The 56,796-nt window shown below is 59.8% G+C and carries 50 protein-coding genes, 1 tRNA gene and 3 pseudogenes (2 of these 54 only partly in view); 22 read left to right on the top strand and 32 right to left on the bottom strand.

Annotated features, from left to right (window positions below):
* Nucleotides 1-541: the 3' portion of a ThiF family adenylyltransferase gene (locus QZ294_RS03225; RefSeq protein ID WP_297046707.1), read on the top strand. 296 nt of this gene lie to the left of the window's left edge; only the last 541 of its 837 coding nucleotides appear in the window; its start codon lies off the left edge, out of view; its stop codon occupies nt 539-541.
* A 21-nt stretch (nt 542-562) separates the two neighbouring features.
* Here QZ294_RS03225 and QZ294_RS03220 read toward each other — a convergent pair whose 3' ends face one another.
* Entirely contained in the window at nt 563-2,527 is a 1,965-nt protein-coding gene (locus tag QZ294_RS03220) for a molybdopterin biosynthesis protein (RefSeq protein WP_297046705.1), read from the bottom strand.
* A 43-nt stretch (nt 2,528-2,570) separates the two neighbouring features.
* Nucleotides 2,571-3,797 (bottom strand): gephyrin-like molybdotransferase Glp, encoded by a 1,227-nt coding sequence (gene glp / locus QZ294_RS03215; RefSeq protein WP_297046702.1) that lies wholly within the window; start codon nt 3,795-3,797, stop codon nt 2,571-2,573.
* A gap of 279 nt (nt 3,798-4,076) precedes the next feature.
* Here glp and QZ294_RS03210 point away from each other — a divergent pair, with 279 nt between their 5' ends.
* The 8 genes from QZ294_RS03210 (at nt 4,077) to QZ294_RS03175 (ending at nt 12,216) form a co-directional block, all read left to right on the top strand.
* On the top strand, nt 4,077-5,036 hold the full coding sequence (locus tag QZ294_RS03210) for a TOBE domain-containing protein (RefSeq protein WP_297046700.1): 960 nt from the start codon (nt 4,077-4,079) through the stop codon (nt 5,034-5,036).
* A gap of 61 nt (nt 5,037-5,097) precedes the next feature.
* The gene (locus QZ294_RS03205) at nt 5,098-5,922 is read left to right on the top strand and encodes a substrate-binding domain-containing protein (protein ID WP_297046697.1); all 825 of its coding nucleotides are present in this window, start codon (nt 5,098-5,100) and stop codon (nt 5,920-5,922) included.
* 68 nt (nt 5,923-5,990) lie between these two features.
* Entirely contained in the window at nt 5,991-6,686 is a 696-nt protein-coding gene (locus QZ294_RS03200; protein WP_297046694.1) for an ABC transporter permease, read from the top strand.
* On the top strand, nt 6,683-7,330 hold the full coding sequence (locus tag QZ294_RS03195) for an ATP-binding cassette domain-containing protein (RefSeq protein ID WP_297046691.1): 648 nt from the start codon (nt 6,683-6,685) through the stop codon (nt 7,328-7,330). Before QZ294_RS03200 ends, QZ294_RS03195 begins: the two co-directional genes overlap by 4 nt.
* Before the next feature lie 24 nt (nt 7,331-7,354).
* Nucleotides 7,355-7,804, top strand: coding sequence for an MOSC domain-containing protein (locus QZ294_RS03190; protein ID WP_297046687.1), 450 nt, complete (start codon nt 7,355-7,357; stop codon nt 7,802-7,804).
* A gap of 16 nt (nt 7,805-7,820) precedes the next feature.
* Nucleotides 7,821-8,858 carry a bifunctional molybdenum cofactor biosynthesis protein MoaC/MoaB gene (gene moaCB / locus QZ294_RS03185; protein WP_297046684.1) on the top strand — a complete coding sequence of 346 codons (1,038 nt, stop codon included), beginning with the start codon at nt 7,821-7,823 and terminating at the stop codon, nt 8,856-8,858.
* 2 nt (nt 8,859-8,860) lie between these two features.
* A complete protein-coding gene (gene moaA, locus QZ294_RS03180; RefSeq protein WP_297046680.1) occupies nt 8,861-9,901 on the top strand; it encodes a GTP 3',8-cyclase MoaA in 1,041 nt (346 codons plus the stop codon).
* 287 nt (nt 9,902-10,188) lie between these two features.
* Nucleotides 10,189-12,216 carry a methyl-accepting chemotaxis protein gene (locus QZ294_RS03175; protein ID WP_297046677.1) on the top strand — a complete coding sequence of 676 codons (2,028 nt, stop codon included), beginning with the start codon at nt 10,189-10,191 and terminating at the stop codon, nt 12,214-12,216.
* A gap of 147 nt (nt 12,217-12,363) precedes the next feature.
* On the opposite strand, the pseudogene QZ294_RS03170 reads toward QZ294_RS03175, so the two are convergent.
* From QZ294_RS03170 to QZ294_RS03150, 5 genes and pseudogenes are all read right to left on the bottom strand, one after another.
* Nucleotides 12,364-12,462, bottom strand: a pseudogene (locus tag QZ294_RS03170) (IS481 family transposase); the annotation flags it as partial.
* Between the two features lie 302 nt (nt 12,463-12,764).
* On the bottom strand, nt 12,765-13,094 hold the full coding sequence (gene flgM / locus QZ294_RS03165) for a flagellar biosynthesis anti-sigma factor FlgM (protein WP_297046674.1): 330 nt from the start codon (nt 13,092-13,094) through the stop codon (nt 12,765-12,767).
* Between the two features lie 83 nt (nt 13,095-13,177).
* Nucleotides 13,178-13,624, bottom strand: coding sequence for a DVU0524 family FlgM-associated protein (locus QZ294_RS03160; protein WP_297046671.1), 447 nt, complete (start codon nt 13,622-13,624; stop codon nt 13,178-13,180).
* A gap of 115 nt (nt 13,625-13,739) precedes the next feature.
* On the bottom strand, nt 13,740-15,113 hold the full coding sequence (locus tag QZ294_RS03155) for an MFS transporter (RefSeq protein ID WP_297046668.1): 1,374 nt from the start codon (nt 15,111-15,113) through the stop codon (nt 13,740-13,742).
* Between the two features lie 54 nt (nt 15,114-15,167).
* Nucleotides 15,168-16,037: a methylenetetrahydrofolate reductase gene (locus QZ294_RS03150; protein ID WP_297046665.1), complete on the bottom strand. Its 870-nt coding sequence runs from the start codon at nt 16,035-16,037 to the stop codon at nt 15,168-15,170.
* A gap of 277 nt (nt 16,038-16,314) precedes the next feature.
* Here QZ294_RS03150 and QZ294_RS03145 point away from each other — a divergent pair, with 277 nt between their 5' ends.
* The 4 genes from QZ294_RS03145 to QZ294_RS03130 all read left to right on the top strand — a co-directional run bounded on the left by QZ294_RS03145 (nt 16,315) and on the right by QZ294_RS03130 (nt 19,499).
* The gene (locus tag QZ294_RS03145) at nt 16,315-17,394 is read left to right on the top strand and encodes a phosphodiester glycosidase family protein (RefSeq protein ID WP_297046661.1); all 1,080 of its coding nucleotides are present in this window, start codon (nt 16,315-16,317) and stop codon (nt 17,392-17,394) included.
* Between the two features lie 181 nt (nt 17,395-17,575).
* Entirely contained in the window at nt 17,576-17,956 is a 381-nt protein-coding gene (locus tag QZ294_RS03140) for a desulfoferrodoxin (protein ID WP_297046658.1), read from the top strand.
* Nucleotides 17,957-18,003: 47 nt separating this feature from the next.
* Nucleotides 18,004-18,144, top strand: coding sequence for a rubredoxin (locus QZ294_RS03135; RefSeq protein ID WP_297046656.1), 141 nt, complete (start codon nt 18,004-18,006; stop codon nt 18,142-18,144).
* Nucleotides 18,145-18,284: 140 nt separating this feature from the next.
* On the top strand, nt 18,285-19,499 hold the full coding sequence (locus tag QZ294_RS03130) for an FprA family A-type flavoprotein (protein WP_297046653.1): 1,215 nt from the start codon (nt 18,285-18,287) through the stop codon (nt 19,497-19,499).
* A 217-nt stretch (nt 19,500-19,716) separates the two neighbouring features.
* Here QZ294_RS03130 and QZ294_RS03125 read toward each other — a convergent pair whose 3' ends face one another.
* The 6 genes from QZ294_RS03125 to wecB all read right to left on the bottom strand — a co-directional run bounded on the left by QZ294_RS03125 (nt 19,717) and on the right by wecB (nt 26,947).
* Entirely contained in the window at nt 19,717-20,823 is a 1,107-nt protein-coding gene (locus QZ294_RS03125; RefSeq protein ID WP_297046651.1) for a hypothetical protein, read from the bottom strand.
* A gap of 18 nt (nt 20,824-20,841) precedes the next feature.
* The gene (locus QZ294_RS03120) at nt 20,842-21,414 is read right to left on the bottom strand and encodes an acyltransferase (RefSeq protein ID WP_297046648.1); all 573 of its coding nucleotides are present in this window, start codon (nt 21,412-21,414) and stop codon (nt 20,842-20,844) included.
* Nucleotides 21,411-22,580 carry a DegT/DnrJ/EryC1/StrS aminotransferase family protein gene (locus QZ294_RS03115; protein ID WP_297046645.1) on the bottom strand — a complete coding sequence of 390 codons (1,170 nt, stop codon included), beginning with the start codon at nt 22,578-22,580 and terminating at the stop codon, nt 21,411-21,413. Before QZ294_RS03115 ends, QZ294_RS03120 begins: the two co-directional genes overlap by 4 nt.
* A gap of 57 nt (nt 22,581-22,637) precedes the next feature.
* On the bottom strand, nt 22,638-23,690 hold the full coding sequence (locus QZ294_RS03110; RefSeq protein ID WP_297046642.1) for a Gfo/Idh/MocA family oxidoreductase: 1,053 nt from the start codon (nt 23,688-23,690) through the stop codon (nt 22,638-22,640).
* A 192-nt stretch (nt 23,691-23,882) separates the two neighbouring features.
* Nucleotides 23,883-25,826, bottom strand: coding sequence for an asparagine synthase (glutamine-hydrolyzing) (gene asnB / locus QZ294_RS03105; protein WP_297046640.1), 1,944 nt, complete (start codon nt 25,824-25,826; stop codon nt 23,883-23,885).
* 14 nt (nt 25,827-25,840) lie between these two features.
* Nucleotides 25,841-26,947, bottom strand: coding sequence for a non-hydrolyzing UDP-N-acetylglucosamine 2-epimerase (gene wecB / locus QZ294_RS03100; RefSeq protein ID WP_297046637.1), 1,107 nt, complete (start codon nt 26,945-26,947; stop codon nt 25,841-25,843).
* A gap of 544 nt (nt 26,948-27,491) precedes the next feature.
* Between wecB and QZ294_RS03095 the strand changes: the two genes are divergently transcribed.
* The 3 genes from QZ294_RS03095 (at nt 27,492) to QZ294_RS03085 (ending at nt 30,751) form a co-directional block, all read left to right on the top strand.
* Complete coding sequence (locus QZ294_RS03095; protein WP_297046634.1) at nt 27,492-28,292, top strand: hypothetical protein; 801 nt, start codon at nt 27,492-27,494, stop codon at nt 28,290-28,292.
* A complete protein-coding gene (locus QZ294_RS03090; RefSeq protein WP_297046630.1) occupies nt 28,279-29,421 on the top strand; it encodes an N-acetyl sugar amidotransferase in 1,143 nt (380 codons plus the stop codon). Before QZ294_RS03095 ends, QZ294_RS03090 begins: the two co-directional genes overlap by 14 nt.
* 145 nt (nt 29,422-29,566) lie before the next feature.
* Complete coding sequence (locus QZ294_RS03085) at nt 29,567-30,751, top strand: glycosyltransferase (RefSeq protein WP_297046627.1); 1,185 nt, start codon at nt 29,567-29,569, stop codon at nt 30,749-30,751.
* Between the two features lie 282 nt (nt 30,752-31,033).
* Here QZ294_RS03085 and QZ294_RS03080 read toward each other — a convergent pair whose 3' ends face one another.
* From QZ294_RS03080 to pseB, 12 genes are all read right to left on the bottom strand, one after another.
* Nucleotides 31,034-32,167: a glycosyltransferase gene (locus tag QZ294_RS03080; RefSeq protein WP_297046623.1), complete on the bottom strand. Its 1,134-nt coding sequence runs from the start codon at nt 32,165-32,167 to the stop codon at nt 31,034-31,036.
* 109 nt (nt 32,168-32,276) lie between these two features.
* Nucleotides 32,277-33,461 carry an N-acetyl sugar amidotransferase gene (locus QZ294_RS03075; RefSeq protein ID WP_297046621.1) on the bottom strand — a complete coding sequence of 395 codons (1,185 nt, stop codon included), beginning with the start codon at nt 33,459-33,461 and terminating at the stop codon, nt 32,277-32,279.
* A 9-nt stretch (nt 33,462-33,470) separates the two neighbouring features.
* Nucleotides 33,471-34,865, bottom strand: a complete 1,395-nt coding sequence (locus QZ294_RS03070; protein ID WP_297046618.1) for a hypothetical protein — start codon at nt 34,863-34,865, stop codon at nt 33,471-33,473.
* A 4-nt stretch (nt 34,866-34,869) separates the two neighbouring features.
* The gene (pseI, locus tag QZ294_RS03065) at nt 34,870-35,886 is read right to left on the bottom strand and encodes a pseudaminic acid synthase (RefSeq protein ID WP_297046615.1); all 1,017 of its coding nucleotides are present in this window, start codon (nt 35,884-35,886) and stop codon (nt 34,870-34,872) included.
* Nucleotides 35,887-35,918: 32 nt separating this feature from the next.
* Nucleotides 35,919-36,896, bottom strand: a complete 978-nt coding sequence (locus QZ294_RS03060; RefSeq protein ID WP_297046611.1) for a GNAT family N-acetyltransferase — start codon at nt 36,894-36,896, stop codon at nt 35,919-35,921.
* Nucleotides 36,897-36,997: 101 nt separating this feature from the next.
* Nucleotides 36,998-38,086, bottom strand: a complete 1,089-nt coding sequence (gene pseG, locus QZ294_RS03055; protein WP_297046608.1) for a UDP-2,4-diacetamido-2,4,6-trideoxy-beta-L-altropyranose hydrolase — start codon at nt 38,084-38,086, stop codon at nt 36,998-37,000.
* Nucleotides 38,076-39,134 (bottom strand): N-acetylneuraminate synthase family protein, encoded by a 1,059-nt coding sequence (locus QZ294_RS03050; protein ID WP_297046605.1) that lies wholly within the window; start codon nt 39,132-39,134, stop codon nt 38,076-38,078. Before QZ294_RS03050 ends, pseG begins: the two co-directional genes overlap by 11 nt.
* Nucleotides 39,124-39,828 (bottom strand): acylneuraminate cytidylyltransferase family protein, encoded by a 705-nt coding sequence (locus QZ294_RS03045; RefSeq protein ID WP_297046602.1) that lies wholly within the window; start codon nt 39,826-39,828, stop codon nt 39,124-39,126. The genes QZ294_RS03050 and QZ294_RS03045 overlap by 11 nt, the downstream gene beginning before the upstream one ends.
* Before the next feature lie 57 nt (nt 39,829-39,885).
* Complete coding sequence (locus tag QZ294_RS03040; RefSeq protein ID WP_297046599.1) at nt 39,886-40,896, bottom strand: hypothetical protein; 1,011 nt, start codon at nt 40,894-40,896, stop codon at nt 39,886-39,888.
* Nucleotides 40,897-41,083: 187 nt separating this feature from the next.
* Nucleotides 41,084-41,713 carry a pseudaminic acid biosynthesis-associated methylase gene (locus QZ294_RS03035; protein WP_297046595.1) on the bottom strand — a complete coding sequence of 210 codons (630 nt, stop codon included), beginning with the start codon at nt 41,711-41,713 and terminating at the stop codon, nt 41,084-41,086.
* On the bottom strand, nt 41,713-42,825 hold the full coding sequence (gene pseC, locus QZ294_RS03030; RefSeq protein WP_297046592.1) for a UDP-4-amino-4,6-dideoxy-N-acetyl-beta-L-altrosamine transaminase: 1,113 nt from the start codon (nt 42,823-42,825) through the stop codon (nt 41,713-41,715). The genes QZ294_RS03035 and pseC overlap by 1 nt, the downstream gene beginning before the upstream one ends.
* A complete protein-coding gene (gene pseB / locus QZ294_RS03025; protein ID WP_297046589.1) occupies nt 42,822-43,808 on the bottom strand; it encodes a UDP-N-acetylglucosamine 4,6-dehydratase (inverting) in 987 nt (328 codons plus the stop codon). Before pseB ends, pseC begins: the two co-directional genes overlap by 4 nt.
* 499 nt (nt 43,809-44,307) lie before the next feature.
* Between pseB and QZ294_RS03020 the strand changes: the two genes are divergently transcribed.
* From QZ294_RS03020 to QZ294_RS02995, 6 genes and pseudogenes are all read left to right on the top strand, one after another.
* Nucleotides 44,308-45,315: an NAD-dependent 4,6-dehydratase LegB gene (locus tag QZ294_RS03020; protein ID WP_297046586.1), complete on the top strand. Its 1,008-nt coding sequence runs from the start codon at nt 44,308-44,310 to the stop codon at nt 45,313-45,315.
* A 14-nt stretch (nt 45,316-45,329) separates the two neighbouring features.
* A complete protein-coding gene (locus tag QZ294_RS03015) occupies nt 45,330-46,037 on the top strand; it encodes an NDP-sugar synthase (RefSeq protein WP_297046584.1) in 708 nt (235 codons plus the stop codon).
* A gap of 1 nt (nt 46,038) precedes the next feature.
* Complete coding sequence (locus QZ294_RS03010; RefSeq protein WP_297046581.1) at nt 46,039-47,172, top strand: DegT/DnrJ/EryC1/StrS aminotransferase family protein; 1,134 nt, start codon at nt 46,039-46,041, stop codon at nt 47,170-47,172.
* A 10-nt stretch (nt 47,173-47,182) separates the two neighbouring features.
* Complete coding sequence (locus QZ294_RS03005; RefSeq protein WP_297046579.1) at nt 47,183-49,312, top strand: glycosyltransferase; 2,130 nt, start codon at nt 47,183-47,185, stop codon at nt 49,310-49,312.
* 92 nt (nt 49,313-49,404) lie between these two features.
* Nucleotides 49,405-50,115: a class I SAM-dependent methyltransferase gene (locus QZ294_RS03000; RefSeq protein WP_297046577.1), complete on the top strand. Its 711-nt coding sequence runs from the start codon at nt 49,405-49,407 to the stop codon at nt 50,113-50,115.
* 40 nt (nt 50,116-50,155) lie between these two features.
* Nucleotides 50,156-50,413, top strand: a pseudogene (locus tag QZ294_RS02995) (transposase); the annotation flags it as partial.
* 110 nt (nt 50,414-50,523) lie between these two features.
* Here QZ294_RS02995 and QZ294_RS02990 read toward each other — a convergent pair.
* The 7 genes and pseudogenes from QZ294_RS02990 to QZ294_RS02965 form a co-directional block, all read right to left on the bottom strand.
* Nucleotides 50,524-50,829, bottom strand: a complete 306-nt coding sequence (locus QZ294_RS02990) for a HigA family addiction module antitoxin (protein WP_297046812.1) — start codon at nt 50,827-50,829, stop codon at nt 50,524-50,526.
* Nucleotides 50,830-50,850: 21 nt separating this feature from the next.
* Nucleotides 50,851-51,132: a type II toxin-antitoxin system RelE/ParE family toxin gene (locus QZ294_RS02985; protein WP_297046809.1), complete on the bottom strand. Its 282-nt coding sequence runs from the start codon at nt 51,130-51,132 to the stop codon at nt 50,851-50,853.
* Nucleotides 51,133-51,354: 222 nt separating this feature from the next.
* A pseudogene (locus QZ294_RS10995) lies at nt 51,355-51,516 on the bottom strand (integrase core domain-containing protein); the annotation flags it as partial.
* A gap of 432 nt (nt 51,517-51,948) precedes the next feature.
* A tRNA-Ser gene (locus QZ294_RS02980) sits at nt 51,949-52,038 on the bottom strand.
* Nucleotides 52,039-52,093: 55 nt separating this feature from the next.
* Nucleotides 52,094-53,308, bottom strand: coding sequence for a bifunctional 3,4-dihydroxy-2-butanone-4-phosphate synthase/GTP cyclohydrolase II (locus QZ294_RS02975; RefSeq protein ID WP_297046574.1), 1,215 nt, complete (start codon nt 53,306-53,308; stop codon nt 52,094-52,096).
* 75 nt (nt 53,309-53,383) lie between these two features.
* A complete protein-coding gene (locus QZ294_RS02970) occupies nt 53,384-56,524 on the bottom strand; it encodes an efflux RND transporter permease subunit (protein ID WP_297046571.1) in 3,141 nt (1,046 codons plus the stop codon).
* Nucleotides 56,525-56,786: 262 nt separating this feature from the next.
* On the bottom strand, nt 56,787-56,796 hold the 3' portion of the coding sequence (locus QZ294_RS02965; RefSeq protein WP_297046568.1) for a CobD/CbiB family cobalamin biosynthesis protein. The gene runs 1,046 nt beyond the window's last position; only the last 10 of its 1,056 coding nucleotides appear in the window; the start codon falls outside the window, past its right edge; the stop codon is at nt 56,787-56,789.

The raw sequence follows: 56,796 nt of genomic DNA, 5'->3' as shown, positions 1-56,796 counted from the left end.
GGGCATAGGCTGCTTGGTGCTCTGCGATCCGGACATTTTTGAGGAAAGCAACCTGAACAGGCAGCGCTTCTGCACGGAGAAGACCCTGGGCCATCCCAAGGTTGAGGCCTGCCGCGACGGACTTCGGGAAATGGCCTCATATCTGGAGGTGCAGGCCCTGCCCTGGGAACTGGATGAGGACAACCTGCCGGGCCTGCTGAAAGGGACGGATGCGGTGGCGGACTGTCTGGATTCCCTGGACAAGAAGAAGATGCTGGAAAGGGCCGCGCGCAATGCCGGCGTGCCCTATCTGCATGGCGCCGTGGCCCGGCACGAGGGCTTTGCCTTTCTGGACAGGGAAGGGTCCATGATGTCCCGCCTGTATGCCGCCCCTGAAACGACCGGGGGCAACATGAACACCACGGGTCTCACTGTGGCGGCCACGGCATGCGTCATGGCCGCTCTTCTTGTCAGATCGCTTGGCAGGGAAGCCGACAACAGGGACCGCCTTTTCCACATCGACGTTTCTCTTCCGGAACTGGAGAGTTTTTCCCTGAGCTGAAAGGCGGCCCAGAAACAGCCATTATGCCTCGCTCTCCCAGATGATTTCTCCGCTGCGGCTGGTGCCGTATCCGCCCATGGCGTCCACGCTGCGTTTGAAGGACTCGGAGCGGATCACGTCCAGCAGGGCCTGGATGCGCCGGTCGTCCGCATAGCGCAGGGGGATGACCAGGTCGTATTCCTCCACGCCCACGGGAATGAAATCCAGCCCCAGCGCCTGCGCCGCGGAACGCACCCCAAGGCCGGCATCGGCCCTGCCCGAAAGCACGGCCGCGGCCACATTCATGTGCGTGTATTCCTCGTCGTCATAGCCCGGTATTCTGGCTGGCGACAATCCCAGCTTGCCCAGTTCATAGTCCAGCAGCACGCGCGTGCCGCTGCCTTTCTGGCGGTTGATGAAGCGCAGGGCGTCCGCGCCTTCGCGGGCAAGATCGCTGAAGCCTTCCACATGCAGGGGGTTGCCCGGTCTGACGATGAAGCCCTGCTCCCGGTCCACCAGCCGCACCAGCATGACCGGGATATCCTTGAGCTGTTCGCGGATGGCCCGCCTGTTGTAGATGCCAGTGGCTTCGTCCAGCAGATGAGTGCCTGCCAGATGGCACTGCCCGCGCCTGAGGGCCAGCAGGCCGCCCAGAGAACCCACATGGGCCGATGTCAGGCTGAAGCCGGGATGCTCCCGCCTCAGCATGCTGTCGATGAGATCCAGGGTATTGTCATGGCTGCCCGTGATGAGCAGCGCGCCCTCTATCTGCTCGCGGGAACGGAGCAGTTCGGCCGGTACGGCTTCCCCGGCGTTGATGCCCTCGCAGTCTCTGGCAATGGGTATCACGGCATCCGCGCGGGAAAGGCTGCTCACAGTGCCTGCGCCTCTCGGCAGGGGCACGGCAAAGCAGGTCCCCTCCACCAGACCCAGCTTGACCCGTATGCGCTCCTCCATGCCGGGCCGTGAAGGCAGGGGATTGCAGGGGGTCACCTCCATGCGCTCCCTGCGCCTCGCATGGCGTTTCTGCCAGCGGGCCAGCAGGGGCAGCACGAATTCCTCCACGGAGACGATGGCGGACACAGGATACCCCGGGCTGCCAATGAAGGGGACATCCCGCCCGGCGCCCCTGACCATGCCCAGCACTGTGGGCTTGCCCGGCATTACGGCCACTCCGTGCACGAGCACCTGGCCCATCTCCGCCACCACGTCCGCGGTGAAGTCATGGCTGCCCGCCGAAGAACCGGCGTTCACCATCACGAGGTCCGCCCCATCCTCCACCGCCGCCAGGATGGCCGCGCCTATGGACCCGGGATCATCGGGCACGATGGGCCTGACATCCGCCACGCCGCCCGCGTCCCGGATCATGGCCGAGAAAATAAGGGAATTGAACTCCGGCAGAACGCGTCCGGCCCTGAGATCCTCCTCCCTGGCCTCTTCCAGGGCAACGATCTCCGAGCCGCTGGGAATGACCGCCACCCGGGGCCTTCTGAAGACCTGGGGACGCAGGACGCCGGCCGCGGCCAGAGCGCCAAGCTCATACGGCCCTATCTCCACGCCGGGGGCCAGGATGATCTCCGTCGCCACCATGTCCTCGCCCAGCTTGCGAACATGCTGCCAGGGAAAGGCGGCCTTTTCCGTGACCACGAAGGCGCCGCCCTCCTCCACATTGAGGTCTTCCACCTTGATCACGGCGTTGCAGCCCTCAGGCAGGGCATGGCCTGTATTGATCCAGAAGGCCTGCCTGTTCACCTCCAGACGCAACGGCGCGCGACTGGAGGCGGCGAAGGTATCCTCCGCGCGCACGGCCACGCCGTCCATGGCCGCGCCGTGAAAGGCCGGGGAGGAACGCAGGGCCTGCACAGGACGGGAAAGCACGCGGTGCAGGGCCTCGGAAAGGGGGACCTCTTCCTCCCCCATTTCCATGCCCGTTTTTTCTATGGCGGCAAACCAGAGTTCCCGGGCTTCCTTAGGAGTTTTCATGCTGAGATAGGTATGTCGGGCCATGATGTCCTCACGTCGTGAGCTTCAGGTGCAGAAAAAATGCGTCTCAGTTCAGCAGTTCGGCAAAGACCTCTTCCCCGGCGTAGAGTCCTTCCCTGTTTTCCGGGCAGACCACCAGGGCCTCGGCAGTGACCAGAGGGGAAATGAGACCCGATGGGCCGGTAAGGGGTTCCGCCTTCCAGCCGTTTTCCGTTCTTTCCAGACGAACGCGAATGAAATCACGGCGCCCCTGGGCGGAGGCCACGGCTCTGGAGAGCACGGCGGGCACTCCGGCCGGCGGCGTTTTCTCCCCCCCTTGCAGGCGCAGCAGCAAAGGCAGGAGGAAAACGCGCGCGCAGACCAGGGCGCCGCTCACATGACCGGGCAGGCCCATGAGGCATTTGGCGCCGGATCGCGCCAGGATAAAGGGCTTGCCCGGACTGATGGCTACGCCGTGCACAAGCAGCTCGCTCTCCGGCATGGAGCGGAAAATATCCACAGTATGATCGCGCATGCCGGCTGACGAACCGCCGGAGACCAGCACCACATCGGCCTGCTCCATGGCCTCTCTGAGCGTCTTTTCCAGCAGCGGCACATCATCGCGCACGAGTCCCGCAAAAAGCGCCTGCGCCCCCGCCTGGCGGCAAAGGGCCGCCAGAGAATGGGAATTGACGTCGCGCACCTGGCCCGGACCCGGCTTCCGGCTGATGGGCAGCACTTCGTCCCCTGTGGAGAGTATGGCTACGCGCGGACGCCGCGCCACCTCCACGCGCTGCACGCCCAGCGCGGCCATGAGACCTATCTCCTGCGGCCGCAGACAGCGCCCGGCGGGGATGACAAGGGCGCCTGAAGCTGTATCCTCGTCGTGCATGAGCACATGGTCGCCCGGGGCCTGGGTGCGGATAAGCTCCACCAGCGTGTCGTCCACCGGGCGGGAATATTCCACCATGACCACGCAGTCCGCGCCCCTGGGCAACATGCCGCCGGTAAGGATACGCGCCGTCTGCCCCTCCTTCAGTGCAAAATCAGGCGCCCGGCCCATGGGGCAGTCGCCCACGCATTCCAGCAGGGCGGGCGAGGCTTCCTGCGCCCCGAAAACGTCTCGCGCGCGTACGGCATAGCCGTCCACAGTGGAGCGGTCAAAACCCGGCAGATCCTCGGGCGCGGTCAGGTCCCGCAAAAGATGCCTGCCCGGGGCTTCATCCAGGGCTACTTCCTCGCCGCCAAGGCTGGCAAAGGCGTGGATATGGGCAAGCACTTCTTCCACTGATTTCAGGGTCAGAAACGATTTCATCACGATTTTCCTTCTGTATCCAAGGCCCTGTTTCCGGGCCGGCCCGCCGGGGGGGCAACGCCCGGCATCTTGCTCCATTGCGGCAATTTGGCTATATTATAGATATCCGTCCTGCCCGGGACGGGGGGAATATTTTCACAAGCCCGTACAGCGCCACCATCATTGCAGAAAGATCATGGTCAACGCCAGCGCTTCATCATATTGGCAAAAAAAGCCTGTCATGGCAAAAGCAAAGAGGGGGGGGGAAATACTCTGGCACAGGAGCATCTTACCGGGGAAATGCTGGAACAGCTCACGCTTCGCTGGGAGGCGTGGGAAGCCGAGGCAGGCACGACCGCCAGAAAGATCGCCCGTGCCCGCCTGCATCTTTTGTTCCTGCTCATCCGCTACGGCGGCCTGCGTCTGGGCGAGGCCCTGGACCTCAGGGTCAGGGAAGCGCTCGATACCGTCACGGGCATGCTCCATATCCCTCCTCCAGGCGCGAGGGACGTGCTGCTCCCCCTTTCGTGCATGCGCCATATCCGGCGCATACTGAGCCTGCCGGAGGCCGCGGACGACAATTTTCTCCATTTCGATCAGGGCTTTGTACGCAGGAAATTCTACGATCTTGCCCGCGCCCTGCGCCTGCCCTCCAGCATGGCCGGACCCAGGGCCTTGCGGTATGCCCGCGGCCTTGAACTGCTGGAACTGCACGTTCCCTTCGATGTGGTACAGGCCTTCCTGGGCCAGCAGAAGACAGCGCAGATCTCGGAATTTCTGGCCTTTGCCGGTGGCGAAGCCAAACGCATAGTGCGCGACAGCGCCTCCCGCACGACGGCGGCCCAGGCTGAAGGCGGCAATACCTTCATGGGTATCGTCACGGCCATGGAAACCGGCATGCGCGCGGCCCGCATCGAGGTGACCACCTTCTCGGACCTCGTGCTCTCCACCCTCTGCGAATTGCAGGCCTTCATGGATATGGAGCTGCGCCTCAACCAGGTGGTGACGGTGGTCATGGACCCGGAGCGGATCTTCCTTTCCGCGGAAAAAACGCCCGGCGGCATGCAGGGTCCCTTCCGGGCAACCGTGCTCTCGCTGTACAGGGAAGTCGTGGAAAGCTTCCTGGTCCTGGAGCTTCCGGACGGGACCAGAGTGGACGCGGTACAGGAAACAGCCGCTCTGGAAAGATTGCACCTGCGCCCCGGCAGCCCTGTGTTCCTCTCCTTTCCGGCACGCGGCCTGCGCCTCGTTGTCGGCTGATAGCCATCAATTTTTCTGTCCGCTTTCTGCGGACGGAGCAAACCGCAAGGAGCATGTTCCCATGAAGCATTTCGGTAAAAGCCTGTCCGGCGCCCTCCTCGCCCTGGCCTTCGTTCTGCCGGCCCGGGCCGCGGACAACAGCCTGATGATGGCGACGACCACCAGCACTCAGGATTCCGGCCTGCTGGAATATCTCCAGCCCGCCTTCAAGCAGGAAACCGGCATAGACCTCAAGTGGGTCGCTGTGGGTACCGGCAAGGCCCTTGAGATCGCCAAAAACTGCGACGCCGACGTGCTGCTGGTCCACGCCCCGGCGGTGGAAAAGAAATTCGTTGAAGACGGCCACGGCATAGATCGCCGCCAGATCATGTATAACGACTTCATCATCGTCGGTCCCAAGGCGGACCCCGCCAAGGTCGCCGGGAAAACCACTGCCGACGCCTTCAAGGGCATCTACGGGGCCAAGGCCGGTTTCGTCAGCCGCGGCGACAAGTCCGGGACGCACGTCAAGGAAATGGCGCTGTGGAAGGAGGCCAACCTCAGCCCTGACAAGGAACCGTTCTACATTTCCGCCGGCCAGGGCATGATGGCAACTCTGGCTATCGCCGCCGAAAAGGGCGCCTACGCCATGACCGACCGCGGCACCTGGATCAAGTTCGCCAACAAGCAGGGCGACGCCAACCCCCTGACCATCATCGTGGAAGGCGACAAGCCCCTTTTCAACCAGTACAGCGTCATCACCACCAACCCGGCCCAGTGCCCCAAGGTCAAGAAAGACCTGGCCCGCAAGTTTGAAGACTGGTGGGTGAAGCCCGAGACCCAGAAGCGCATTGCCGACTACAAGCTGGAGGGCAAGCAGCTCTTCTTCCCCAACGCCGGCAAATAGTTTCCCTCTGGCATGATCTCCGCGGGCCGGTCCTCCGGCCCGCCCCCTCCCCTTTGCAAAGGGTCCCCATGTCGTATTTCAGCGAGGGCATACAAAAAGCGCTGGACCTGCTCGTCCACATGGACGACGCCACGGTCTCCGCGGTGCAGGCCACGCTTTTCTCCACAGGCTGCGCCCTTGCGCTGGCTATGCTCATGGGCCTGCCCCTGGGTTTTCTGCTGGGCTATACCAGCTTTCCCGGCAAAAAGGCCCTGCGCCTCATTTCCGATACCCTGCTGGCGTTTCCCACGGTGCTCATAGGACTCCTGGTCTATGTTTTCATCACCAAGCGCGGCCCTCTGGGAGAATTCGGCCTGCTCTTCACAGTGCCGGGCATGGTCATAGGCCAGACCATCCTCGCGCTGCCCATCATCGTTTCCTGGACTGCCCAGGCGGTGGAAAATCTGGACAGCCGCTGCCGCCAGACCCTGCTCACCCTGGGAGCGGACCCCCTGCAGCAGGCCCTGCTCACGATACGGGAGATACGCTACGATCTGGGCATGGTCTGCGTCACGGCCTTTGGCCGCGTGGTGACAGAGGTGGGCGTCGCCATGATGCTGGGCGGCAACATACGCTACTCCACCCGCACCATGACCACCGCCATCTCCCTGGAGACCAGCAAGGGCGAATTCGCCCAGGGCATAGCTCTGGGCCTCGTGCTGCTGCTCATCGCCTTTGTGGTGAATTTCCTTCTGGCCTGGTTCAGAAACAAGGGGCGCGCATGAGCCTGCTTTTTGAAGCCAGCCGGCTGTGCATGCGCTACGGCGACATCACCGCCCTGTACCTGCCGGAATTCCGCCTGAAAAAAGGCGAGATCGTCATCCTCACCGGCCGCAACGGCAGCGGCAAGTCCACCCTGCTCCGCCTGCTGGCCTTTCTGGAAAGACCAACTTCCGGCAGCCTGCGCTATTACGGCCACACGAACGAGCCACGCCGCGAGATCACCCTGCTGCTTCAGGAACCCTATCTCATGAAAGCCTCTGTCTTCTGGAACGTGACCCTGGGCCTGCGCCTGCGCGGCGCCAAAAAGGAACGCCTGCTCAAAGGCTACGGGGAAAGCATGCGGGCGGCGGGTTTTGCCGACCCTGACTCCATGGCCTCCCGGAGACCGGGCGAACTTTCCGGGGGCGAAAGGCAGCGCATCGCCCTGGCTGCCCGCCTCATCCTTGTGCCCTCTGTGCTCCTGCTGGATGAACCCACTTCCAATGTGGACGCCGCCAGCGAAAACGCCATCCTCCAGGCCGTGGGCCTGAGCCTCGGCCGGGGGACGAGCGTGGTCTGCGCCACTCATGACAGGACCCTGTTCTCCGCCCTGGGTCCGCGCGAAGTGCGCCTTGGTGGAGAACACGCCCAGGACCGCCCGCTCTGAAAACTCCAACTCTCAGGAGATAGCATGCGCATCGTTGCCGTATCCACCAGCACCCGCAAGGGAGAGAAAAAGATCAACCGCGAGCAGGCCACCCTTGTGGCCGATCATGGCATCGAAGGCGATGTCCATGCCGATGGCACCCACCGTCAGCTCAGCCTGCTGGCAATGGAAGACATCGAATACATGCGCTCCAAAGGCGCTGACGTCCACCCCGGGGATTTTGCCGAAAATCTGACCACGGAAGGCGTGGAACTGCACACCTGCCCCGTGGGGACCCGTTTCGGCATCGGCGAGGACATCGAGCTGGTGCTCACCCAGATTGGCAAGGAATGCCACATGGGTTGCGCCATCCGCCAGCAGGTGGGCGACTGCATCATGCCCAGGCGCGGCATCTTCTGCCGTGTGCTCAAGGGCGGCGTGGTCAGGCCCGGCGATCCCTTCCGCGTGATCGCCCGCCCCGAGACCCTCGCCTGATGGCCGGAGGTGCCGCATGCCCGGATTTTCCCATATGGACGCCACCGGCGCCAGCCGCATGGTGGATGTGAGCGCCAAATCGGCAAACAGGCGTACGGCCATCGCCCGCGCCGTGGTGGAGCTGAACGCCCCTACTCTGGAACTGCTCAAGGCTCGCGCCCTGCCCAAGGGTGATGTGCTCACCGTGGCGCAGGTGGCGGGCATCATGGCCGCCAAGCGCACTTCCGAACTCATCCCCATGTGCCATCCTCTGGCCCTGACCCATGCGGACGTGCGTTTCAAGGTCGTGGATGAGCCGCCTTCCGTGGTGCTGGAGGCCTCCGCCAGCACCAGCGACCGCACCGGCGTGGAAATGGAAGCCATCGTCGCGGCACAGACGGCGGCGGCCACCATCTACGATATGATCAAGGCCGTGCAGAAGGACGTGGTCATCCGCGAGGTGCGCCTCATCCTCAAAAGCGGCGGCAAGAGCGGACTCTTCCAGGCGGACGCGCCCCTGCTCTTCGATGTTCCGGAAGGTCCCCTGCCGGAACCCCTGCCCCGGCCGGAACCCTGGAACGGAGAAGGGCTGGCCGTGGCCTGCATCACCCTTTCCGACAAGGGCTATGCCGGGGAACGCGCGGACGAGAGCGGGCCGGCATTGCTCCGGCAGCTGGAGGAACTTAATCCCGCGCGCAGCCAGCTCTTTCTTCTGCCGGACGATACCCGCGCCCTGCGCCGCCTGGTACAGGAACTCGCCAAGGGAAACTGGGGAATGATCGTCACGACGGGCGGCACCGGCCTCTCCCCCCGCGATACGACTCCGGAGGCCCTCCTCCCCCTGCTGGACAGGCGTCTGCCCGGCTTTGAGCAGGTCATGTTCGCCGAGGGCCTGAACCATACGCCCCGGGCTGTGCTTTCGCGCTGCCTGGCCGGCTCCATTGGCCGCTCCCTGGTGATCGCCCTGCCCGGAAGCCGCCGCGCGGCCCAGGAAAATCTCTCCGCCCTGCTGCCCATACTGCCCCATGCGCTGGAAAAACTGAACGGAGACATGAGCGACTGCGGAAGGACATAGGCATGGAGAAAAAAGCGCTGCCCCGGGAACTCACGGACAGTCATGGCCGCACGGTCCGCTACCTGCGTATCTCGGTCACGGATCGCTGCAATCTCTGCTGCCGCTATTGCCGCACCCGGGAGGTTCCCTTCATAGAGCACGAAAAAATCCTGCGTTTTGAGGAAATGGAGGAAATCGTCCGGCTGGCCGTGAACTTCGGCGTACACAAGCTGCGCCTCACCGGCGGCGAGCCGTTTGCCCGCAAGGGCTTCATGAGCTTTCTGAAAAATCTGCGCCTGCGCTTTCCCCGACTGGCCCTCAGGCTGACCACCAACGGCACGCTCCTTGCGCCATACCTCGAGGATCTCAAAGAACTGGGCGTTTCCGTGAATCTTTCCCTGGACAGCCTGGACAGGGAAAAATTCGCGGCCATCACGCGCAGGGACATGCTGCCTCTTGTGACGGACAACCTGCGGCGCATGCTGGAGCTGGGCATCCCCCTGAAGATCAACGCCGTAGCCATGCGCGGCGTGAACGAGGCGGATCTGCCGGCCCTGGCCTCCCTTGCCATGGAGCACCCCGTGGACGTGCGCTTCATAGAATTCATGCCCATGGGCGATGAAAGCATCTGGTCCAACGATTCCTTCTGGCCCGCCGCCCAAATCCTGGAGGCCGCGCGCACGCACTGGCGCCTTGAAGCTGTGCGCGACAGCGGGGAGAGCGCTGACGCCGCCACAGTCCAGGAAAGAGGACCCGCCAGACTCTGGAAGCTGAGAACGCCCGACGGGCGCCTCTCCCGGGGCCACTTCGGACTCATCACTTCCGTATCCCAGAGCTTCTGCCACTCCTGCAACAGACTGCGCCTCACCGCGGACGGCCATTTGCGGACCTGCCTCTTTGACGATCGGGAATACCCCATACGCGACGTTCTCCGAAAGGAAGGGCCTGAAGCGGTGGCCCGCATCATGGCGGAGGCGGTGGCCGGCAAGCCCGTGGGCGCGGACATCCTTGCCGCCAGACGTGGCCCTGTGGCCCGCAAGCGCATGTCCGCCATTGGGGGGTAAGGAGAGGACATCGGAGATGCGGAGCCGATCGACTGCCCGGGACATGGCGAAGCAACGGGCAAAGGCTTTCGCATGGTTTCGCGCGCCGCTGGCAAGAGCGTTCCACCGGGGCTTTCCGCCACCTCCGCGCCTGGGCCTGCCGCGATATTTTCCTGGAAAAACAGTCCCTTAAAATACCTGCAAAAATATTTACAACCTCTTTTCTCCTGACCTATAAACTCCCTCCAGAGACTTCCGAAGAACAAAATGTGAAGCTGCCGCAACGCTCCGGTTCAAAGGGGGGACGCATGCGTTTGACCTTGACGTATAAATATGTGGGTTCTTTGTTTGGCGCGCTCATCACCTGCTGCGTGGTCGTCCTCGCGGTATCCATCTATTTCATGAAAAAGCCCGTGGAAGAGGAGCTGAACCTCAATATCCAGAAACTGCAAAACGTCATCCAGTCGGCCAACGACGCCACCGCGAGACGGTACGCGCAAAGCGCCTTGCTGCTTTCCCACCAGACGGATCTGGCCCGGGCCATCCGCGCCCGCGACCATGACGAAGTCATGCGTCTGGCGGCCGTTGCCATGAAGGAATCCGGCTCCGATTTCATGACGGTCACCGACGACAAGGGCATCGTCGTGGGCCGGGGGCATTCCAAAAAATGGGAAGACAGCGTCCTCAACCAGGGAACCGTCGTCCAGGCCCTCAAAGGAAGCCCGGCGGCGGCCATCGTTTCCGGAACGGTCGTCCCCTTCACCATCCGCGCAAGCCAGCCCATCATGCTGGACGGCAAGCTGGTGGGCACCCTTTCCATCGGCACATCGCTGGTGGCTCCGCCCTATCTTGAATGGCTCAAGGGGCTGAGCGGCATGGATGTGACCATCTTCAAGGGCAATACCCGCGTGATGACCACACTCATGAAAGACGGCAAGCGGGCCATCGGCACCCGGCTGGACTCGCCGGAGATCGAAAACGCCGTGCTGAACGAGGGGAAGACCTGGTTCACGAAAAATGTCATCAACGGCATCGACTACAAATCCGCCTACTGGCCCATGCGGACGGCGGACGGAAAGATCGCCGGCATGTGGTTCGTCGGCATGCCGCTGACCGACCTGCAGGCGCTGGAGAGCGGGGCCATTCGGAACACCATCCTTGTGGCGGCGGCCCTGCTGGCGATCCAGCTGCTCATGTCCGTGGTGATAGGACTCAAGGTCAGCGCGCCCATCCGCAAGATCACCGCCTATGTCCTGGGCATTGCCCGTGGCGACAAGGCGGCGCGTCTCGATGTGCACAGCAGGGATGACATGGGCGAGCTGGCCGATGCCCTGCGGGCCATGGTGCAGAGGCAGGACGAGCTTGCGGCGGAAAACGCGGAAAAAGCCGAAGCCGCCCGCAAGCAGGCGGAAGACGCCGAGCGCCTGGAACAGCAGGCCCGCATTGCCCATCAGGAAGCCGTGGAGGCCAAGCAAAAGGGCATGGCCGCCGCCGCTGAACAGATCGAAAGCGTCGTCACCAAGCTGGACGAGGCCATCAATACCATCACGATCCAGGTGGAAAACTCGGACAACGCGCTGCACAAGGCCGCTTCCCGCCTTTCCGAAACGGCGACCGCCATGGAAGAGATGAACTCCACCGTGCTGGAAGTAGCCAAGAATGTCGGGCTTGCGGCGGGCATTTCCGCCTCCGCGCGGGACAAGGCCACGGACGGGGCGGCGGTCGTCACCCAGTCTGTCGCCGGCATCCAGGAAGTGCACAATCAATCCATGGCGCTCAAGGATGACATGGCCCGGCTGGATGAACACGCGCGCTCCATTGACAAGATCATGGGCGTCATTTCCGACATTGCGGATCAGACCAACCTTCTGGCGCTCAATGCCGCCATCGAGGCCGCGCGCGCGGGCGATGCCGGGCGCGGTTTCGCCGTGGTGGCCGACGAGGTCCGCAAGCTGGCCGAAAAGACGATGGAATCCACAACGGAAGTGGGCAGCGCCATCCAGGCCATCCAGCAAAGCGCGGCCAAAAGCACCCAGCAGGTGGAGCGGGCCGTGCAAAACATCGCCCAGGCCAATGAATACTCCGCCAAGTCCGGCGAGGCCCTTCAGGAGATCCTGCACATGGTCGAGCAGACGGCCGACGAGGTGCGCGCCATTGCCACCGCCAGCGAAGAGCAGTCCGCCGCCAGCGAAGAGATCACCAGGTCCATCTCCGAAGTGAACGAGATCACCTTCTCCACCTCGGAGGCCATGCAGACAGCCGCCCATGGCGTGGAATCCCTGCGCAGGCGTTCCCAGGACCTGGTCACGCTCATTGAGGAAATGAAGAAAGGCTAGGTGTAAAGGGTCAACCCGTTGTTCCCGCACCCGGTAGCCGGGAAGCTGGCGGATTCCTGCCAAGAGCCGTAGTGGACACGGGAAATTGTACCGGTACGTCCATGTGGAAAAGTCACGAGTGCGTTTCCGGGAGTGGGTATATGCACATGCATATGCCCACTCTTTTAATTGTGTTCTGATACATTGTTCCGTATTCCCATTGGTGTGTGGATAATTCTGTCGTGTCCGTTGATGCTTGATTCCGAGTCCCGGCCGCGTGACGGAACTTCTACGACTTGTAACAGGCTCCGTTGAGCTAAGCTTTGAGTTTTGGCTCCTATATTAAGCACCTTTCCTTGAGGTTACGATAGGCTTGAACACCTCTATCGCAATGGAAAGGTGCTTTTTTGGGTATAACCGCTGTCGCGCACCCGCATAGCGGGTGCTTCCTTGTCTCAGTCGCTTTCGCTCCTTCGACTGGCTCCAAGCCTTAAGGAAAAGGGCCGCCCCCGAAGGAGCGGCCCCGTGCTCCGGGCGGGCTGCGCCGTCCGGATTCAGGACGACGGGTGTCATACGATGCGGAACAGGGAAGGCTCTTCCCGCACGAGATTTTCGGCAAGGACGCGGGCATCGACGGTATAGGTGCCATTGGCTACCTGGGCGCGAAGCTCCTCCACGCGGTCGGCGCGCACATCCGGCGTATTCTGGGCCGCGCGGCGCGCCTCCGTGAGCAGGAGGGCATCACGCGAGACGCTGATGGTATCCCCGCCGGAAGCGCCGTCATCGGCGGCCTTCGGACGAATGGCGGCGGTTTCGCCATTCCTGTCCACGCCGGAAGCCGCGGTGTTGCCGTAAGGATCGAGCAGGGGGTAGCCCATGCCGGCATTATGGATCTCCATGATATTGCTCCTTCGGCAGGGCCATGCCCCGCGCCGGATATCGTGCTTTTCGGCCGCGCCTGCGCCCCGCGGAAACGGGAGCGTCAAATGGCGGCTTCGCGCCGTTCCGGCCGCTCCAGCATGCTCTGGTCAACTTTCTGGCGCGTGATGCGCCACAGGGCATGCCGGGCGCGCCGTTCTTCCTCCGCGTCGAGGGGCCGCTGCCCGTCCGGGCCGGTGGCAACGATGCGGAGCCGCGCCCCCGGCGGGTAGGTGAACTCCACTTCCAGGCCCACAGCCTGGCTGAGTTCCGCGCGGATCTCCTCCACCACGGGGTTGGAACTCCCCGTGAATATGAGGGTATCATACAATTCCCGTGCCACTTTTTCCACAAAGGCACGGCGATTGACAGAAGGATCGGGGTCCTGGGGCTTCAGCCCCTCGGCCAGGCGCCGCTTCACGCGGAACCGGGCAAGACGGCGCGCCGCCAGCAGTTGCTGCTCATAGCACTGGAGCATGATCCGCATTTGCAGGGTGTGCATATCAGCCATGAGGGCACCATCCTGCTGCTCTTTACGGCCATGCCCGGCGAAACTTTAGACTTTTTTTATGCTTTTTGCGCCCTGTCCGCAATATTGCATGCAACAAACTGAAATACAAGAAAAATCACTTTCTGTTCCGCGCGAGCACGCAGCCGACGGCTCCCAGGTTGCAGAGGCAGAACACGATCAGGTCCACCCGCATGCAGCGCATGAAGCCCTCCAGAGTCCCGGGACCGACGGGCGCGTTGCCGAGGAAAAAGCCCAGCGTCAGGGTGATGATCACCATGTTGCAGAGCTGGCCCGCCGTGCGAACGGCGCCGGTAAGCCCCGCCGCCTGCCCCACATGCTCCTGCCCCGCGCTTTCCAGGATGATGGCGGTATTGGGCAGGGCAAAAAGGCTGATGCCCGCGCCGAGCAGGCCCTGCACCGCGAAAATCAGCGCAAGCGACGAATCGAGGTCCACAAGGGCCGCCGCCGCCAGGCCAAGGCCGCACAGGGCCACGCCCACGGCGCTCACATGGCCCGGCTGCCAGCTTTTGCAGAGCCTGGCGGCCAATGGCGTGGTCACGGCCTGCACCGCGGACTGGAACGCAAGGACAAGGCCCGCCTCCTCCACGCCCAGCCCCCGCCCCACCTGAAGATACAGGCTGAAGAAAAAGAGCATGCCGAAATAGGAGCTGTAGTTGACGAACGCCGCCAGTGACGAAAGCGCGAACACCCGGTTGCGCGCGAGCAGGCGTATGTCGAGGATGGGATAGCGGCTCCTGAGTTCCCGCAGACAGAAAAGGGCGAGCAGGGCCACAAAGGCGGCAAGGAGGCTCCAGGCGAGCGTGGCGCGCTCCGCCAGCTCCGAAGCGCCGAAGGTGAGCGCGACCATGGCGCAGCCATAGATGGCGCAGCCCGTCAGATCAAAGGGCTGGCCCTCGGCGGTGCGCCATTCCTGGCGCACGGTGCATTTCATCAGCAGAAAGACGCCGGCAAAGGCCAGGGCATTGCCCCAGAAGAGCCAGCGCCAGCCAAGCGTGCCCGCCACAAGGCCCGCAAGGGGCGGCCCGCAGGCGATGCCGGCATAGACGGCGGCACCGCTGATGCCGAGGTAGGCGGCCCGGTCTTCCGGCGGAGCCGCCGAGGCGAGCAGGGCCAGGCCGCTGGCGTTGAACATGGCGCCGCCAAGCCCCTGGAGCAGGCGCAGGGCGATGAAGAGCGGCGCCGAGCGCACAAAGCCGAGCGCAGCCCCGGCCACGGCGAATATGACGATGCCGAACAGGAAAATGCGGCGACGGCCAAAAATATCGCCCAGGCTGCCGGACGCCAGCTGGAACACGGCAAGACCCAGCGAATAGAACGCGCCGATAAGGCCCAGTTGCCGGGCGCTGGCATTCAGGCTCTCCCCGATGGCGGGGAGCACCGCATTGACCCCGGCAAGCATGAACGGCATGCAGAAAAGAGACGCGCAGATGGCGGCCAGAAGCGGACGGTGGCGTTTTTCGATCCCCATCCGCACAGCCTACGAGCCTCCCCGCCGCCGGTCAAGACGCGATGCCGGGTACCCTCAGAAGCGCGCTTCCTCCGCGATGCGGCAGCACATGTCCTTCCTGTTCAGCGTGTAGAGATGGATGCCGGGCGCGCCCATGTCGATGAGGCTGCGGATCTGGCGCAGGGCAAAGGCCAGCCCGGCGTCGCGCACGGCCTCGGTGCCGCCCTTGGCGTGGGCTTCTTCCAGCTCCAGATAGAGCTTGCCGGGAATATTGGCGCCGCAGAGCGAAAGCACCCGTCGCAGCGACTCCAGGCTCAGGATGGGCAGGATGCCGGGGATGACCGGCACCTCCACGCCGCGCCCCCGCAGGTCGTCCACCAGAGACTCGTATTCCCGCACGTCAAAAAAGAGCTGGGTGATGGCGAAATCGGCGCCGGCGGCCAGTTTTTCCGCGGTATGGCGACGGTCGAGGGCAAAGGTGGCGGATTCGGGATGCGGCGCGGGATAGGCCGCGACGCCGATGCCCATGTCCGGCTCGCTGCGGCGGATAAAGCGCACAAGGTCCACCGTGTGGCGGAAGGGTCCGCAGGCGTCCTCCCAGGTGGTCCCCCGGGGGGGATCGCCGCGCAGGGCAAGCACATTGTCCACGCCATGCGAGCGCAACGCGCGCAGGAACCCGGCGATGTCCTCCGGGCGCGCCCCCACGCAGGTCAGGTGGGCCATGGCCGTGAAGCCGAGCCGGGTCAGTTCCGCGGTGACGGCGAGCGTGTTCCGCTGCTTGGAGCCGCCCGCGCCATAGGTCACGGAAACAAAGAGCGGCCGGAGCGCGCGCAGTTCCTCCACCGTGGCGTAAAAGGCGGGGAGCTGGCTCTCCTCCGCCGGGGGGAAGAATTCCAGGGAAAAGAACGGACGCTCTGCCTGTCGGATCAGTGTGCCAATACGCATGGGGCGCTCCTTGCGATGGGTCCGGCACGGCAGCATGAGGCGCCAGCCGGCGGCCCGTTTCCCGGGGTCCGCCGCCGTCTCCGCGGACATGCCGCGCGCGGCGTTGCCCTTGTTGGTATTCCTATATCAAGATATATTGATATGTCAACCGGTCTCTGCCACCAACCTTGCCAAAGCGTTGCCCGCGGCTTAAAAAAGAGGAAAGGACAAGGAGCATCCCGCAGCGCCGCGCGTTTCGCCCGGCCTCCTTGGGGGATGCGGGATCTCAGCCAACGCCATGTGCCGCCGCACGAGCCAGTATCCACCATGCCGCCGCCCCCGCGCGGGCACGGGCGCCGCCCGCCGCCTGTGGGGGGCGTGCGCGTTGTGTCTGCTGCTTCTGGCGGGTCCCCCGCCGCTCCACGCGGCCGCGGACATTCCCGCCGATGCGCCCCGCGCCGCCGCGGAAGCCCTCCGCACCGACAGGGGACTCCGTATCCCTGCGGCCGCCGCCCCGGACGCTTCCGCCGCGTCCGCCCCCATGGCCGGACCGGCGCCCGCCGCCAGGTCCAGGCCAGGACCGGGCAGGGAGAAGGTCGGCATCGACGCGCAGGGCGGCGCGCAATGGCTCGCGCTGGAACCGGGGCTGGATTTTGGCGAGTTCCGACTTGAAGGCGCGGAGTTCAGACTCACCGTGCTGCGTATCGAACCGGAGCGGTTCGATTTTCTGCTCTGCGCCAGTTCCGCCGACGGAAAGGGACCGCGCGCCCTGGACACCTGGGGACAGGAACGGGACCTCGTGGCCGCCATCAACGCCAGCATGTACCTGCCGGACGGCGCCACGAGCACCGGCTATATGCGCGACGCGGGGCATATCAACAATCCCCGCCTTGTGGAACGGTTCGGCGCCTTCTTTGTGGCCCGCCCCGACAGCGACGACCTGCCCCCCGCCGCCATTGTGGACCGCGATGCGCCCGACTGGAAGGAACGCATCGCGCACTATGACCTCGTCATCCAGAATTACCGGATGATCAATGCCGACCGGCGCATCCTCTGGAGTCCCGGCGGCCCGCTCTATTCCATTTCCGCCGTGGCGCAGGACGGCGCGGGCAGGATACTCTTTCTCCACAGCCGCACCCCGGTGGAGGCCTATGCCTTCGCCCAGCAACTGCTGCACCTGCCGCTGGATGTCCGCACGGTCATGTATGTGGAAGGCGGGGCGCAGGCCGGGCTTTTGGTGCGCTCCCACTCGTTGCGGCGCGAGCTGGGCGGCGTGCATGCGCCCTCGCTCCTGGTGACGGGCAACCTCAAGGCGCTCCTGCCCAATGTGCTGGGAGTCCGACGCAAAAACGGCGATTGCGCCCCGCGCGGGCGATGACAGGCGTCTTTACAAGCGCCCCGGTTTTCGACATAATCCTCCTCGGCCGGGAAGAGACCGCCACGTCCTGTGGTCCTGGCTCCTCCCTCCGGGGGCACCGGCTGCGCGCCGCCCCTGCGGCGGGCGCAACCGCGCTCCGGCAGGTCCCGACAACGTGCGACCACCCTACACGGAGAAACGTATGACCAAAAGGCTTGAAGTGTATAAGTGCAATGTGTGCGGCAATATCGTCGAAGTCCTCCATGCCGGCGACGGCGAACTGGTCTGCTGCGGGCAGCCCATGAAGCTCATGCGCGAAGGCTCCACTGACGGCGCCATGGAAAAGCATGTGCCCGTCATCGAAAAGCGGGAGAATGGCTACCATGTCAAGGTGGGCAGCGCCCGGCATCCCATGGAGGAAAAACACTACATCGAATGGATCGAACTCCTGGCCGACGGCGTGAGCTACAGGCGCTTCCTCACGCCCGCCGACGAGCCGGAGGCGTTCTTCGAGGTGACCGCCGACAAGGTATCGGCCCGCGAGTTCTGCAATCTGCACGGGCTTTGGAAGGCCGAAAACTGAACAAAACCGTCACGGCGCCCGCTGGGCGCCCTTTCAAGGAGAATCCCATGGCAGCCAATTACGTTTGCAGTGTCTGCGGCTACGAATACGACCCCAAGGAACATGACAACGTGGCCTTTGAAGACCTTCCCGATGACTGGACCTGCCCGGTCTGCGGCGTGGGCAAGGACCAGTTCACCAAAATGTAGCGCGCACAGCGGCGCGCAAGCCTGATTGCCGCCCCGTCTTGCCGCCCGGCGAGGCGGGGCGTTTGTGGATACGCGCCGGAAACGGCGCGGTTTTTCTCGCCGGGGTCCCGGCTCACGCTGTTTTTCTTGTGGAGAACTCCATGCAGCCAGTAGAGATCAAAAAGGATATTTTCTGGGTCGGTGATGTCGATTTTGACCACCGCGACTTTCACGGCTATTCCCGCTGCCCGGACGGCACCACCTCCAACGCCTATCTCATCAAGGATGAGAAAAACGCTCTGGTGGACTGCGTCCCCGCGGGCCGGGCGGGTTCCCTGCTCTGCCGCCTCGCCAAGACCATGCCGCCGGAAAAGGTGGACTATATCGTCTGCAACCACATGGAGCTGGACCATCAGGGCGCGCTGGCCGAAATCGTGGAACGCATCCGCCCGGAGAAGATCTTCGTCTCGCAACTGGGGCTGAAGTCCATGGCCGGGTATTTCGCGGGCAGGGACTGGCCCGTCCAGGCGGTGAAGAGCGGCGACGTCCTTGAACTCGGCGCGCGCCGCATCATCTTCCAGGAAACGCGCATGCTCCACTGGCCGGACAGCATGGTCTCCTACATTCCGGAAGAGAAGCTGCTCATCAGCAACGACATCTTCGGGCAGAACATCGCCTGCACGGCCCGCTTCACGGACGATTTCGACGACAAGGCCGAATTTGTCCGCCGCATCAAGGAATACTACTACAATATCGTCCTGCCCTATTCGCCCACGGTGCTCAAGGCCCTGCCCGTGGTGGAAGGGCTGGACATCGACATGATCGCTCCGGATCACGGACTCATCCACCGGGGCCGCGACGCCGTGCGCTTCATCATCGACGCCTACCGCAAAATGGCCGAACAGAAGCCGCAGCAGCGCGCCGTCATCTTCTACGACACCATGTGGAAGTCCACCGAACGCATGGCCTACGCGGTGTGCAGCGGTCTTGAGGAAAACGGGGTGCCGACGCGCATCATGTCCGTCAAGCACAACCACCACAGCGCCGTCATGACCGAACTGGCCGACTGCGGCGCGGTGCTCGCCGGTTCGCCCACCCACAATAATGGAATCATGCCGCTGGTGGCCGCCCAGCTCACCTATATGGAAGGGCTGCGGCCGCTCAATCGCGTGGGCGGCGCCTTCGGCTCCTACGGCTGGTCGGGCGAGGCGCCCAAGCAGCTTCAGGCGCGCCTGGCGGCCATGCACATGGACATGCCCGCCGAGCCTGTCAAATGCTCCTGGGCACCCACCAAGGACGACTACAAGGCCTGCCACGCCCTTGGCGCGGCCGTGGCGGACGCGCTGAAGAGAAAGTGCGCCGCGGCAAACGCCTAGTGTCTGCTTGCGGCGCAGCCGGGATCGTTCGCAAAAAACCACGTTTTTTCGCGAACGATCCTGCAAAAATTCCGCGCAGGATTCTGCGCGGAATTTTTGCAATTAAACACTAGGCGCAAAGTGCCAATACGTTATAAGACAGCCCCAGGAGAAATTTCCCTATACATTTGCGAGAAGCGACAGGCGGATGCAGGTGCCGAAACCCACATTCCGGAGGCTATTCCTCCAGAAGCGCGCGGGCCACTTCGTCCCAGGTGTGGACTTCCACGGCGTATTCCGGATGTGTCCCGTGTTTCAGGGCGGCATCCATGGCGGATGCACAGGAAGTCACGTCACCGGCAGTGTAGTAGAAAACACCTTCCCGATGCAGATCAAGAAAGTCCGGCGCAACGATGGGCAACCCGCAATAGCGGTACTGGAGGATCTTGAGAGAGTCGGTATACGGCTGCATGGGGCGGCGGGAAGAAGGGCAAAGCGTGTAGAGGCCCACATCGGCGAATTTGATATACGGAATGGTTTCGGCAAACGGAACTTCCCCATGGTACTGGATATTTTCGGGAAAACCGGCATGGGGAGCGTCGATGCCGATGATGTGGAACTGAATGTCCCTGCGGACGCGCGCCATGGCATGTACCGCCCTGGCGTCATAGAATCCCAGGCCGCAAAAGACCGCATTGATAGTATCGGGCGAATATGGGTCCTTTCCGCATCTGTCGAACAGGCCCGTGTCCACCCCATGCGGGTCAAGACGCGCCTGGGGCAGACCGGAAAATTTCTGGAGCAGCCAGCGGCAGGGAACGCTGATTCTGGAAAACCGGGGCGCCACCTGCTGCTCCAGAGGAATCATGGACGCCGGCGTGGAGCGCAGGGTGCGGATGTCGTCAGAGACCCGGTAGATATGCCGGGCGTGCGGAGCAAGCTCCTGACACCGGGAAACGAGATAGAGCGCCACGCAACTTTCATAAACGATGACATCTGCACTGCGGATGCGTTCGCCAAGAGTTTTCGGCAGCAGGCGGTCATACCGCCGCAACCGGGTGGCGAGCAGGTGGTCAAGCGGCGCCAGCAGCGTCGTATGCGGATGCCACGCCGTGAATAGGACATAGGAATCAAACCGTTCCCGCAGGTGCTGCCAGGTATTGCAGGCCTGCCATATCCCTGGCAAACGCGTCCGGAAGTCCCGACGCAGCCGTGATATCCAGGAAAAGCCCACCGTGACGAAACTGACGGTATGCCCCTGGGCGTGCCAGGCATCCGCAAGATGATGGAATCCCGCCCTGCGGGGAGAGGGATACCAGTGGTTGCTGAGCAGAACGATGTTCATGCGTACGCGGACGTGATGTCATCCCGCCACGGGGACGGGAACTCCGTCCCGAAGAGCGTAGCGCTGTCCACAGGCAGGACAAACGAGAGCCTTGTCCAGCTTTTCACCGCACTGGCAGACCCAGCCGTGCCGCCGGGCCGGATTGCCGTAAACGAGCGCGTGGTCGGGCACATCGCGCGTGACGACGGCGCCCGCGCCCACAAAGGCATAGCGCCCCACGGTGACGCCACAGACAACGGTGCTGTTGGCGCCGAGGCTGGCGCCCTTTTTTATGAGCGTCGGCCGCGCCTCGTCCATGCGGCGGATATGGGCGCGCGGATTGAAAACATTGGTGAAAACCATGCTGGGTCCGCAAAAGACATCGTCTTCCAGCGTGACCCCCTTGTAGACGCTGACGTTGTTCTGGATCTTGCAGCCATCGCCAATGACGGCATCGGGACCAATGACCACGTTCTGCCCGATATTGCAGGAGCGCCCGATGACGGAACCCCGCATCACATGACTGAAGTGCCAGATCCTGGTTCCGGCGCCGATGGTGACTTCCGCATCGATGCAGGCAGTCTCGTGGGCCTGCCAGTCATGCCCGCTCATGCCAGCGCCTCACGTAGCGCTGTGGCGACGCGGCGCACCTGGTCCTGCTCCAGGTAGGGATGGAACGGCAGCGCCAGGATGGCGCGCGAAACGTGGAGGGCCGTCGGCATGGCCTCCGGGGCATAGCCGAGGTCCGCGAAGACCGCGAGGCAGTGTTGCGGCTTGGGATAATAGATATTGACGGGCACGCCGGACTCCTCCATTCGGGCCATGACCCGGGATCGCGCGCCCTCGGGAAGCAGGATGCAGTATTGCGCCCAGGCGCTGACATTGCCCGGCGCCACTGTGGGCGTCACTACCCCCGGAATGTCCCGCAGGGCTTCGTCATACCAGCCGGCGACCTGTTGGCGGGCCTGGATCTCCTCCGGGAAAATGTCCATCTTCGCCAGGAGGATGGCCGCCTGGAGCGTGTCCAGGCGGCCGTTGATGCCCAGACGCACATTGTCGTACTTGTCCCCGCCCTTGCCGTGGACGCGGATGGAACGCAACAGGGCGGCCAGGCCGTCGTCATCCGTGAAAACGGCACCCCCGTCGCCGTAGCAGCCAAGGGGCTTGGCCGGAAAGAAGCTGGTGGCCGCGGCATGGCAGCCCAGGGCGCAGGTCTTTTTGCCGTGACGGCTGCCGCCGAAGGACTGGGCCGCATCTTCCAGAACAGACAGCCCGTAGCGTCGGGCAATAGGAAGCAGGGCCTCGTAGTCGGCGGCCTGCCCGAAGAGATCCACGGGGATGACGGCGGCGGGCCTCAACTGCCGTTCGCGCGCCGCCCCGGGCAGCGGGAAGCGGGAATCGTCCCGCGCGCGCACGGCTTCAATGGCCGCTTCCAGCAGGTCCGGCCGCATGTTGAACGTGACAGGGTCCACATCCACAAAGATGGGCGTGGCGCCCAGCAGCGCCGGCTCCTCCACCGTGGCGAAAAACGTGAAGGGGGGCACAAAGACCGCGTCCCCCGCGCCGATGCCCCAGGCCAGGAGCGGCATGAGCAGGGCATCGGTGCCCGAAGCGCAGGCGATGCAGTGCCGGGCGCCGGTAAAGGCGCACAGGCGCGCCTCCAGTTCGGCGACTTCCGGACCCATGATGTAGTGGCCGTGGTCAAGGACGGCCTTGATGCGGGCGTCCAGGGAACCGCGGATGCGGGCCTGCTGGGCTGCAAGGTCGATGAACTGCATGGAGCCTCCCGGGGCAGAGAGCCGTGAGCCGGAAAAAACGCCCGGCCGCGGCATCGGTCAATATTCCAGCGGCAGGGAAATGGTCCTGTTGTCCCGCGCGCTGCGGTAGGCGGCGATGAGGACCTCCAGCGATTTGAGTCCCTCGCGTCCGTCGGTATCGGGTTCGCTTTTCCCGCGCAACACGTCAATGACGTTCTGGTAGTAGAGGGGATGCCCAAATCCGTATACCGAGGTGGTGGCGTAGCTGGCGTCCTTCACCGAGGCGTCATAGTCTCTGGGTTCGGCGAAATCCCAGAGCTGGATCTCGTTCACGGCCACGCCGCCCACGCGCGCCGTTCCCTTCTCGCCGATGATGGTAATGGAACCTTCCAGATTTTTGGGATAGGTGAGCATGGTCACGGCCATGGAACCCAGGGCGCCGTTGCGCCAGCGCACGTTGAGCACGCCGGTGTCCTCCACCTCGATGTCGCGCGCCAGGGTACCCGTCATGGCCTGCACGTCGGCGATGGGACCGATGAGCCATTCCAGCAGGTCCACATAATGGCTGGCCTGGTTCATGAAGGCGCCCCCGTCCATTTCCCAGGTGCCGCGCCATTTGGCGGAGTCGTAATAGGCCTGCGGACGCGTCCAGAAGACATTGAGATGGACCATATAGATCTTGCCGAAACGCTTTTCGTCCACCGCGCGCTTGAGCAATTGCAGGGTGGCGTTGCGGCGGTTCTGCTTGATGACGAAAAGACGGCGGCGCGCCTCATCGCAGGCGTGGATCATGTCCAGTCCGTCCTGCCAGCGGGTAGCCATGGGCTTTTCGGTCATGACGTGCCTGCCCGCCCGGGCCGCCTCGATGACCATTTGCGGGTGCAGGCCGCTGGGCGTGCAGATGGTCACGAGGTCGCAGTCGGAGGCGGCCAGCAGGTCGGTGAGGGAACGGTAGCCGGGAACGCCGTAGCGCTCGCAATGGACGGCAAGCGTCTGGGGGTCGTTGTCGCAGACGGCCGCAAGCTCCATGTCGGCGGCATGCTTTTCAATGGAGCCGAAATGGTTTTTGGAGATGCGGCCGCAGCCGACAATGGCGTTCCTGATCTTCCTGCCGGTGATGGTGGGGAACATGGAGACTCCTGGACAAATTCGGGTTGCGAACGGGCTTTTTCCTGAGCCTTGTTGTCCATCTGGCGCATGGGACCGACGGTTCAGTCCCCGATATCTCGAAGCAGGAAAAACGATTTCTTTGCCTGCCTGCACCGGGAAGACCATCGAGCAAGTCGTACAACAAAGTCCCTGCTTTTGGAAGGGTCAAAAAAATCATGCCGAAACGGCGAACAGCTGTACCCAGCGGGCATAGCAGAGCCAGCGCCAGACCTGCCAGCCAAAGTGGCGCCTGCCGGTGAGAATATCCCGCCATTCGCGGCGCGCCATGTCCAGACGCAGAAATGGGACATCCTCCGCCTGCGACAGCGTGGCATCGACCCATGGAGCCAGAATTTTCAGCCATTGCCGTTCGGGAGTGGCAAAACCGATCTTGTCGCGACGGTCAAGGATGGCATCCGGAACAATGCCGCGCATGGCGTGCCGGAAGATACTCTTGGTGCAGCCATGGTCATCCACAAGATAGTGTTCCGGCAGTGACATGCAGAATTCGGCCATTTCCCTGGTCAGGAAGGGGACGCGGCTTTCGATGGAGTGGGCCATGGAGTTGCGGTCGCCATGGCGCAGCAGGTGTGGGAGCCTTTCCCAGACAAGCTCCGTCGCAAGGGTGCGCTTGAGCAGACTGCCGGACGCATAAAGCCGTTTACGCATATCCTCACGCACCAGGCGGATATGGCACTGTCGCAGAGCTTGTGCATCCAGCCAGCGCGGCACGGCGGAGCGACCTATGCACCGGAGAGCCAACGGCGTCAGCCAGCGGGGGGTAAACTCGCGCGCGATCTGACGCAGAAGATAAGCAGCGGTCCTGTCCGGCCAATTCTGGTGGGCGCGAAAATTTTTCATGGCACGCAATAGTTGGCCGTGGCGCAAAAGCCCAGCCATACGCGGTCCGGGATAACCGTAATAGCCCGCCAGCAATTCATCAGCGCCCTGACCGTCGAGCGTCACTGTGATGCCGCATTCCCGCGCCAACTGAAAAACGCGATATTGCGCGTAGATGGAAGTAGAGGCGAAGGGTTCGCCCTGGGCCACGATGAGGGCATCCAGATCTCTGGTCAACTCCGCAGGCTCAACAGTGACGGTATGCCGGATGGCCCGCATGTTTTCCGCCACAAGCGTGGCCCAGCGCTCTTCGGAAACATCCGTTCCGGCTGCGATGAAGCTGAAGGTATGCAGGTCCGTGTCCGGCTCCAGATGGCGCACGGCACAGGTGACGGCAGAAGAATCAATGCCGCCGGAAAGCGCAACGCCCAGCGGCACATCGCTTCGCAGATGCAGGCGCACGGAATCCAGAAACAGTTCGCGCAGGCAACTGGCGGCGTCCCCGAAAGAAAGGGAACAGGTATCGGCGATATCCGGTTTCCACCAGCGCCTGGGTTCGACAGATCCGGGAGCATCAAGGGGAAGTTCCATATAATGGGCAGGAGGCAGCGCAAAGATATCTTCCAGCATGGTGGCCGCGCCCACATCATACCGCTCGTAGCACAAATACTGGTAAGCCGCGGCGGGAGCGGCCCTGCGCGGCACGCCAGGAAACTCCAGCAGGGCCGGAATTTCCGAGGCGAAGCAGAAGCCGGTCTCGCCGCTGTGCCAATAGAAAGGCTTGATGCCAAAACAGTCCCGCGCGCAGAACAGACTGCGGCGGCAGGCGTCGAAAAGCGCAAAGGCAAACATGCCCTTCAGGCGCGGGAGCGCCTCGGTGCCCCAGACAATGAGCGCCTGAAGGAGGACTTCGGTATCAGTCTCCGTGCGGAACACACGCCCCAGAACTTCCAGTTCATGGCGCAATTCGCGGTAGTTGTATATCTCTCCGTTAAAGACGAGCGTATAACGTCCGTCGGCGCTGCGCATGGGCTGATGCCCTGCGGAGGAAAGGTCGATGATGGAGAGACGCGTCTGCCCCATGAGGAGTCCAAAGGGCATCCCTGTGCCCGCGTCGTGTCCAGCGACAGGGTGGCGGAGATCTTCGGCGGGAAAGACCAGGAATCCCGAATCATCTGGCCCTCGATGCCGCAAGGCCGCCTCAAGGGAGAGAGCTGTGGGGACAGGATCACGGGAGCGCTGCCCGAAGGAAGGTATCCAGCCGAAAATGCCGCACATGCCCTGAGGGTCTCCTACGGGGCGGGCGTCTCGGGCGTGGAATGAAGAGCGCCCAGCACGCTGTCGATAATTTTTTTCGCCGCTGCGCCGTCACCATAGACCGCCTGCGGGCAGGGCATGGCCGCCATGACCCTGTCCGCTGCGGCGAGGATGCTCTCCCTCTGCGGCGCGCAGAGCACGTTCCAGCCGCAGTCCGTAAGTTCGCGCCAGCCCGTGTCCGGCATCATGACGACACAGCGTTTGCCCGCGTAGTAGGCCTCTTTCTGCAGGCCCCCTGAATCGCTGATGATGAAGCGGGAAGCGCAGGTCAGGGACATGGTTTCCAGATAGCCAAGCGGCTCGCAGATGCGAAGCCCGGCGAGAAGCGGCGCGAGGCCGAAATCCTGGATGCGCTTGCGCGTGCGCGGGTGGAGGGGGAGGAGTATGGGCAGGGCATGGACTTCCTGTACAGCAGCCAAGCCCTCCAGCATGCCGCGCAGGGAGGCGGGCGTGTCCACATTGTAATCGCGGTGCAAGGTAGCCAGGACGAAGGACTCCGGCTTCAGACCATTCCCGGCGCATGTCTTTTCAGGCGTGAAGCGCGGGCGCATGCGCAGGAAAAGGTCATACATCACGTCGCCGGTGACATGCACACCGTCTGTCAGCCCCTCAGCGGCCAGGTTGCGGCGTCCCAGCTCGGAGCAACAGCACATGAGCACCGAGAGGCGGTCAGTCACCACGCGGTTGATCTCCTCCGGCATGGTCCGGGGCAACATACGGATGCCCGCCTCCACATGGATGACGGGGATGTGGAGCTTGGCGGCCGCCAGGGCGCCCGCCAGCGTGGTGTTGGTATCGCCGTAAACAAGGAGCGCATCCGGCGTTTCCCCGAGCAGGATGTCCTCCACGCCGGTGAGGGCCGCGGCGGTCATCCGCGCGTGGCTGCCGCTGCCGATGCCGAGATGGTAGTCCGGCTTCGGGATGTCCAGCTCCTGAAAAAAGACGTCGGACATATCGGCATCATAATGCTGCCCGGAGTGGACGAGGACATGCCGCCAGGCGGCATGCTCCCGGACGGCGGCGCCCACAAGCGCTTCCTTGATGAACTGGGGGCGCGCGCCCACAAGAGAAACGATTTTCATTGGTACCCGGGCCATAAAAAGAGTGAGCGTCACTATAGCATAAGTGCGGGCAAAGCACAATCGGGGTCCGCGGTCGCCGTGGCGAAACCCCTTGCGGCATGGACAGCGAATGCGTATCGTGCCGGGGCGGCATACCCGTGACGAGATCCATGGCAAATCCGCTGCCGGGAGGAGCCTTGTGCGTTTTCTGCAGCTTTTTTTCAATTCGCTGGGGCGCGATCCGCGTCCCACACGCGTTTATTCCCTGCTGCGTTCCCTGGGGGACGTGACCGTCTGTTCGGCGCCTCCCGTTGAGGGATTTGCTGCGCCGGAACATTTTTACCGGCTCCAGGGGCATGGGCATTCCCTGGCGCACAGGGTCAGCCGCGCCATCAACCTGCTGTGCCGCCGCTACGAGGCCGACCTCTGGCCCCCCTCTCTGCGCGACCTGTTTGAAAGGCTGAAGGGGCAGGATTTTTCGGCCATCATCTGCCAGGAGGGGCTACTCGTCCCGCTGGCGTTGGCACTGCGTGACGCCCGGCGAAACCGGAGCCTTCCCTGCCCGGTGATCCTGGATGCGCGCGAATACTATCCCCGGCAGTTTGAACAGAACCTCGCCTGGCGGACGGTGCTCGGCGGACTCAATGAGTACGTCTGCCGCACCTATTTCCGGCGCCTTGACAGAATCTTCACCGTCTCTCCGGGCCTTGCCCGAGGATACAGCGAAGAATACGGACTGGATTGCAAGCTCCTGTTCAGCTGCCCGTACTATCATGAAATATCTCCCGCAATTTCTGACTCTTCTGTGCTGCGGTGCATACATCATGGCACGGCGAGTCCCGGACGCAAGCTTGAACTCATGATCGAGGCCTTCAAACTTTTGGAGGGAAAAGCGGAATTGGACATCATGGTTGTGCCCAATAACAAGAGATATTACAGAAAACTCCGGCAGCAGGCCGAAGGGACACGAAATATCCATTTTCGCCTTCCTGTTCCTATGTCGGACATCGTAAAAGAATTGACTCCATATGATATGGGGATCTTTTTTTTGCCGGACAATACCTTCAACCATCGCCATTGCCTGCCGAACAAGTTCTTCGAATATATTCAGGCGCGGCTTGCCATCGCCATTTCCCCGCTGCCGGACATGGCAGCTCTGGTGAAAGAATACGATCTTGGCGTCATCTCTGCCGACTTCACCCCAAGGGCATTCGCGCACTGCATTGCCGGACTTTCCAAGGACGAGATACTGAGGTTCAAGAAAAATGCGAATGCCGCGGCGCATGCCCTCTGCTGGGAACAGAATGACACTCTCCTGCGGAAGACGCTTATGGAGCTGATGGAAAAAAATCATGAAGAGTACTGATGACTACCGGATTTGTGCGCGCTGTGTCATGGACACCAGCGATCCCGATATCACCTTTGATGAAAACGGGTATTGCAACCACTGTACAGAGGCGCTCATTCGTCTTGAGCAGTCGTATATGCCCGATCACCGGGGGCGGGAAAAGCTGGAAAAACTTGTTGAAGAGATGCGCCGCGCGGGCAAGGGCCGGGAGTATGACTGCCTCATCGGCCTTTCCGGGGGAGTGGACAGTTCCTGGCTGACATACAAGTCCAAAGAATGGGGCTTGCGTCCACTGGTGTTCCATGTGGACGCGGGGTGGAACTCTCCCATTGCGGAACAGAATGTCCGGCGCCTGGTGGCGCATCTGGGCTATGAGCTGCATACCTGGACGGTGGACCGCGAAGAGATGCACGATGTGCAGCGGGCATATCTGAAGTCCGCGCTGGCAAATCAGGATGTTCCCCAGGATCACCTCTTTTTTGCCGTCCTTTTCAGGACGGCGGCGAAGATGGGGCTTCGCTACTGGCTTTCCGGCTTCAATCTGGTGACGGAATCCATCCTGCCCCGCGCCTGGGGGTACACGGCCATGGATTCACGCCAGCTGAAGAGCATCCACAAGCGTTTCGGGACGCGCCCCCTGCGGCACTTTCCCACACTGGACTTTTTGGATTACTGCAAGTTTTACAATGACATCCCCTTCTTCCCCTCGGTGCGGGCCGTCACCCCCCTGCACTGGATGCCGTATGATGTGGATGAGGCCAAGGCCGTGCTGCACCGTGAGGCGGGGTGGGAAAACTATGGCCGCAAGCATTCGGAATCCCGGTTCACAAAGCTTATCCAGAATTATTATCTGCCTGTAAAATTCGGCTATGACAAACGGCGCGCCCATCTTTCCAGCCTCATTGCCTCCGGCCGCATGACTCGGGACGAGGCTCTGCGAAGCCTGGAGGAACCTCTGTATGATCCTGATGAGCTGCGTGCGGATATCGCGTTTGTCCGCGAAACGCTGGGACTTTCGGCAACCGAGTGGGAGTCCCTGATGGCGTTGCCCAACCGCACGTTCCGCGAGTACCCCAACTGGTCGGGGCTGATCGCCAGCGCGCGGAAGGTCAAGATATTCCTGCGAAAGCTGGGAGTCGTGCGATAGAAACTGTCCTTATATTCTGAAAATGAAGGCACGCCACGAAAAGACGGGGGCGCGACAACTGGATCAATGAGGACCAACCGTGGACTGGCGACTTCAGAGGGGACTCTTGGCGCGTCCCTGCCGGTCCTTCGGGGAGCAATTTCACATGACTGTCACTGAAAAGCGCAAGCATATATGCATCATCGCCTACAAGCCTCTTGAGTGTGCGCCGCGTATCCTGCGGCAGGCGCGCTCCTTTGTCGAAAAAGGGTGGAAGGTCACGCTGGCAGGCTTTGCCACGGGTGGACAGCCCCCAGCCGGGATGCGGGTGCTGGCTATTGAAAAGATCGTTCCCCGGCGCTGCTGGACGATACCGCAGGCCCTTGCCCGCCTCCTCCTGCCCGCCGATTTTGCCTGGTTTCTGCATCCGCAAAACCGGGCGGCCCGGAAGGCATTTCATCACGACGGGGAGCGCTATGACTACATCATCGCGCATGACTGGATATGCGCGCCCCTGGCTTGCTCTCTGGCGGCTGAGCAGGGGATTTCGTTTGGTATCGATGTGCATGAATATGCCCGTGAGGAGTTTTGTCCTACAGGGCACTGGCTGCGGGATTTTCTGGGAAAATACGCGCATGGCCGGCATGCTGACGCCATCCAGCGACGCTATTTCCCCTTGGCGTCGGGCATTACGACTGTTTGCGACGGTATTGCCGATTTTTTGCAGGCGGATTATCGCCTTGCCGTGCGGCCGGGCGTCGTTCGCAGTGTGCCCTTTTATGAAGCCATGCCTTTCCGCCCGTGCGGAGAAAAGATCCGTATCCTGTATCATGGATGCATTGATCCGTCACGCAAACTGGAAGTTCTCATACAGGCATTGCAGAAAATGGATGACCGCTTTGAAATTGAGATACGAGGCCCAGGAGAGGCAAGATATAGGGAGGAACTCATGCGCCTGGCACAAAGCTACGGCGTGCAAGATCGCGCCCACTTCACAGAAACTGTTTCGTTTACAGATATCATCAGAGTGGCGTCGCAGGCGGATATCGGCTATGAGGTCGTGGACGAGTATTCCCTCCAACATCGTTTCATGCTTCCCAACAAATTTTTTGAAAATACCATGGCCGGACTGGCGCTGTGCGTTTCCGCCTTCCCCGAAATGAAGAAACTGGTGGAGACCTATGGGCACGGCATATATGTGGACGCCTGCGAACCGGGGATGATAGCGGAAAAATTGAATGCTCTTGATGCCGAGACCATCAATCGCATGAAGCAAAATGCGCTGATGGCGGCGAAGGATCTCTGCTGGGAACATGAGGGAGCCGCCATGTGCCGGGCGTACGGCCTGTGATGGACCGTACGCTTACGGCAGTGGGGCGTGTCTTTCGCTGAACGGACGAGGCGTTACGATCTCGTCCGGCTGCCCGTTACGACGAAAACGCAAACGCTGGATCGACCACATTTAGCAATGCGTGGAATCTGTCTTGCCGTTTTTCCTGCCTGCGACACCCGAATCACATCATTTCTCACAACATTGGGCACACGCGTATCGTACACTTCCGAGTTTTGCGCGCCACGAAAGCACTCACAAAAGAGTCTGAGGTCATGGATGATTCGGCAAATGCTCAACGTTTTATTTCGCGTTTTCAACAAGTGAGAGGGCCAGCTCCCGGATTTTTTCCACGGAGCGCTCGCCCGTCAGGATGTGTGCCGCGGCATGGGAGTTTCGCTTGAAGACGGCGATCTCTTCGGCCGTGAGGGCCATAAGACGGGCAGCCATTTGATCCACGGAAAATTCGGTAGTATAAAAACCGGTCTTGTAGGCATCAATGATGTGTTTCATTCCCCTTGTGGGCCATACAGCAGTGAGCAGTCGGCCCTGAATGAATTCAAAAAGTTTGTTGGGCATGGCCTGATCGTGATTGAATGTGTTGGCGGGAAGCATGAACAGACCAATGTCATATTTGTTGATCTCTCCTGCAAGTTTCGACATGGGAACAGGATCATGCCATATGACTCGGGGAACGTTTTGCGCACGCCGTTTGAAGGCTTCATAATATGCCCCCTTTCCGACAAGATAGAGGTGAAGTTCAAATCGTTTGTCCAGTTTCTGCATAAGCTCAAGCATGCCCTCAAGCGACCGCCCCCGGGCACAGCACCCATGATGCAGCAGGCGTATGCGGGAGGGAATGACCGGCGAAGGTTGCAACGCGCAATACATGGGCGCATTGTAGGTCACTAGGGGCTGGATGCCGAATTCGCGGGCATATTCGCTGGCGATGGGTTCGGAAACGGTCAGCCATGCACTGCCCTTGGGCAGATAGTCACGGCACAGTGAATATATGCCGCGCTGGAACAACAGCTTCCAACGCCAGTCGTTTTCATATTGCCGCGGCAGATATTCGTGCAAATCAAAGAGCACCGGTGTCGTCCCTGCCAGCCGAAACGCCAGGGGGGCAAGGTCAATGTCATGCACGATGACGAGATCAAAATGCTCTTGCGCCAGCTCCTGTTCAAACGCCCAGGCATACCGGGCGTTGTATGGACGCATATTTCCGAGCAACAGGTGGAAGAGCCTAGTGATTTTTTGCCATGGCCTGGATTTGGGGATGTCCGTGAGTTGTATAAACCGCTCGGCATAGGGCGACGGCGCAAGCGCAACTTCAGTGATGGTGAAATGCTCCCTGAGCGCCAGGATCTGTTTGTGCGGACGAGGGTCGTTATGCAGCGCAGTAAAGGAAATCAGGAGAAGAGATTTTTTCGGCATGGCATATGCCTTCCTCATGAAAAACAGTGTATCAATGATGAGTTCTCTTCGCCATTGTCATGCGTTCCATGATGCCAAAGAAAAATTTTTCTATGATAGTTCCGTTTTCCTAGCATGGATTTCGAGCAATAAATTTTTTCCGAATTTTGTGAACGAATGTCTTAATATCACCTTTGGCAAGAAGCGAGAGTCCTCTTTGTACGCGTTTTGCTTGTGACGCCAGGAAGAAAAGACGTGAATTATCAGCATAGTTGCTGTGGTTACTGATTGGTCTTTCCAGAATATCGGAAAATTCTTCACGCGAATACCCGAGCTTTTCACTGATCAGGGCCATATCGGCGTCCAACTGCGTCGGCTCGTAAAGGGGTTCGGCAAGACGTTCCAGGGCTTCTTCCCGCGTCATCTGTCCAGAGCAGATCAGACTGGAATAATGGGCCTTTCGTTTGTCGTAACCGAATTTGGTGGGAAGATAGTAATTCTGAAAAAAACGGGTAAAGACAGATTCGCCATGCTTCCGCCCGTAATCCTGCCAGCCGTAGTTCGATATGAGCGTTGTCTTGGCAGTGGGGACCTGGTAATTCACCATATTGAGAGGATCGATACGTGTAATCGATGCCGGCCCCAAGCCGAGGTAATAGTGACAGTACTCCCAGGACGACAGAAGGGGAAAGGAGTTAAGGGCGATCTGACCGAAGTGTTTGTGAATGGACAGCAAATGCCGACTGTCCATGGCGCAGTTTCCCCAAGCGGAGGGCAAAATGGATTCCGAAGCGTAATTGCTGCCGGAAAGCCAGTACCGGATCCTCATTTTCTTAGCAAGATGAAAAAGAACAGCAAAAAAAAGATGATCCTGTGGAATGTCCTGATTGGGTACTGCCGCCTGGAGAAATGCCCGCTGAAGATCGCGCATTTTCTCCCATTCAACAGTGTATTTGTCAAAATCAAAACCCGTTATTTCAACAAGGTGCTGGATATTTGCTTCTGACTCTGGTGTATTCCATCCGCCATCGACATGAAAAAGCAAGGGGCGGAGTCCGTATTCCCTGCTCAATGCTGTGACGTATGAGCTGTCAACACCACCGGAAAGACCTATGATGCAGTCATATGATTTTCCTTTTCCTGCCTTGCGGATGACATCCAGCGTCTTTTCAAGATTTCCCGATTCCTGAAGTTTTCTCCAGCGGGGCAAGACGTTGTTATAAAAGGTATTGCAGTGATTGCAATGCCCCAGTGCGTCAAAAGTGATATTGGGGTCGGTGCTATCCATAACACAGCGGGTGCACATTTTGTTCATGGCCGTTCCTCAGTTGGCGAGAAGTTGAGTGATGAAGGTGGTGTAATTTTTTTCCCAGTCAGTGCAAAAAAGGGCATCTCGTTGGGTTTGCGGGATCCGCCCTGAAGTTGCGTCGTTGATCAAGTTGATCAGCTCGGGCGCATCACTGAAAAAGCTCACATCCAAATTGGAAAAATATTTTTCTGCCTGGCTGCTACGCAAGGAATAGACACGTTTTCCCAAAGCAAGAGCTTCCATCAGGCTGGTCGATATATCGCCAATGACAATTTCCGCTTGGGAAAATGTTGTGTAAACGTCCGTTTCTTCATCAACAGAAATACCTTCCACACCAGCAACATCACTGGAAAGAAAAGCCTGGCGATGGTTAGGATGAGGGCGAACTATGATCCTACGGTCAGGAAACGCCGCGGCAAGATCACGAATGAGGTCCGGATAGATAGCAAAAGAGGTCGAGAGGCAAAAGAGGATGGCCCGTCCTTCAGTAACGTGGCGTTTACACTGTGTGGAGAACCAGGGATTTCCAACAGGATACAGCTCGCAGGGAAGCTGAAAACGATTGTTCCAGAAATCGCCGTAGGTCAAGAAATAGTCGACAACATGAGACCGCACCCTTTTGCTTTGTCGAAGCGTATTCGCCCAGTTGTAGCCAACAGACACCAATCCACTTGTGCCATGTTGAAATTCGACGGTTGTGATACCATACTCTTTAGCTAACTTGATCAGTGCCAACTTTCCCAATATTGGATCTGTAATAAATAATATTTTTGGCTTTCTATAGCGAAACAGCAACTTATAGAATTTATATTGCATATATTCATAACTTACCTGACGAAGTAGTCGATCCATAAAATATTTTCTAAGGTCTTGATGGAGATGCATACCGAACAGTGAATATATTCGATTCTGCACAAATTCCATCAAATTATTAGCTTCAAGATAACATAACTTACTTATACAGCATGAAGAAATTTTTTGACAAAGAATACTTGCTGATTGAATGAATTTATACTCCAATTCAGGCTTTTTAAGTAATCTTGATGCATAAATACTCCTGGAAATATAGAGACTATCCCCAGGGAAAATATTTGCTAATGGTTCAAAATAAATATCGAAATATTTATTATCAATATTTTTATAATAATTTTTCTGCAAATCGGAAATAAACCAGATATCACGCTTGGGCCAAGGAGACAGCAACTCAGGAAGATGTCGAAGAAAAGTTCTTTTCGTCGGATAGGGAGGGTACGTTGTTTCAACAACCGACCATTTCTGAGGAAAGTTGCTAAAAAAAGGAAACCTGATATACAACCACAATGGCATATCAAGTTCAGGTACGGTAAATGTGAGAATTTCTTCCGTATCTTCAATTGCAAGAAATTTATTGATATTATCGTTATCCTGCATTTCCCTACCCTATTGAATTCCATGTAACAGGTGTACCTGAGGTGATGGCGCGCCGTGCCGTCCTTCCCAAAACAAGAGGAAGCAACTTGGGTGCCAACCCGTACCCTGGCCGAATGCAGCGCACGTTTTCTTCCGTGAAAACTTCGCCCGCCTGCATGTCCTTGACGACAAAGAGCGAACGACGGAAGACCTTGCTTTCCTGCTGCCGGGGCGTCAGGTCGTAGCAAACGGTTCCCAGTGCCTTTTCAACGGTGCGGATGTCCCGCACCATTTGCCTGAATTCGTCCGGCTCCATGCTGAAGGCGCCGTCAGGGCCGCCATCGGCGCGAGAGAGGGTACAATGCTTCTCGACGATGCGCGCGCCAAGCGCCACGGCTGCCACCGCCACAGAGCTGCCCAAAGTATGATCCGAAAGACCCGCCACGCAGGTGAACGCCTGGGCCAGATGCGGGATGGTGCGCAGGTTGGCCTCCTCCGGCGGCGCGGGATAGGCGCTCGTGCATTTGAGCAGGGCCAGCTCCCGTGTGCCGTTTTCGCGCAGCGTGGTCACGGCCTCGTCAATTTCCGCCAGACAAGCCATGCCGGTGGACATGATGACCGGTTTTCCGGTCGATGCGATTTTTTTCAGGAGCGGAATATCCACCACTTCAAAAGAGGCCACCTTGTAACAGGGAACATCCATGGTCTCCAGAAAATCCACAGCCGTGGCGTCAAACGGCGTGGAAAAGCACTCCATGCCAAGGCCATTGGCAAGAGCCTTGAGTCGCGGCTGCCATTCCCAGGGCATGGCTGCCTCCTGATAGAGTTCGTAGAGCGTCCTGCCTTCCCAGAGCGTGCCCTTGATGCGGAACCATTCGCTATCGCAGGGGATGGTCATGGTATCCGCCGTATAGGTCTGCAGCTTGACGGCATCTGCCCCGGCATCGGCCGCGGCGCGGACGAGGGCCTCCGCACGTTCCACGCGGCCATTATGGTTGGCGGAAAGCTCGGCAATGATGAAGGTGCTTTCTCTGGCAAACATTTTTCTCTCCATGGAGTCCGGAGGCATTTCGTTCATTCCCCATAGCCCGGATAGAGGAAAGTAACGCTGGCATTGCCGTGGATCATCTCCGTGCTGACTTCAGAAAAATGGCAACGCCGGAATGTTGCCAGTGAGGCAGAATTTTCCGCCTTAACGCACGCATGGATCCGGCGTATACTAGTCGTTTGCAGCACATGATGGCATGCTGCCCGAAGCAGGGGAGTTGCCAGCCCCTTGCCGCGAAAGCGTGAATGCAGCGCCACGCTGATGACGGCATCCCGGCACGTCCGCTCCCACCGGCCCCGCCGTGCCTGGAAACGCACATATCCGCACGGTTCATTCTGGAACATGCCAAGATAAAAAGGATTCTTTTCTTCCATACGCTCCGCGAACCATCTGCAATGCGTTTCCCAGTCCACAGGGCCGCTTTCAAAAGACATGGACCTGACCTGCTCGTCATTGATGATATGAAACAGGAATTCCTTATTGTCCGGTGTTACCGGGACCAGCGTTGGCTTCTCTCTTCCTCCTGATGATTGTCGCTTGGCTTTTCCCGGCAACTCCCGTACGGGCGTGTCCCACCAGGCCTTTTCAAGCAGATAAAGATACGGAGTCTTATCTCTGCTCCTATGGCTGGTTCCCGCTCCCCGCTGTTTGCGGGCGGGTATGGCGTTTGCCAGCAGCTCAGGCGCATTTTCCCAAAAAAGCTGTTCAATGCGTCTGGACAAGGCGGCATATGTAGTGCGGAGCGTGTCCACGGCTTCGTCGAAGCGCATTTCTTCCTGCAAAAGAATGTCACCCGTGTCCACGCCCGCATCAATGCGGTGGATGGTCACGCCTTTGGGCGTGTCTTCCAGAAAACTCCAGAGATTGGGATCGCTGCCGCGGTTCCAGGGCAGCAGTGCGATATGGAGGTTGATGAGGCGGCCTGAAAAGAAGTCGATGACGTCCTGACGCAGGATATGCTGGTATCGGTAGGAAAGACCGAAATCAAAACCCGCTTTCCGCACGAAAGTCCCGGCAATGGCGCCTTCCTCCCGATGGACGCTGTGCCCATGCCGGACGAGGCAGTACTCCAGCCGGGGACATTCTGGCCCGAGAAACAGGATGTTCATTGCCCTGCCCCCAAGGGCAACATGCGACGGGCGCGCGGCCCTGATCCCGATACCGCTTGGGCGTTTTGCATGCAGCGCACGACCCTCAGGGCGCCAATGCCATCGACGAGGCCCTGGACGACCGAATCCGGGGCCGTGTTTCCGCCGCTCAACCGCTCGCGCACCGCGACCGCTGAAACGCGTGGCGCAATGCCGTTTTTTTCCAGCCAGGCGCAGATCTCCCGCTGATTTTCCGCAACCTCGACCGTGAGGAAAGGCACCCCAAGGCAACAAAGCTCCCAGCAGGTTGAACCGCCTGCCGTGATGCACAGGTCGGTATCCAGCAGCAGGGCGGCCATGTCGTCCACGCGGGGCAGGATCTCCAGCCGGGCCGGACACTTTGCGAAGGCCGTGCGCACGCGCTCCGCGTCCATGGCGCCCTGAATGACGCGAATGGTGCGCCCTGCCAGTTCAGACCCGGTCATGTGCGCGCCGATGCCTCCCAGAGCGTCGCTGAAATCGCCGCCGCCCAGGGTGACCAGGATATTCTCCGGTTGCGCTGGCGGCACGCGCGGCACGGCGCTTTCCCGCGCCGCCGCAAATTCCCGCCGAAGAAGCGCGTATTTCGGCCCCAGCAGCCTGCGGCCGATGGAGCCGCCATATTCCAGCGTTTCAGCGCCGGGGTTCTGGTTCAGCAGCACATGGCACTGATAGGCGGGCAAATGCGCATAATCGTCAATGACGAGCAGCCGATGGCCCGCGTCCATGACGGCTTTCTGGCAAGCCGCATCAAAGTGGTACCCGTCAAGGACGACCCATGCCGGCGTATCCGTTCCGGCGGCCTCGGGCAGCCCCCCCTGCCGGAGCTGGCGCAGCAAGGCCTTGGGGTCTTCGGCCGCCGGCGGCGCATCCGGCAGCACATGCAGCGGGATGCGTTCTTTTTCCAGCCGCTCCCGCAGCCAGCCAACATTTGCCCGGCAGAGCATACGCACGTCCAGGCCCTCGTCCAGAGCCGCCTGCGCCAGCGCAAGGCAGCGCATCACATGCCCCGTGCCCATGCGGGGCGCGGCATCGGCACGAATGAGGAGGACAGTGTTATTCGACATGCGCCGGGAAGAGTTTTTCGCCTTGCTTGACCGTCCTTCGTACCTTTTTCCCAAGAACAAGGTAATCAAGGTGGGCAGGAAGCCCGTCACCGGGACGGGCATAGTCGAGCATCTCCTGTTTCAGGATTTCACCGGCGGCAATATCCCGGGCGGCCACAACACTGCGTCGCGCCACCGGCGGCTGGCTTCGCTCTTCTGGTGTCATGATCCTTCGGGGATTGCCAAGGGCTGTTTCCACCTCGCGGATGGTCCGCACAAAATCCGCTGCCTCGTGCGGTTCCAACGACATGATGTGCTCGGGGCTGCGAATGCAGCGATCCAGCGTAATGGTTTTTTCCAGCATATCGACACCAAGAGCCACAGCGGCAATGTCCATGGTTGCGCCGGGCGTGTGATCGGAAAAAGCCACCGGATAGGGGAACATCTGCCGCAAGGTATGCACCGTTCGCAGATTGATGCTTTCAAGACGCGCCGGATAGCCCGAGGGACAATGATTGATGATTATCTTGCGGCATCCGGCCTGCTCCAGAACGTCCACGGCCTGCTCCACTTCGCCGATAGTCGCGTTGCCGGTGTCTATCTGCACCACCCACGGAAAACGTGCTGCCAGTCTGAGCAAATGGTGGTAATTGATGTCACCCGAACAAATTTTGACGCACGCGCAGCCAGCCGCGGCGAGGAATTCCATTTCTTCGGTATTGCTGATGGTGGCAAAAAAAAGAACTTTTTTTTCCTTACAGTAGGCAATAAGCTCCGCCCATTCGGGAAAGGTCAGTTCGCGCCGAGACAGGATCGCTTGCAGAGATTCCGTGACGATTTCCCTTTCGCCGGTGTCCCTGCTTTTCAATACCTCATAGGTGAACAAGGTTTCTTTGGATGGGACAATTTTTTTCGCGTCAACGATCTGGAACTTGATGGCATCCGCACCGACTCCCGCAGCCACATCCACCAGCGCCTTGGCGGTGACAAGCCCATCGTGGGTGGGACCTGCCTCAAAAACAATGCTGACCGGCCGTTTCGAACGGGAAGACATGCAATCAAATATCATGGCTGTGTCCTTCCTTTTCAAGCAAATGCGCGCAGGCTTCCAGCAAGGCAAAATCCTCGGCCGTGTCGATGTCTATGGAACGTAAGGCCGGCATCCGGTAGCCTCTGATACGGGGAGGATAGAAGGAGCGGTATTTCTTGAGCGCTTCAACGCGGATGGCATAGGTACTGCCATTGCCGATGACCCCCTCGGGGACTTCCTGGGATTTTCTGGTAACCAGCAGCGGAAAGGCGGGCACCAGAAATCCCTCGAGATTTTGATACAGCATCTGGTGAGGAGGATGAGTATAGCCGCAAACGGCATGAACTGCATCGGCATCAGGCGTGAGGCGTGTCATGACATGCTGAATATCCTTTGCGTTTCGCAGGGGCGCGGTGGCGTACAGACAGCAAAGGCGTTCATAATGGACTCCGGCCCGCTCCGAGCGATCAAGAAACTCAAGGCAGACGTCCGCACAGCTCGCTGTGTCAGATCCCAGCGACGCGGGGCGTCTATCCACCGCAAAGCCGTTGGAGCGCGCAATGTCAGCGATTTCCCCATCCTCAGTCGAGACGACGACGGCGTCAAAACAGCCGGAATCTCGAGCGGCCTCGCATGTCCAGAGCATCAAGGGCTTGCCCAGGAACGGAAGGATATTTTTGCGCGGGAGGCGTTTTGACCCTCCACGGGCGGGGATGATGGCAAGCGTTTTCATCACATAATCCCTTATGCACAATAAAGTACTATTGAAATCATAGAAAGAGTACTCATTTTATTTAAAGTCAATGCGTTTGAGAGCATTATTACTATCTCTATATAACAAATTGTAATTCGCATGATTTTCTACAACTTCATCAAAGTGAGCTGGTGATATTTCCAAAGTACGACAAAAATCATCTTTTGCCAGCGGGTCAAGAAGATAATCGTTATCTCGTATGAGCTGAACTGCCTGTTCGCGTGTCAAGCGACCTTCTCGAACGTAACGGCAGGCCATGTCTGAAACTCGTTGAAATCCAAACTTAGGAAATTTACACCAAATATGTACAAGATAGCCAAAAGAATCGATCTGTGCATATTGTTCAATGGTCCCCTGTCGATACCATTCATGAAACCATGTAAGGTCTTTGAAGCCACAGGATGTTGCAGCTTTGAGTGAATCCTGTGTTGAGTATGGGTAGATAGCGCCTAAGTAAATAATTTTTGTTTCATCAGTGGAAAGAGGGCAAAAAATATCCAGTTCTTTCTTTACTCCGTATTCAAAAGCACCATTTTCCCCCATAAAAACAGTATTAATTCCAAAATTTTGTGCAATCTCCAGAGGAATCTGATAGAGTTTTGTTTCAAACCAACGTAGAGGGTGCAAATTTTCTTTAAAATCTTTCAATGCCTGTTCACAAAATTCATCATGATTAAAGCGGAAAAGCATATGATCTACGCCAAAATGACGTGAAATATTGTCTCTGTTGTATTTCCCAGCCTTGCTGAGCGTGAATTCATCAACTAAAGAAACAAGTAATGGATTCTTGATGCCATGATTTTCCATCAGACGTTTTACGATCATATGCGAATCTTTACCGCCTGAAACACCTATCACACAATCGTATTTACTGCGCCCACGCGTTTCTTTTAGGTATTTTGTAAGCCAATGTTGACGTTCCGAAAAATTGATTTGTTTTTTTTCTTCACTATTGATACACGCCAGGCAAACGCCATTTTCTTCAAGGAGTCCAGGGCGTGTACCGAGTATAAAACCACATTTTTTACATGTCCTTATATGTCCCATAACTGTACTCCTTAATCATGAGTTGTTTCTCTACCACGTCCTGTCGACGTAGCAATTTTCACGAATACCTAATCAAAACTAAAAGGCGATAATCTGTTTGGACCTGCGCTCGAAAATTATTGCACGATTAACATATATATTTTTGCTTGCCATGACGTGCTGTTAGCCTTTTATCACCTTCATTTCGTCATGCCACTTTTGATTTCTCAAGAAGGAACCAAGTAGTATCCCCTTTGGGAAAAACAGCATCGCGATGATACATAAAACGATATGTTACAAGTCTTAAATCGTGAAACATGTCCAACATTTCCCCCGCGAAATCGCGTTTAAAGAGTTTATTTTTATGGTTGCGATACGTCAAAGAAACTGCTGTTGGATTATAGTATTCATTTATCAAAATATATCTATTTGAAAGTGCGTAAATCTTTTTATAGATATCAGAAATGAAATTTGGATCGATATGAATAAGGACGCCACTGGAAAATACTAAATCAAAGGAATCAGCAGGATATTCAAAATCATAGATTGAACAGTTATATATTGTTGCCTGTGTATTCTTTGCCAGATTCGCTGCTTGACTATTAATTTCAACAGCAGTAAGAGAAATTTCTGGCAGCAAATTTTTCAGTGCATACAAATTGGCGCCAATATTGCAGCCCATTTCAAACGCGGAACGAGGAGGCTCCAGGCAATATTGCAAAATTTGCGCCCACATTGCTGTTGCTGGCCCAAGCAACCTATCAAGACTATTGCGATAAATATATTCATTACCAAAATCGCCAGTCCAAAACTCTTCCTGCTCACTCAATTCATGCATCAGATAATCCTCTTGATGTATTCAACATTTTTCTGCGTCATCCCCGGCCAGAGTGGCAGCGTCAGTATTTCTTCATAGGCCGCCTCGGCCGCGGGGCAGAGACCCTTTGCGTAGCCCAATCGCTGATAGTACGGATGCAGGTGTACCGGCACATAATGCACGTTTGCGCCGATGCCGTTGGCCCGCAGGCGGCGGAAGGTCTCGTCCCGCTCCGGGGTGCGTACCACATAGAGATGGTAGGCATGGCGCACGTCCGCGCGCAGGGCAAGCGGGCGAATGGCTCCCTGCCCCGCAAGGGCCGCGTCATATGCGCGCGCCAGGGCGTTGCGCCTGTCGATCCAGCCATCCAGTTTTTTGAGCTGCGAAGAGCCGAGCGCGCACTGGAAATCTGTGATCCGGTAATTGTAGCCCAGCTCCGTCATTTCATAGAACCACGCGCCGGACTTTTCCCGCTGGCTGGCCGTGCTGGTGATGCCGTGGCCGCGAAAAGCCCGCATGCGCGCCGCCAGCCCCGCGTCGTCGGTCACGGCCATGCCACCTTCGCCCGTGGTGATATGCTTGACGGGATGGAAGCTGAAGACGGTGATGTCCGCCAGCGTCCCCACCTTGCGGCCTTTGCAGGTCGCGCCCAGCGCATGGCAGCCGTCGGCCACCAGCGCCAGGTGCTCCCTGTCGGCAATGGCGCGCAGGGCGTCCCAGCGGCAGGGCTGGCCGGCATAGTCCACGGCGATGATGGCTTTCGTGCGCGGGGTGATGACAGCCTCAACGCAGGACGGGTCCAGCAGCAGGGTGTCGGCCTCCACGTCCGCGAAGACCGGCGTGCCGCCCTGATAGAGGATGCAGTTGGCCGAGGCGGCAAAGGTCATGGGCGGGACGATGACCTCATCACCGGGTCCGATGTTCAGGGCGAACATGGCCGCATGCAGGGCCGCGGTGCCGTTGCTGACGGCCACGCCGTGGCGTGCGCCCGTATAGGCGCAGACGTCCGCCTCGAAGCGCTCCACGGCCGGCCCGGTGGTCAGCCAGTCCGAACGCAGGACCTCGACCACGGCGGCGATGTCGTCCTCGTCAATGGTTTGCCGGCCATAGGGAAGAAAATGCGGGGCGTTCATGGCTGGACGTCGAACCCCTGTTCCCGCAGGGTGGCGCGCAATTCGGGCACTGTCAGCCAGCTCTCGTTGGTGCCGGAATTGTAGCTGAAGCCTTCGGGCACCGGCCGGCCTTCCGGGCCGCGGTAGGGGAAGGTCTCGGGCTTGATGACATAATAATGGCCGATGTCGATGGTGTGGCGTGAATCCTCCGCCGTGATCATGGTCTCGTGCAGCTTTTCGCCGGGGCGGATGCCCACCTCGACCGTGGGCATGCCGGGCGCGATGGCCTCGGCCAGATCGCTGATCTTCATGCTGGGGATCTTGGGCACCAGTATCTCGCCGCCCCCGGCCAGTTCAAAGGAACGCAGGACCATGTGCACCGAATGCTCAAGGGTGATCCAGAAGCGTGTCATGCGCGTGTCGGTGATGGGGAGGGGTCCCCCGGCGTCGCGCTTTTTGAGAAAAAAGGGAATGACGCTGCCGCGGCTGCCCATGACATTGCCGTACCGCACCACGGAATACACCGTATCGCAGGCCGTATAGGAATTGGCCGCGATAAAGAGCTTGTCAGAACAGAGTTTGGTGGCGCCATAGAGGTTGACGGGGGCAACGGCCTTGTCTGTGGACAGGGCCACCACTTTTTTTACCCCGCAGTCGGCCGCAACGTTGACGATATTTTCCGCGCCGCCGATATTTGTGCGGATGCATTCCGTGGGATTGTATTCAGCCGCGGGCACCTGTTTGAGCGCCGCCGCATGGATGATGTAATCCACCCCGCGAAATGCGCGGTACAGCCGCTCCTTATCCCGGACATCGCCAATGAAATAGCGCAGGCAGTCATAGGTCGTCTGCGGAAATACCTGCTGCATCTCGAACTGCTTGAGTTCATCCCGCGAAAAGATGATGAGCCGCCTGGGCCTGTGCTTTCGGAGGATGATCTCGACGCATTTCTTGCCGAACGAGCCGGTGCCCCCGGTGATGAGAAGGGTCTTATCGGTAAACATGGAGTGTCCGTTGACCGGCGTGCCGCCGTGGCTGTTTGCCGCAGGGAGATTCCTGCATACAGGAGGAATGCTCCGTTTCGGGCGCGATCCGCCGGACTGTGCCTGAACCGCCAGGAAGGCACGGACATGGCGGCGAAATTCCTCAATAACTACAGAACCGATTTGGGGATGGCATTGTCAACAGACACACTGACAATGGCACCGACCATTTCTTAGCCTATCCCCATTTTCCTGGCAAGAATTTTCGTTTCCCCATTTTCCTTCGTCAAAAGTCAATTTAAAACAGAATATAACAGCGTAAATTCATTGCAGTTTCATAAGCAAGTCCTCCCTGGCTTCGACAGTGTGTCTGTCGATGAACGCCCGGAATCCCACTGCGGGCATGGCATATTTGGATTTTACAGCGACACTCTCTGCAAAGTCATCCTCCACGCTCAGCATGCAGTATTGTGTTCACTATTGATGCAAAACATATTATAACATAATGGATAAATACCATATGGCAAACTACAAGCGTATTCTTGTCACAGGAGCTGATGGATTCATCGGCAGTCATCTTACCGAACATCTTGTACGTCAAGGGTATGACGTCCGCGCATTTGTTCTGTATAACTCTTTTAATTCATGGGGCTGGCTTGACCATATCCCGCCTGAAGTTCAACGGGAACTTGATGTTTTCTGCGGTGACATCCGCGACCCCTATGGCGTGCGTAGCGCTGTTTCAGGATGTGATGCCATATTGCATCTTGCCGCTCTCATCGCCATTCCCTATTCGTATCATTCCCCTGAAACATACATAGATACAAATATCAAAGGTACGCTCAACATCGTTCAGGCGGCCAGGGATCTTGACGTGCAACGCATCGTGCACACGTCAACCAGCGAGGTCTATGGCACCGCCCGCTTCGTCCCCATTACTGAAGACCATCCTCTCCAGGGGCAATCACCCTATTCCGCCTCAAAAATCGGCGCTGACCAAGTGGCGCTTTCCTTCCATCGCTCCTTCGGCACACCGGTCGCCGTCTTGCGCCCCTTCAACACCTACGGTCCCCGGCAATCGGCCAGAGCCGTCATTCCCACCATAATCACCCAGATTGCCAAAGGCGCAAGGGAAATTTCCCTTGGCAACCTGACGCCCACACGTGACTTCAACTACGTTGCGGACACGGTCAGAGCCTTTGAAGCACTGCTCCTGGCCCGCGACGCGGAAGGAAAAATCGTCAATGCCGCCAGTAACTTTGAGATCTCCATCGGTGACGTTGCCCGGCTCATTGCCGAGATCATGCGGGCCGACATCACGGTGCGGTGCGATGCGCAGCGCCTGCGGCCTGAAAACAGCGAGGTGGAACGCCTGTTCGGCGACAACGCGCGCCTGCGCGCGCTGAGCGGCTGGCGTCCCGAATATGGCGGCCTTGAGGGTTTCCGCCGGGGCCTGGAAGTCACCATCGACTGGTTCATGCGCCCGGAAAATCTCGCCACATACAAAACCTCCATATACAATATCTGACGGAGTGTCGGCCCATGAAAGCGGTCATCCAGGCTGGAGGAAAAGGCACGCGCCTGCGACCTTTTACCGTTGTGTTGCCCAAGCCGCTGGTCCCGGTGGGGGATGTGCCCATCATTGAGATCCTTCTCCGCTGGCTCTGCCGGGGCGGCGTGGAAGAAGCGTTCATCACGCTTGGCTATCTGGGCAAGATCATCCGGGCGGCCTGCGGAGACGGCTCGGAATACGGCCTGCCCATCACCTATGTGCAGGAAGACACGCCGCTGAATACTGTCGGCGCATTGCGCCTTGTGGGCAGAGAACGCCTGTCCGAAACATTTTTCTCCCTGAACGGCGATATCCTGACGGATCTGAACCTCCGTGAGCTGGCGGCGTTCCACAAGGCCCACGGAGGCGTGCTGACAGTAGCCACAACGAAAAAGGACATCCCCACCAATCTTGGCGTCATGGACATTGAACGCGACCGGATAACGGCGTTCCGGGAAAAACCCGTCCTGCACCAGACCGTCAGCATGGGCGTTTACTGCATGGAGCCTGAGATACTGGAATATATACCGGAAAAGGTCCCCTTCGGATTTGACGACCTGATGTACGCGCTGCTGGACAGGAATATCCCGATATACGCGTATCCCCATGAAGGATTGTGGATGGACCTGGGCCGCCCCCAGGATTTTGCCGGCGCGCAGGAAGCGATCGCCAAAAACCAGAGCCTGCTGAGGGAATAGCATGGAACGGGAAGGCATCATCGGGCTTTCGGAAGCCGTCCTGGGTGAGGAGGAGGAGCGGGCCGTCCTTGCCGTCCTGCGCGGCGCGTGGCTGACCCAGGGGGAGAAGACGGCGGAATTTGAGCAGGCGTTTTCCAGGCTCTACCCGCATGCGTCCGCCGTTGCCGTCAATTCCTGCACGTCCGGTCTGCATCTGGCGTTGGCCGCCCTCGGCATCGGCCCGGGAGACGAGGTGCTTGTGCCGGGCATCACCTTTGTCGCCACAGCCAACGCGGTCATCTACACGGGTGCGGTCCCCGTCCCGGTGGACATTACCGGCCTGCATCTTCCGCATATCGATCCCGCCGCCGCCGAGCGCGCGCTGACCCCCCGCACCAGAGCCGTCATTGTCATGCACCATGGCGGGTACAGCGTGGATCTTCCGGCATGGAAGGATTTTGCCGAGAGCAACAAGCTGATCCTCGTTGAAGACGCGGCGCATTGCCCGGGCCTTCCCGATGTGGGCAAATACTCCGCGGCGGCCGTATTCAGCTTTTTCGGCAACAAGAACATCACCACTGCCGAAGGCGGCATGGTGCTTGTGCGGGATGAGTCCCTGGCGGAACGCATGCGACGGCTGCGCGGACACGCCATGAGCGCCCCCACCCTGACCCGCGCCAGGGGGCATGCCTTTGGTTACGACATTGAGGAACTGGGCTGGAATTACCGCCTGGATGACATCCGCGCCGCCCTGGGGCTTGCACAATTGTCCCGGCTGGAACGGCACAACCGGCTGCGCGGGGAATTTTCCTCCCTGTACCGGGACCTGCTGGACAGGGAACTTCCTTCCATTCTTGTGCCGTTCAGCCGGGAGTATCGTTCAACATATCACCTGATGCCGGTCGTGCTTCCCCCCGGAGCGGACAGGGGCGCCCTCATGGCCGGGTTGCGGAGCCGGGGCATCCAGAGCAGCGTCCACTATCCTCCCTGGCACAGATTTGCCTGGCACCAGCGGCAGATCGGTCGCCGAAAGCTCCCTGTCGCCGAAGAATACAGCGCGCGGACGCTTACGCTCCCCTTGCATCCAGGACTCTCGCGCAACGATGTTGAGCGCGTTGTCGCCGCCCTGGCGGAAATCCTGTCATCTCCGAAATGAAGGCTTCCTGATGCGCATCCTTTTCGTTTCCACCGCGGCCCATTCGCCGCATGTGCTGCGCCCCTTGCGCTATCTGCTGGACAGGGGGCACGAGGTCGCGGTGCTGGGCAGGGTCAATCCCTTCCCCGAAGGGCACACCAGGTTCAGCCACATCTGGCACGATCTTACGCACGACCATATCATGGGTACCCTGGCGGAAATCGGGCGCGTCTTCGCGCCGGAAGTCGCCCATGTTCATTATGCGGACCTTGCGGCGTACCATGTGTTGCGCTCGGGTATCGCGCCGGTGGTGCTTTCCGTGTGGGGAAGCGACATCAATGCCTTTGTCCCCGCCCCCGGAGGCTCGGCATTCCTCCGCAAATTCAAAAGCTTCGTCCGTTGGGACCTGCCCTACACCCTGCCGCGTTGCGCCCGCGTTCTTGTTGATGCTCAGGCCATGTCCGAAAAATGCCGTTTCGTGGCCCCGGACTGTGCCCCCATCGAGCATCTGCACCTTGGGGCGGACATGCGCCAGTTCCGGCCGCCCACCGCCAGGGAAAGAGCCGACGCACGCGCGCGCTTCGGCATTGCCGGGGAGCATGTCGCCCTGCTCTCCCCTCGCGCTTTTTACAGCAGCTATCAGCATGAGGCGATCCTGGCTTCGTTTTTGCGGGTCGGAAAAAAGCACCCGGACGCCCATTTGTATTTTAAGAGATTCGGACTCGAAACCCTGCCGGAGCATCAGGCATTTGCCGAACGCCTTTGTGAAAGGGCGCGCCGTTCCCCACTGGCGGACCGTGTGCACTTTCTCCCGGCTGTGGAAGAGAAGGATCTGCACCAGCTCTACTGGGCCATGGACGGCATCATCAACATCCCGCGCAATGATGCCTTTCCCGTTACCTTTGTGGAAGCAGCGGCAACCAAAACGCCCATCGTCACCCGACTGCTCCCAGCATACAAAAATACCTTCATCGAGCGGACCGCATCCCTTGTGGAGCCGTTTTCCGACGACGCGCTGGACACTGCGCTGGACGCCTTCTTCACACGGCCCGAAGCCGACGAGCGCCGGCTTGACCGCGCCCTGGACGCCGCCCGGACAGAGTATTCCTTTGAGAAGTACTGCGCGCGGCTGGAAGAGATCTACACGGAGATCGCGCGGCCAACCGCGAAAGTCCCTCCCGTTCTGCGGAAACTTCCCGATGGTCCGCTCATCTCGCTGCTGACCTCCGCCTACAATGCCGCCGAATACCTGCCGGACCTGCTGCGCTCCCTGCAACAGCAGGTATATCCCAACTGGGAGATCATCGTGGTTGACGACGCTTCCACGCGGGGCGATGTGGCGGCCATTGTCGCCTCCTTCAACGATGCGCGCATCAGGACGGTGCGCCATGCTGCGAACAGGGGGGCCTGCGCGGGGCGCAATACCGCCTTTGCCCACTCCTCCGGTCAATATGTCATGTACCAGGACGCTGACGACGTGCTGCACCCCTGGCTGCTCCAGTTGCTGGCGACCGCGGCCCTCGAACGGCCCGAGGCGGATATCGTCATGTATGACCTTGCCTGTTTCGGGGCAAAAAATACCTGCTGGCATTACACGGTGCGAACGGAAAAAGACATGACGCTGGAGCAGTGGATCCCCGGCACGGCGATGGTTCGGCGCTCGCTCTACGAACGCGTGGGCGGCTATGACGAAAGCCCCCGCCTCAAGGCCGGAAACCAGGACTGGGACTTCTGGCTCGCGGCATTTGGGGAAGCCGTCACTGTGGCCCATATTCCGCTGCCCCTGATGTACTACAGAAGGCATGGAAACTCTCTGACTGCAAAACGCGCGCGTTTTGACGTCGATCTGCATGCATATCTCTATGAAAAACACAAAGATCTTTTTATGCGCCATGGAACAGGACGGCAATTCCTGGCCCGTGGCGTCTGGAATACCGGCGGCGCATGCCTGCGCGGCAAAGAATACAGGAAGCTGTGGACGCTCATGCGGGCGGCGGCCGGGCAAGGACTGCTTCCGTCGCTTCTGCGTCTGGCGGGCACAGGCGCACGCCGCCGCGCGCGCCGCGCCACCTTCCAGCTCCTGAAAACGCTCCTCGGGCCGGCCCGGCCATATGCCCGTTCCCTGCAACGCTATGTGCAACTGGGGTTATGGAAAAAGTAACACTGCGTCAGGAGAATATAACGATATTTTGGTGTTATGGATAGTTCCGACCGATTTCCAGTTTTCCATAGCTGAAGACAGGGGAGATGATGTTGAAATGCCTTTTCCCGGAAAAAGTTTATACCTGGTTAAAAACATGCAAAAATTCTTTGAATGGACAATGGGAAAAAGGAAAGGAACTTTTCCTTGGCTCCATCTACAGAACGGAAATGGGGAAAAAACTGTACTGGAAACGGCGGGGACATGATCTGTTCACCACATATGGTCATTCGCGGGGCGGTCAGGAGACATTGCGGGAAGTACTGCGTGAGGTCCGTCCCCGGCGTCTGTTTGATTTTGGTTGCGGAAACGGCAGAAATTTTTCCCTCTATGCGGAACTGGGCATAGAGGAGGTCATAGGGCAGGATATTTCCGCATCCGCTATTGCCTATGCCAGAAAGCGCGGCTTTTCAAATGTCTCCCTTTTTTTGGGAAGCCTTGAAAAGTATGATCCTCAACGGCATTTCGATATCGCTATCTCCAATCGGGTCATGCAACACCTCGATGAGGAAAGTCTGAAGAAACATCTGGAAATTCTTGCTTCATTGACAGACAGGATCTATATCAACGAACTCACCAGAAATGAGTGCGAAAAAAGAGGCATCCAACAGGACAACCTCGGATTTTATATATTCTTGCATGACTATTCCGCGCTGATGGAAAAACATGGCTTCTTTCTTGAAAAAGAGTTCTTGGTCGGTGAGCAGTCCCGGCGCCTGTATGCCCGCCGGGATTTTCCAGTGACCCCTCCCCCAAAAAACTGATCCATTGAAAAGGTAGTGTTCCTGGCATAGGAGCACAGCCATGAAACGGAGTCGATTCAGCGAAGAGCAAATCATCGGGATCTTGCGTCAGGCCGAAGCCGGCATGCGCGTGGTGGACTTGTGCCGCAAGCACGGGATTTCGGACGCCACTTTTTACAAGTGGCGGCCAAAGTATGGCGGCATGGATGTTTCTGACGCCATGCGCCTGCGCCAGCTTGAGGAGGAGAACGCCCGGCTCAGGAAGATGGTGGCCGAGCAGGCGCTGGATATCTCCATCCTCAAGGATGTCCTGTCAAAAACTTCTGAAGCCCGGTGCAGTATGTTCAAACGGCATACGCGGCCTCCCAGCGGCGGCCCTGTGCGACACTGGGTGTCAACCGCGGCACTGACCATCTACCGGGCATAAGGTCATGGAAGTGTCGGAACACTGAGGGGGCAGGGATGGACGCGCGCCAGAATTTCTTCACGCCGACCAGACCAGGCAACGGCATCAAGCTCATAGGTGGCCTGGCAGTTGAGCCAAAACGCCTCGCTGTTGCCGAAATAGGCGGCAAGACGCACGGCGGTGTCAGCGGAGATGCCGCGCTTTCCGGCAAGGATGTTCTGGACACGGCTTTGCGGCATGCCCGTGTCAAGAGCAAGGCGCGTCTGACTGATACCCAGGGGCTTAAGAAAGTCTTCATTGAGGATTTCGCCCGGATGGATGGGGGGCATACGGTCATTCATGAGAAGCTCCTAGTGGTAATCGACGATTTCTATGGATTCAGCGTTGCCGTCACGCCAGACAAAGCAAATTCGCCATTGGTCGTTGATGCGGATGCTGTGCTGACCTTCGCGGTCGCCTTTAAGGGCTTCGAGCCTGTTTCCGGGAGGAACGCGGAGATCCTGAAGCGTGACGGCGTTGTGAAGGATTTTGAGCTTTCGCATGGCCGTGCGCTGCAATTCAGGAGGAAAGCCTTTTTCCCTGAAGCCGAAGAAAAGACTTTCGGCCATGCTGTCTTTAAAGCTGCGAATCATACGAAATGGATAATACGAAATGCGTATAATTGCAAATATAAGCTGAGGTCGGACATGGAAAAAGAAAGAATCGCGGATTTTCTGGATCTGCTTGGCATTGATTCCAAGGATAAAAAGCAGAAGCGCGTGACCCTCCCCCCTTCTCGATACCAAGGATAAGGTAGTGGTTCCTGTCAGGTTTAAGGGTTGATGGGTCGCCCGGTAGGTCTCAGGGCTTTGCCACCCAGGAGCGCTGTGGGGGCGGTCGCGATTATACTCCTCCTGCCACGCCTCGATGAGATGCCGGGAGTTTGCCAGGGAAACGAAAATATTCTGGTTCAGGCATTCATCGTCCGTAAGGAGCCTGCGTGGCAGGCGTCCTTGCAGCCGCAGGCGTTCCAGCATCCGCGAACGGCTGGAAGCGATCGCGCACAAGGGCATCCGTGTTGAGGTGCCGTCATTGCGGCAGCTGCAAACGTGGATCGCACAGTGGAAGGCGACGCGCCGCTCGCTGGTGGCCTATGTGACGGCGCCGGACAAGTGGCGGGGCGGTTATGTCCGCCGCCGGGATTTTTCAGGGCTTTCCGGGCGGTGAATAACAGCGAACGCATAGAGCATTTTGCTGAGGAAAATATCTGTACGACAACTGTTTTTATCAGATTTCGCCGCCTCCATCCCGGCGAAAAGCATGGTTTTTCCGCCTCATTACGGCGCGGGCGCCTGCTCCCGCATCCGCCAGAGCGTTTGCGCGATTTCTTGCGAAAACGCTCTACAACGAAGAAAGCCCGCTTGGCTCAAGGCTTTGCGGACTTTCCTGAACATAAACGGATACTCATTTGGCGGAGGGAGAGGGATTTGAACCCCCGTGGGGCGTGAACCCCAAGTGGTTTTCAAGACCACCGCTATCAGCCGCTCTGCCATCCCTCCGCGGGAGCGGGGCGTGCGCCCCGCGCATGCAACGCGCCGTAGAGACGATCCGCGCTCAATGGCAGCGGATGCCCTTGAGCAGGTGCGCCATTTTTTCCTTCTTGGTCCGCAGGTAGGCCTCGTTTTCCGGACACGCCTCCACTTCAATGGGCACGCGCTCCACGATCTCGATGCCGTACCCGGAAAGGCCGACGATCTTCTTGGGATTGTTCGTCAAAAGCCGGACCTTGTGAATGCCGAGGTCCACCAGCATCTGCGCGCCGGTGCCGTAGTCGCGCAGGTCGTCGGGGAAGCCGAGCATGCGGTTGGCCTCCACCGTGTCATAGCCCTGATCCTGCAGGGCATAGGCGCGGATCTTGTTGGCAAGGCCGATGCCCCGCCCTTCCTGCCGCATGTAGAGCAGGACGCCCCTGCCCTCGTTCTCGATCTGGCGCAGGGCCGCGCCGAGCTGTCCCCGGCAGTCGCAACGCAGGGACCCCAGGGCATCTCCGGTGAGGCACTGGCTGTGCACGCGCACAAGGACAGGCTCCGGTCCGCTGATGTCGCCCTTGACCAGGGCGAGATGCGTGCCGGGTTCCATTTCGCTCTCATAGGCATGCACGATGAAATCGCCGTACATGCTCGGCAGGTGCGCCGTGGCGTCGCGCCGCACAGAGACCTGCCCACGCTCCAGCCGATAACGGATGATGTCCTTGACGGCCACGATCTTCAGGCCGTGCTCGCGGGCGAAGATCTCCAGGTCGGGCATGCGCGCCATGGTGCCGTCGTCACGCATGACCTCGCAGATGACGGCCGCGGGCTTCAGCCCCGCCAGACGCGCCAGGTCCACGCCGCCCTCGGTCTGCCCGGTGCGCGCGAGCACGCCCCCGGCCTTGGCGCGGAGCGGAAAGACATGCCCCGGGGAGACGAGGTCCTCGGGCCGCGCCCCGTCGGCCACGGCGGCCTTGATGGTGGTGGCGCGGTCGGCGGCGGAAATGCCGGTGGAGATCCCCTCGCGCGCCTCGACCGAAACCGTGAAGTTGGTGCCGAAGCGCGAGCCGTTGCGTTGGGTCATCATGGGCAGGCCCAGCTTGTCCACCAGTTCCGGCGCAAGCGGCAGGCAGATGAGTCCACGCCCGAATTTCGCCATGAAATTGATGGACTCGGGCGTCACATGCTCGGCGGCCATGGTCAGGTCGCCTTCGTTTTCCCTGTCCTCATCGTCCACAAGAATGACCATCCGGCCCTGCCGGATATCGGCAACGGCCTCTTCAACGCTACTCAGGGGCATGATGTGTCCTTTGTTTTCTCCTCCGGCGCGACGCCGGAACTTTCGCCGCAAGGGTAGGCCGGGTGCGCCGTGCTGTCAACGCGCGTCCGCGAGGCTCCCGTCCTTGCGCGTCTTCCGGCCGGAACGGAGCATGCGGCGCGAAAGCCGTTCCATATAGTAATAATAGACCGGCGTGATGTAGAGCGTCACCACCTGCGAGAAGCAGAGGCCGCCCACCACGGCCATGCCCAGCGGGCGCCGCGCGTCCGCCCCGGCGCCGATGCCGATGGCGATGGGCAGCGCGCCCATGAGGGCGGCCATGGTGGTCATCATGATGGGCCTGAAGCGCACATGGCAGCCCTCGGTGATGGCGGCCAGCGGCGTCACCGTGGGGTCGCGCCGCTGCGCCTCCAGGGCGAAATCGAGCATCATGATGGCGTTTTTCTTGACAATGCCGAGGAGCATGATGACGCCCACGAAACCATACAGATTAAGCTCCATACCAAAGAGCCAGAGCGTGAAGAGCGCGCCAAAGCCCGCCGCCGGCAGCCCGGAGAGGATGGTCAGCGGATGGATGAAACTTTCATAGAGGATGCCGAGCACCAGGTAGATGACCACAATGGCGAGAAAAAGCAGCCAGCCCATGCCTTCAAGGGAGCTTTGGAAGGCCTGGGCCGTGCCCTGAAACTCGGCAGTCACGGAGTCCGGCAACAGCGGCGCCGCGGCCGCGCTGACAGCCGCCACGCCCTCGCTCAGGGCCACGCCCGGCCTGAGGTTGAACGAAATGGTCACAGCCGGGAACTGCCCGTTGTGGTTGACGGCGATGGGTCCCACGCCCGGCTCCAGCGTGGCGAGCGTGCTCAGGGGCACGAGGGTGCCGTCCGCCGCCCGCACATAGAGGCGTGAAAGCGCGGAATCGTCCTGCTGGAAGCGCTTCTCCAGCTCGACATAGACCTTGTAATCGTTGCTGGGCGCATAGATGGTGGAGATCTCGCGCGAACCGTAGGCCGATTGCAGGGCCAGCTCGATCTGGTGGGGACTCACGCCCAGGGCCGCCGCGCGGTTGCGGTCGATACGCACGCGCAATTCGGGATTTTTCAGTTGCAGGTCGCTGTTCACGTCCTGCAATTGGGGGAGCGCGCGCAGGGCGTCCTCCACCTTTTGCGCGCTGGCGTACAGCGCCTCCATGTCAGGCCCGAACATGGTGTACTGATAGAGCGCCTTGGCCGCGCGGCCGCCGATATTGATGGCCGGGGGCACGCGCACGAAGACCCGCAGCGCCGGCGAGGCATTGAGTTCGCGTCGCAGGCGCTGGGCCACGTCATTGATGTGCGGGCGTTCGCCGTGCGGCCGGAGGTGCATGAGCAGGTTGCCCGCATTCATGCTCTGGCTTGAGCCAACGATGCCGACCACCGAATTGTAGCGGGCCACGTCGGGATCGTTCTCCAGCTGGGCATCAAGCGTGTGCTGGGCCTCAACCATGCCCTGGAAGGAAATCCCCTGCTCGGCCTCGGTGCTTGCCACAAGAAAGCCCATGTCTTCCGCCGGGAGAAACCCCTTGGGCACGATGACCGCCAGCCAGACCGTAAGCCCCAGCAGCGCGAAGGACGCCCAGAGCGCGGCAAGCCGGTGGCGCAGCACAAAGTCCAGCGAGCGCGCATAGCCGCGCGCCAGGGCGTCGAACATGCGTTCAAGCCTGCCGTACAGCCCCTCGTGCCCCGGCCTGTGCGCGACGCCTGCCTTGAGGAAATACGCGCAGAGCATGGGCGTGAGCGTGAGCGAGACCACCCCGGAGCAAAGGATGGCCGCGATGATGACCACGGCGAACTCCCGGAACAGCCGCCCCACGATGCCGCCCATGAAAAGCACGGGGATAAAGACGGCGGCCAGCGAAATGGTCATGGAAACGATGGTGAAGCCGATCTCCGCGGAGCCGTCGTAGGCCGCCTGGAGCGGCGTCTTGCCCATCTCCTGGTGGCGCACGATGTTTTCGAGCATGACGATGGCGTCGTCCACCACAAAGCCCACGGCCAGGGTCAGGGCCATGAGCGAGAGGTTGTCCAGGCTGTAGCCCATGACCGCCATGACCGCGAAGGTGGAAATGACCGACATGGGCAGCGCCAGCGACGGGATGATGGTCGCCGGCAGGTTGCGAAGAAAGAGAAAGATGACCAGCACCACAAGAAAGACCGTGAGCACCAGGGTGAACTTCACGTCCGCCACGGACTCGCGGATGGACTCCGACCGGTCGTAAAAGATGTCCAGCTTCACCGAGGGCGGCAACTGGCGCACCAGACCCGGCAGGAGCTTGCGGATGGTGTCCACCACCTCCACGGTATTGGCCCCGGGCTGGCGCTCCACAGCCAGGGTGATGCTCGGCATGCCGCCGTTGCTCCACGAGAGCTGCTTGTCCTGCTGGACGCTGTCCACCACGGTGCCCAGCTCGCGCAGGCGCACGGGCGCGCCGTTGCGGTAGGCCACCACAGTGTCCTCAAAGGCGCGGGCGTCAAAAAGCTGCCCGGAAGACTTGATGGCCCGGCTGCGCTGCGCCCCCTCGAGCGTGCCTGTGGGAAGCATGGAATTGGCGGCGGCCACGGCGTCCGCCACCTCGTCGATGCCCAGGCCACGCGTGGCGAGCGCGTCCGGGTCAAGCTGAACGCGCACCGCGTATTTCTTCTGTCCGTAAATGACCACCTGGGCCACGCCCTCCACCATGGAAAGGCGCTGGCCGATGAGCGTGTCCGCATATTCGTTGAGCTGATAGAGCGGCAGCGTGGGCGAGGACACGCAGAGATACATGATGGGCAGGTCAGCGGGATTCACCTTGCGGAAGCTCGGCGGCGTGGTCATGCTCGACGGCAGGCGCCGCTGCGCCAGGCCGATGGCCGACTGCACATCCAGCGCGGCGGCATCGATATCCCGGTCAAGGGCGAACTGGATGGTGATGCGCGTGCGGCCCGTGGCATTGACCGACGAAATGGAATCAATGCCCGCAATGGTGAAAAATTCCTTTTCCAGCGGCGTTGCCACCGAGGCGGCCATGGTCTCCGGGTCCGCCCCGGGCAGGTCGGCCAGCACGGAAATGGTGGGAAAGTCCACATTGGGCAGCTGGTTGACCGGCAGGGAACGATAGCCGGTGATGCCGAAAAAGAGCATGCCGAGCATGATGAGCACCGTCGCCACCGGGCGGCGGATGAAGATGGCCGCGATATTCGCGCTGTGCGTGTTCTGCTCCATCCTGGACTCTTGCTGCGGTCTCAGCGGCGGGCCTGGAGTTCAACGGGATGCGTCGCTTCCCCATAGAGCATTTTGCTGAGGAAAATATCTGCAAGACAGATATTTTCCTCAGCTTCCGCTGCCGTCATTTCTGCGGAAAAGCGTGGTTTTCCGCCGTATTACGGCGCGGGCGTCTGCTCCCGCATCCGCCAGAGCGTTTTCGCAATGAAATCGCGTAAACGCTCTAGCACGGGAACGCGGGCGACCGCAAGCCGGCGCCGCGTCAGAAGAAC

It is taken from the genome of uncultured Desulfovibrio sp., from assembly GCF_910584445.1.
Classification (GTDB): Bacteria; Desulfobacterota; Desulfovibrionia; order Desulfovibrionales; family Desulfovibrionaceae; genus Desulfovibrio.
This window is presented reverse-complemented; position numbering and strand designations above follow the sequence as displayed.

What these genes read in the sequence shown, in the direction of transcription:
- QZ294_RS02990 (WP_297046812.1), bottom strand. Translation starts at nt 50,829, where the DNA reads ATGCCCCCCATCCATCCGGGCGAAATCCTCAATGAAGACTTTCTTAAG.
- pseB (WP_297046589.1), bottom strand. Translation starts at nt 43,808, where the DNA reads ATGTTTACCGATAAGACCCTTCTCATCACCGGGGGCACCGGCTCGTTC.
- QZ294_RS03080 (WP_297046623.1), bottom strand. Translation starts at nt 32,167, where the DNA reads ATGCCGAAAAAATCTCTTCTCCTGATTTCCTTTACTGCGCTGCATAAC.
- QZ294_RS03130 (WP_297046653.1), top strand. Translation starts at nt 18,285, where the DNA reads ATGCAGCCAGTAGAGATCAAAAAGGATATTTTCTGGGTCGGTGATGTC.
- QZ294_RS03015 (WP_297046584.1), top strand. Translation starts at nt 45,330, where the DNA reads ATGAAAGCGGTCATCCAGGCTGGAGGAAAAGGCACGCGCCTGCGACCT.
- QZ294_RS03135 (WP_297046656.1), top strand. Translation starts at nt 18,004, where the DNA reads ATGGCAGCCAATTACGTTTGCAGTGTCTGCGGCTACGAATACGACCCC.
- asnB (WP_297046640.1), bottom strand. Translation starts at nt 25,826, where the DNA reads ATGTGCGGCATTTTCGGCTGGATACCTTCCTTCGGGCAGCGCTCCCGT.
- moaCB (WP_297046684.1), top strand. Translation starts at nt 7,821, where the DNA reads ATGCCCGGATTTTCCCATATGGACGCCACCGGCGCCAGCCGCATGGTG.
- QZ294_RS03110 (WP_297046642.1), bottom strand. Translation starts at nt 23,690, where the DNA reads ATGTTCCCCACCATCACCGGCAGGAAGATCAGGAACGCCATTGTCGGC.
- QZ294_RS03175 (WP_297046677.1), top strand. Translation starts at nt 10,189, where the DNA reads ATGCGTTTGACCTTGACGTATAAATATGTGGGTTCTTTGTTTGGCGCG.
- pseG (WP_297046608.1), bottom strand. Translation starts at nt 38,086, where the DNA reads ATGTCGAATAACACTGTCCTCCTCATTCGTGCCGATGCCGCGCCCCGC.
- QZ294_RS02985 (WP_297046809.1), bottom strand. Translation starts at nt 51,132, where the DNA reads ATGATTCGCAGCTTTAAAGACAGCATGGCCGAAAGTCTTTTCTTCGGC.
- QZ294_RS03195 (WP_297046691.1), top strand. Translation starts at nt 6,683, where the DNA reads ATGAGCCTGCTTTTTGAAGCCAGCCGGCTGTGCATGCGCTACGGCGAC.
- QZ294_RS03085 (WP_297046627.1), top strand. Translation starts at nt 29,567, where the DNA reads ATGACTGTCACTGAAAAGCGCAAGCATATATGCATCATCGCCTACAAG.
- wecB (WP_297046637.1), bottom strand. Translation starts at nt 26,947, where the DNA reads ATGAAAATCGTTTCTCTTGTGGGCGCGCGCCCCCAGTTCATCAAGGAA.
- QZ294_RS03155 (WP_297046668.1), bottom strand. Translation starts at nt 15,113, where the DNA reads ATGGGGATCGAAAAACGCCACCGTCCGCTTCTGGCCGCCATCTGCGCG.
- QZ294_RS03205 (WP_297046697.1), top strand. Translation starts at nt 5,098, where the DNA reads ATGAAGCATTTCGGTAAAAGCCTGTCCGGCGCCCTCCTCGCCCTGGCC.
- QZ294_RS02970 (WP_297046571.1), bottom strand. Translation starts at nt 56,524, where the DNA reads ATGGAGCAGAACACGCACAGCGCGAATATCGCGGCCATCTTCATCCGC.
- QZ294_RS03070 (WP_297046618.1), bottom strand. Translation starts at nt 34,865, where the DNA reads ATGCAGGATAACGATAATATCAATAAATTTCTTGCAATTGAAGATACG.
- glp (WP_297046702.1), bottom strand. Translation starts at nt 3,797, where the DNA reads ATGAAATCGTTTCTGACCCTGAAATCAGTGGAAGAAGTGCTTGCCCAT.
- QZ294_RS03150 (WP_297046665.1), bottom strand. Translation starts at nt 16,037, where the DNA reads ATGCGTATTGGCACACTGATCCGACAGGCAGAGCGTCCGTTCTTTTCC.
- QZ294_RS03020 (WP_297046586.1), top strand. Translation starts at nt 44,308, where the DNA reads ATGGCAAACTACAAGCGTATTCTTGTCACAGGAGCTGATGGATTCATC.
- QZ294_RS03090 (WP_297046630.1), top strand. Translation starts at nt 28,279, where the DNA reads ATGAAGAGTACTGATGACTACCGGATTTGTGCGCGCTGTGTCATGGAC.
- QZ294_RS03210 (WP_297046700.1), top strand. Translation starts at nt 4,077, where the DNA reads ATGCTGGAACAGCTCACGCTTCGCTGGGAGGCGTGGGAAGCCGAGGCA.
- moaA (WP_297046680.1), top strand. Translation starts at nt 8,861, where the DNA reads ATGGAGAAAAAAGCGCTGCCCCGGGAACTCACGGACAGTCATGGCCGC.
- QZ294_RS03075 (WP_297046621.1), bottom strand. Translation starts at nt 33,461, where the DNA reads ATGAACAAAATGTGCACCCGCTGTGTTATGGATAGCACCGACCCCAAT.
- QZ294_RS03045 (WP_297046602.1), bottom strand. Translation starts at nt 39,828, where the DNA reads ATGAAAACGCTTGCCATCATCCCCGCCCGTGGAGGGTCAAAACGCCTC.
- QZ294_RS03160 (WP_297046671.1), bottom strand. Translation starts at nt 13,624, where the DNA reads ATGGCTGATATGCACACCCTGCAAATGCGGATCATGCTCCAGTGCTAT.
- QZ294_RS03040 (WP_297046599.1), bottom strand. Translation starts at nt 40,896, where the DNA reads ATGGGACATATAAGGACATGTAAAAAATGTGGTTTTATACTCGGTACA.
- QZ294_RS03140 (WP_297046658.1), top strand. Translation starts at nt 17,576, where the DNA reads ATGACCAAAAGGCTTGAAGTGTATAAGTGCAATGTGTGCGGCAATATC.
- QZ294_RS03125 (WP_297046651.1), bottom strand. Translation starts at nt 20,823, where the DNA reads ATGAACATCGTTCTGCTCAGCAACCACTGGTATCCCTCTCCCCGCAGG.
- flgM (WP_297046674.1), bottom strand. Translation starts at nt 13,094, where the DNA reads ATGGAGATCCATAATGCCGGCATGGGCTACCCCCTGCTCGATCCTTAC.
- QZ294_RS03115 (WP_297046645.1), bottom strand. Translation starts at nt 22,580, where the DNA reads ATGCAGTTCATCGACCTTGCAGCCCAGCAGGCCCGCATCCGCGGTTCC.
- QZ294_RS03035 (WP_297046595.1), bottom strand. Translation starts at nt 41,713, where the DNA reads ATGCATGAATTGAGTGAGCAGGAAGAGTTTTGGACTGGCGATTTTGGT.
- QZ294_RS03145 (WP_297046661.1), top strand. Translation starts at nt 16,315, where the DNA reads ATGTGCCGCCGCACGAGCCAGTATCCACCATGCCGCCGCCCCCGCGCG.
- QZ294_RS03010 (WP_297046581.1), top strand. Translation starts at nt 46,039, where the DNA reads ATGGAACGGGAAGGCATCATCGGGCTTTCGGAAGCCGTCCTGGGTGAG.
- QZ294_RS03220 (WP_297046705.1), bottom strand. Translation starts at nt 2,527, where the DNA reads ATGGCCCGACATACCTATCTCAGCATGAAAACTCCTAAGGAAGCCCGG.
- QZ294_RS03190 (WP_297046687.1), top strand. Translation starts at nt 7,355, where the DNA reads ATGCGCATCGTTGCCGTATCCACCAGCACCCGCAAGGGAGAGAAAAAG.
- QZ294_RS03050 (WP_297046605.1), bottom strand. Translation starts at nt 39,134, where the DNA reads ATGATATTTGATTGCATGTCTTCCCGTTCGAAACGGCCGGTCAGCATT.
- QZ294_RS03005 (WP_297046579.1), top strand. Translation starts at nt 47,183, where the DNA reads ATGCGCATCCTTTTCGTTTCCACCGCGGCCCATTCGCCGCATGTGCTG.
- QZ294_RS03200 (WP_297046694.1), top strand. Translation starts at nt 5,991, where the DNA reads ATGTCGTATTTCAGCGAGGGCATACAAAAAGCGCTGGACCTGCTCGTC.
- pseI (WP_297046615.1), bottom strand. Translation starts at nt 35,886, where the DNA reads ATGTTTGCCAGAGAAAGCACCTTCATCATTGCCGAGCTTTCCGCCAAC.
- pseC (WP_297046592.1), bottom strand. Translation starts at nt 42,825, where the DNA reads ATGAACGCCCCGCATTTTCTTCCCTATGGCCGGCAAACCATTGACGAG.
- QZ294_RS03120 (WP_297046648.1), bottom strand. Translation starts at nt 21,414, where the DNA reads ATGAGCGGGCATGACTGGCAGGCCCACGAGACTGCCTGCATCGATGCG.
- QZ294_RS02975 (WP_297046574.1), bottom strand. Translation starts at nt 53,308, where the DNA reads ATGCCCCTGAGTAGCGTTGAAGAGGCCGTTGCCGATATCCGGCAGGGC.